General features: G+C 62.6%; 52 protein-coding genes and 1 other RNA gene (2 of these 53 cut by a window edge). 38 read left to right on the forward strand and 15 right to left on the reverse strand.

The annotated features are described in order from the left end of the window. Positions 1-478, reverse strand: the beginning of a protein-coding gene (locus BM438_RS01820; protein WP_093632626.1) for a glycosyltransferase family 39 protein. The gene continues 1,286 nt to the left of window position 1, outside the view; the window shows 478 of its 1,764 coding nt (coding positions 1-478); its start codon is at positions 476-478; its stop codon lies off the left edge, out of view. 211 nt (positions 479-689) lie between these two features. After that, positions 690-1,064, reverse strand: a complete 375-nt coding sequence (locus tag BM438_RS01825; protein ID WP_093632627.1) for an Mth938-like domain-containing protein — start codon at positions 1,062-1,064, stop codon at positions 690-692. 422 nt (positions 1,065-1,486) lie between these two features. On the opposite strand from BM438_RS01825, the gene BM438_RS01830 reads away from it, so the two are divergent. The 6 genes from BM438_RS01830 (at position 1,487) to moaE (ending at position 8,156) form a co-directional block, all read left to right on the forward strand. Further along, positions 1,487-2,734: a pyridoxal phosphate-dependent aminotransferase gene (locus BM438_RS01830; protein WP_093632628.1), complete on the forward strand. Its 1,248-nt coding sequence runs from the start codon at positions 1,487-1,489 to the stop codon at positions 2,732-2,734. Between the two features lie 76 nt (positions 2,735-2,810). After that, on the forward strand, positions 2,811-4,142 hold the full coding sequence (locus BM438_RS01835; protein ID WP_093632629.1) for a homoserine dehydrogenase: 1,332 nt from the start codon (positions 2,811-2,813) through the stop codon (positions 4,140-4,142). A 7-nt stretch (positions 4,143-4,149) separates the two neighbouring features. Beyond that, positions 4,150-5,601, forward strand: a complete 1,452-nt coding sequence (gene thrC, locus BM438_RS01840) for a threonine synthase (protein ID WP_093632630.1) — start codon at positions 4,150-4,152, stop codon at positions 5,599-5,601. A 484-nt stretch (positions 5,602-6,085) separates the two neighbouring features. After that, positions 6,086-7,324, forward strand: a complete 1,239-nt coding sequence (locus BM438_RS01850; protein WP_093632632.1) for a molybdopterin molybdotransferase MoeA — start codon at positions 6,086-6,088, stop codon at positions 7,322-7,324. Between the two features lie 26 nt (positions 7,325-7,350). Then, a complete protein-coding gene (gene moaD / locus BM438_RS01855; RefSeq protein WP_054039444.1) occupies positions 7,351-7,608 on the forward strand; it encodes a molybdopterin converting factor subunit 1 in 258 nt (85 codons plus the stop codon). A 71-nt stretch (positions 7,609-7,679) separates the two neighbouring features. After that, positions 7,680-8,156 carry a molybdopterin synthase catalytic subunit MoaE gene (gene moaE / locus BM438_RS01860; RefSeq protein WP_093632633.1) on the forward strand — a complete coding sequence of 159 codons (477 nt, stop codon included), beginning with the start codon at positions 7,680-7,682 and terminating at the stop codon, positions 8,154-8,156. A gap of 12 nt (positions 8,157-8,168) precedes the next feature. Here the strand turns inward: moaE and BM438_RS01865 are convergent, their stop codons facing one another. Then, the gene (locus BM438_RS01865; RefSeq protein ID WP_093632634.1) at positions 8,169-8,726 is read right to left on the reverse strand and encodes a group III truncated hemoglobin; all 558 of its coding nucleotides are present in this window, start codon (positions 8,724-8,726) and stop codon (positions 8,169-8,171) included. Between the two features lie 304 nt (positions 8,727-9,030). Between BM438_RS01865 and BM438_RS01870 the strand changes: the two genes are divergently transcribed. Further along, the gene (locus BM438_RS01870) at positions 9,031-9,528 is read left to right on the forward strand and encodes an Rrf2 family transcriptional regulator (RefSeq protein ID WP_093632635.1); all 498 of its coding nucleotides are present in this window, start codon (positions 9,031-9,033) and stop codon (positions 9,526-9,528) included. Positions 9,529-9,647: 119 nt separating this feature from the next. Next, positions 9,648-12,245: an ATP-dependent chaperone ClpB gene (gene clpB, locus BM438_RS01875; RefSeq protein WP_093632636.1), complete on the forward strand. Its 2,598-nt coding sequence runs from the start codon at positions 9,648-9,650 to the stop codon at positions 12,243-12,245. 143 nt (positions 12,246-12,388) lie between these two features. Here the strand turns inward: clpB and BM438_RS01880 are convergent, their stop codons facing one another. Together BM438_RS01880 and BM438_RS01885 are read right to left on the reverse strand one after the other, a co-directional pair. Next, on the reverse strand, positions 12,389-12,817 hold the full coding sequence (locus BM438_RS01880; protein ID WP_054039452.1) for a YidB family protein: 429 nt from the start codon (positions 12,815-12,817) through the stop codon (positions 12,389-12,391). A 176-nt stretch (positions 12,818-12,993) separates the two neighbouring features. Beyond that, positions 12,994-13,581 (reverse strand): ComEA family DNA-binding protein, encoded by a 588-nt coding sequence (locus BM438_RS01885; RefSeq protein ID WP_093632637.1) that lies wholly within the window; start codon positions 13,579-13,581, stop codon positions 12,994-12,996. 303 nt (positions 13,582-13,884) lie between these two features. Between BM438_RS01885 and BM438_RS01890 the strand changes: the two genes are divergently transcribed. After that, complete coding sequence (locus BM438_RS01890) at positions 13,885-14,379, forward strand: MerR family transcriptional regulator (RefSeq protein ID WP_093632638.1); 495 nt, start codon at positions 13,885-13,887, stop codon at positions 14,377-14,379. Beyond that, positions 14,331-14,741: a carboxymuconolactone decarboxylase family protein gene (locus BM438_RS01895; RefSeq protein WP_093632639.1), complete on the forward strand. Its 411-nt coding sequence runs from the start codon at positions 14,331-14,333 to the stop codon at positions 14,739-14,741. The genes BM438_RS01890 and BM438_RS01895 overlap by 49 nt, the downstream gene beginning before the upstream one ends. Before the next feature lie 241 nt (positions 14,742-14,982). Here the strand turns inward: BM438_RS01895 and BM438_RS01900 are convergent, their stop codons facing one another. From BM438_RS01900 to trxA, 8 genes are all read right to left on the reverse strand, one after another. Next, entirely contained in the window at positions 14,983-16,362 is a 1,380-nt protein-coding gene (locus BM438_RS01900; RefSeq protein WP_093632640.1) for an MATE family efflux transporter, read from the reverse strand. 2 nt (positions 16,363-16,364) lie between these two features. Continuing rightward, positions 16,365-18,122, reverse strand: coding sequence for an ArnT family glycosyltransferase (locus BM438_RS01905; protein ID WP_093632641.1), 1,758 nt, complete (start codon positions 18,120-18,122; stop codon positions 16,365-16,367). Positions 18,123-18,439: 317 nt separating this feature from the next. Further along, positions 18,440-18,706, reverse strand: a complete 267-nt coding sequence (locus BM438_RS01910) for a type B 50S ribosomal protein L31 (RefSeq protein WP_054039460.1) — start codon at positions 18,704-18,706, stop codon at positions 18,440-18,442. Between the two features lie 260 nt (positions 18,707-18,966). Next, positions 18,967-19,800 carry a M90 family metallopeptidase gene (locus tag BM438_RS01915; protein WP_093632642.1) on the reverse strand — a complete coding sequence of 278 codons (834 nt, stop codon included), beginning with the start codon at positions 19,798-19,800 and terminating at the stop codon, positions 18,967-18,969. A gap of 15 nt (positions 19,801-19,815) precedes the next feature. Continuing rightward, positions 19,816-21,372 carry an MFS transporter gene (locus BM438_RS01920; RefSeq protein ID WP_093632643.1) on the reverse strand — a complete coding sequence of 519 codons (1,557 nt, stop codon included), beginning with the start codon at positions 21,370-21,372 and terminating at the stop codon, positions 19,816-19,818. After that, positions 21,369-21,920 (reverse strand): MerR family transcriptional regulator, encoded by a 552-nt coding sequence (locus tag BM438_RS01925; protein WP_093632644.1) that lies wholly within the window; start codon positions 21,918-21,920, stop codon positions 21,369-21,371. Before BM438_RS01925 ends, BM438_RS01920 begins: the two co-directional genes overlap by 4 nt. A 208-nt stretch (positions 21,921-22,128) precedes the next feature. Then, positions 22,129-23,397, reverse strand: a complete 1,269-nt coding sequence (rho, locus tag BM438_RS01930; protein WP_006048863.1) for a transcription termination factor Rho — start codon at positions 23,395-23,397, stop codon at positions 22,129-22,131. Between the two features lie 236 nt (positions 23,398-23,633). Next, on the reverse strand, positions 23,634-23,960 hold the full coding sequence (gene trxA / locus BM438_RS01935) for a thioredoxin TrxA (protein ID WP_054039468.1): 327 nt from the start codon (positions 23,958-23,960) through the stop codon (positions 23,634-23,636). Between the two features lie 444 nt (positions 23,961-24,404). On the opposite strand from trxA, the gene ffs reads away from it, so the two are divergent. The 8 genes from ffs (at position 24,405) to BM438_RS01975 (ending at position 32,955) form a co-directional block, all read left to right on the forward strand. Then, positions 24,405-24,503, forward strand: an RNA gene (gene ffs / locus BM438_RS01940) — signal recognition particle sRNA small type. Between the two features lie 205 nt (positions 24,504-24,708). Further along, entirely contained in the window at positions 24,709-27,420 is a 2,712-nt protein-coding gene (dnaX, locus tag BM438_RS01945; RefSeq protein ID WP_093632645.1) for a DNA polymerase III subunit gamma/tau, read from the forward strand. Between the two features lie 63 nt (positions 27,421-27,483). Next, positions 27,484-27,810: a YbaB/EbfC family nucleoid-associated protein gene (locus BM438_RS01950; protein ID WP_007182071.1), complete on the forward strand. Its 327-nt coding sequence runs from the start codon at positions 27,484-27,486 to the stop codon at positions 27,808-27,810. A 239-nt stretch (positions 27,811-28,049) separates the two neighbouring features. Then, complete coding sequence (recR, locus tag BM438_RS01955) at positions 28,050-28,646, forward strand: recombination mediator RecR (protein ID WP_063496327.1); 597 nt, start codon at positions 28,050-28,052, stop codon at positions 28,644-28,646. Positions 28,647-28,768: 122 nt separating this feature from the next. Continuing rightward, on the forward strand, positions 28,769-30,001 hold the full coding sequence (locus tag BM438_RS01960; RefSeq protein ID WP_093632646.1) for a CaiB/BaiF CoA transferase family protein: 1,233 nt from the start codon (positions 28,769-28,771) through the stop codon (positions 29,999-30,001). A 46-nt stretch (positions 30,002-30,047) separates the two neighbouring features. Continuing rightward, positions 30,048-31,085 carry an ABC transporter substrate-binding protein gene (locus BM438_RS01965; RefSeq protein WP_093632647.1) on the forward strand — a complete coding sequence of 346 codons (1,038 nt, stop codon included), beginning with the start codon at positions 30,048-30,050 and terminating at the stop codon, positions 31,083-31,085. A 109-nt stretch (positions 31,086-31,194) separates the two neighbouring features. Next, positions 31,195-32,007: an ABC transporter ATP-binding protein gene (locus BM438_RS01970; protein ID WP_093632648.1), complete on the forward strand. Its 813-nt coding sequence runs from the start codon at positions 31,195-31,197 to the stop codon at positions 32,005-32,007. A gap of 123 nt (positions 32,008-32,130) precedes the next feature. Then, positions 32,131-32,955 carry an ABC transporter permease gene (locus BM438_RS01975; protein WP_093632649.1) on the forward strand — a complete coding sequence of 275 codons (825 nt, stop codon included), beginning with the start codon at positions 32,131-32,133 and terminating at the stop codon, positions 32,953-32,955. Positions 32,956-33,060: 105 nt separating this feature from the next. On the opposite strand, the gene BM438_RS01980 is transcribed toward BM438_RS01975, so the two are convergent. Beyond that, positions 33,061-34,035, reverse strand: a complete 975-nt coding sequence (locus BM438_RS01980) for an NADPH:quinone oxidoreductase family protein (protein WP_093632650.1) — start codon at positions 34,033-34,035, stop codon at positions 33,061-33,063. Positions 34,036-34,236: 201 nt separating this feature from the next. Between BM438_RS01980 and surE the strand changes: the two genes are divergently transcribed. The 6 genes from surE (at position 34,237) to rlmD (ending at position 40,497) form a co-directional block, all read left to right on the forward strand. Next, positions 34,237-34,995 (forward strand): 5'/3'-nucleotidase SurE, encoded by a 759-nt coding sequence (surE, locus tag BM438_RS01985; RefSeq protein WP_054039538.1) that lies wholly within the window; start codon positions 34,237-34,239, stop codon positions 34,993-34,995. Continuing rightward, complete coding sequence (locus BM438_RS01990) at positions 34,992-36,083, forward strand: protein-L-isoaspartate(D-aspartate) O-methyltransferase (protein WP_093632651.1); 1,092 nt, start codon at positions 34,992-34,994, stop codon at positions 36,081-36,083. The genes surE and BM438_RS01990 overlap by 4 nt, the downstream gene beginning before the upstream one ends. A 5-nt stretch (positions 36,084-36,088) precedes the next feature. Then, positions 36,089-37,015 (forward strand): peptidoglycan DD-metalloendopeptidase family protein, encoded by a 927-nt coding sequence (locus BM438_RS01995; protein ID WP_093632652.1) that lies wholly within the window; start codon positions 36,089-36,091, stop codon positions 37,013-37,015. Positions 37,016-37,026: 11 nt separating this feature from the next. Then, entirely contained in the window at positions 37,027-38,097 is a 1,071-nt protein-coding gene (gene rpoS / locus BM438_RS02000) for an RNA polymerase sigma factor RpoS (RefSeq protein ID WP_054039479.1), read from the forward strand. A 4-nt stretch (positions 38,098-38,101) separates the two neighbouring features. Continuing rightward, positions 38,102-38,878, forward strand: a complete 777-nt coding sequence (locus tag BM438_RS02005) for a 3'-5' exonuclease (RefSeq protein ID WP_093632653.1) — start codon at positions 38,102-38,104, stop codon at positions 38,876-38,878. A 200-nt stretch (positions 38,879-39,078) separates the two neighbouring features. Then, positions 39,079-40,497, forward strand: coding sequence for a 23S rRNA (uracil(1939)-C(5))-methyltransferase RlmD (gene rlmD / locus BM438_RS02010; RefSeq protein WP_093632776.1), 1,419 nt, complete (start codon positions 39,079-39,081; stop codon positions 40,495-40,497). Positions 40,498-40,603: 106 nt separating this feature from the next. Here rlmD and BM438_RS02015 read toward each other — a convergent pair whose 3' ends face one another. Continuing rightward, complete coding sequence (locus BM438_RS02015) at positions 40,604-41,407, reverse strand: outer membrane protein assembly factor BamD (RefSeq protein ID WP_372341849.1); 804 nt, start codon at positions 41,405-41,407, stop codon at positions 40,604-40,606. A gap of 95 nt (positions 41,408-41,502) precedes the next feature. Here BM438_RS02015 and BM438_RS02020 point away from each other — a divergent pair, with 95 nt between their 5' ends. The 14 genes from BM438_RS02020 to BM438_RS46660 form a co-directional block, all read left to right on the forward strand. Then, positions 41,503-42,777, forward strand: a complete 1,275-nt coding sequence (locus tag BM438_RS02020; protein WP_093632655.1) for an RluA family pseudouridine synthase — start codon at positions 41,503-41,505, stop codon at positions 42,775-42,777. Then, entirely contained in the window at positions 42,774-43,622 is an 849-nt protein-coding gene (pgeF, locus tag BM438_RS02025) for a peptidoglycan editing factor PgeF (protein WP_093632656.1), read from the forward strand. The genes BM438_RS02020 and pgeF overlap by 4 nt, the downstream gene beginning before the upstream one ends. A gap of 620 nt (positions 43,623-44,242) precedes the next feature. Beyond that, positions 44,243-46,057 carry a class I poly(R)-hydroxyalkanoic acid synthase gene (phaC, locus tag BM438_RS02030; protein ID WP_167378282.1) on the forward strand — a complete coding sequence of 605 codons (1,815 nt, stop codon included), beginning with the start codon at positions 44,243-44,245 and terminating at the stop codon, positions 46,055-46,057. A gap of 135 nt (positions 46,058-46,192) precedes the next feature. Continuing rightward, complete coding sequence (locus tag BM438_RS02035; RefSeq protein ID WP_093632777.1) at positions 46,193-47,374, forward strand: acetyl-CoA C-acetyltransferase; 1,182 nt, start codon at positions 46,193-46,195, stop codon at positions 47,372-47,374. A 233-nt stretch (positions 47,375-47,607) separates the two neighbouring features. Further along, on the forward strand, positions 47,608-48,348 hold the full coding sequence (locus BM438_RS02040) for a 3-ketoacyl-ACP reductase (RefSeq protein WP_054039485.1): 741 nt from the start codon (positions 47,608-47,610) through the stop codon (positions 48,346-48,348). A 133-nt stretch (positions 48,349-48,481) separates the two neighbouring features. After that, positions 48,482-49,099 carry a polyhydroxyalkanoate synthesis repressor PhaR gene (phaR, locus tag BM438_RS02045; RefSeq protein ID WP_054039487.1) on the forward strand — a complete coding sequence of 206 codons (618 nt, stop codon included), beginning with the start codon at positions 48,482-48,484 and terminating at the stop codon, positions 49,097-49,099. Between the two features lie 389 nt (positions 49,100-49,488). Further along, on the forward strand, positions 49,489-50,547 hold the full coding sequence (locus tag BM438_RS02050; protein WP_093632658.1) for a tRNA dihydrouridine synthase: 1,059 nt from the start codon (positions 49,489-49,491) through the stop codon (positions 50,545-50,547). A gap of 116 nt (positions 50,548-50,663) precedes the next feature. Continuing rightward, positions 50,664-52,055 carry a 30S ribosomal protein S12 methylthiotransferase RimO gene (gene rimO / locus BM438_RS02055; protein WP_054039491.1) on the forward strand — a complete coding sequence of 464 codons (1,392 nt, stop codon included), beginning with the start codon at positions 50,664-50,666 and terminating at the stop codon, positions 52,053-52,055. Positions 52,056-52,058: 3 nt separating this feature from the next. Then, entirely contained in the window at positions 52,059-53,015 is a 957-nt protein-coding gene (locus BM438_RS02060) for a sugar kinase (RefSeq protein ID WP_093632659.1), read from the forward strand. 75 nt (positions 53,016-53,090) lie between these two features. Next, positions 53,091-54,275, forward strand: a complete 1,185-nt coding sequence (bktB, locus tag BM438_RS02065) for a beta-ketothiolase BktB (RefSeq protein WP_093632660.1) — start codon at positions 53,091-53,093, stop codon at positions 54,273-54,275. A gap of 120 nt (positions 54,276-54,395) precedes the next feature. After that, on the forward strand, positions 54,396-55,055 hold the full coding sequence (locus tag BM438_RS02070) for a hypothetical protein (protein WP_093632661.1): 660 nt from the start codon (positions 54,396-54,398) through the stop codon (positions 55,053-55,055). Between the two features lie 14 nt (positions 55,056-55,069). Next, complete coding sequence (locus BM438_RS02075; RefSeq protein ID WP_093632662.1) at positions 55,070-56,254, forward strand: cystathionine beta-lyase; 1,185 nt, start codon at positions 55,070-55,072, stop codon at positions 56,252-56,254. Positions 56,255-56,449: 195 nt separating this feature from the next. After that, on the forward strand, positions 56,450-56,899 hold the full coding sequence (locus BM438_RS02080; protein ID WP_093632663.1) for a hypothetical protein: 450 nt from the start codon (positions 56,450-56,452) through the stop codon (positions 56,897-56,899). A 49-nt stretch (positions 56,900-56,948) separates the two neighbouring features. Continuing rightward, positions 56,949-57,001, forward strand: partial view of a hypothetical protein gene (locus BM438_RS46660; protein ID WP_266210658.1) — the 5' end (the start) only. The gene runs 79 nt beyond the window's last position; only the first 53 of its 132 coding nucleotides appear in the window; it begins with the start codon at positions 56,949-56,951; its stop codon lies off the right edge, out of view.

Raw genomic sequence — 57,001 nt, forward strand, 5'->3', positions numbered from 1 at the left:
GCGCGAGCAGCAGCGCGCAGAGCGTCAGTTCCATCCAGAACGACAGGCCCATGTCGAGCGTGTTGAAGTGGCCCATCAGGTTCCAGTACGGCGACGTGGCCAGCACGATCGCCGCGAACACGCCGGTCGCCGCATTGAACACGCGCGCACCGGTGAAACCGATCAACAGCACGCCGGCAAAGCCCGTCAGCGCGGTGTAGAGGCGCGCCTGCCATTCGCCGATGCCGAACCACGCGAACGTGAGCGCGTTGAGCCAGGTTTGCAGCGGTGGCTTCTCAAAATACTTGTAGCCGTTGTAGCGCGGCGTGATCCAGTCGCCGGTGACGAACATTTCGCGCGCCATTTCGGCGTAGCGGCCTTCGTCGCTCGGCAGCAGATGCCGCCAGCCGAGCGGCACGAACCAGATTACGGCGAGGGCCAGCACCAGCAGCAGGATCGTGGTGCGGTTGAGCGGTAGCCTCGTCGGCGTATCGTTCATGAATTTCAACCTTGTTGGCGACGCCGCGTGGGCAGCGAGGCAGTGTTATCTGAAAATGGCGATCGCCAGCATGGCGCCAATGGCGCGCAGTGTACGTTATCGGCCGTGGCGCGGCGAGGGCGCGCGGCCGGTCCGGCGATGCGCACGCGGCGGCTGCCATGCCTCGCGGCCGCTGTCGGCACGTCAGGCAAACGCTCGCTGCCCGCCGCCTCTAGCCTTCGATCAGCAACGCGGCCGCGACCTTGCGGCCCTCGGCCATCAGAATGTTGTAGGTGCGGCAGGCGGCCTTGAAGTCCATCGTTTCGACGCCGATGCGTTTGGCGGTGAGCGCGGCGGTCAGGCGCGGATGGGGAAAGCGCAGGCGCTCACCGCTGCCGAATATGACCACTTCGGGCGCGGCGTCCACCAGCATGGCGAAGTGCTCGGCGCTCAGGTCTTCGAACGAGGAGACGGGCCAGGGGATAACCGGGGCTTCCGGCAGCAGGAGAATGCTGCCGGCGTGGCGCACCAGATTGATTTCGACATAGCCGGCGCCGTAACCGGTGACAGTATTGAGGGCGCCGCTGGAATCCTGATGTAATTTCAAATTCGTTTTCCGAAGTCGTCGTGAGACATCATGCGTGTTGGCGGCCTGACCTGGCAGAACGGAAGCAGGGCGGTTTGACGCGAGTGGGACACGCGAGTGGCACAGCGAGTGACACAGAAGCGGCCGAAAAGCCTTGCCGTTGCGGTTGGTGCATTGCGGAAGTCGGCCAAAATCCGCTAAATTATAACTTTTTAGCCGCCTTGCGGCGCCCCTCGCTCGAGTGCCCCCTCATGTGCTGTCATAAGCCGCCCTGAGAGGACGGGCGCGGCCCATCGGCTACCTGCCCTGGTTTTGCCTGCATTTCGTCTGCTTTTCTCGTCTCTGGCGAGCGTGCCGCGTCATAATTCCCCGTATCGGCGGACTTGCCCGGGTCCCGGTTTTTCCGCCCCCGCTTGTTCGCCCAAGCCCATCAACAGGATGAAGTGCCCGCCGTGAAACCGATTCTCAAATCCAACAAGTTGTTGAATGTCTGCTACGACATTCGCGGGCCCGTCCTCGAACATGCGAAGCGCCTCGAAGAAGAGGGCCACCGCATCATCAAGCTGAACATCGGCAATCTCGCGCCGTTCGGCTTTGACGCGCCGGATGAAATCATCCAGGACATGATCCTGAATCTGCCGGGCTCGTCCGGCTACTCGGATTCCAAGGGTGTGTTCGCCGCGCGCAAGGCGATCATGCATTACACGCAGCAAAAGGGCGTGCACGGCGTCGAACTGGACGACATTTACATCGGCAACGGTGCCTCCGAGCTGATTGTGATGGCGCTGCAGGGCCTCCTGAACGACGGCGACGAAGTCTTGCTGCCCGCGCCGGACTACCCGTTGTGGACCGCGGGCGTCAGCCTTTCGGGCGGCACGCCGGTGCATTACATCTGTGACGAATCGAATAGCTGGATGCCCGATCTGGACGACATTCGCGCGAAAATCACACCGAATACGCGTGCGCTCGTCGTCATCAATCCGAACAACCCCACCGGCGCGCTGTACTCGGACGAACTACTGCTCGGCCTGATCGAGATCGCCCGCCAGCATGGCCTCGTGATCTTTGCCGACGAGGTCTACGACAAGATCGTCTACGACGGCAAGAAGCACACGTCAGTGGCTGCGCTCTCAGAAGACGTGCTCACTGTCACATTTAACAGCCTCTCGAAGAGTTACCGTTCGTGCGGCTACCGCGCAGGCTGGATGTTCATTTCGGGCCTGACCGGCGAGAATCGCCGCAATGGCAAAGACTACTTCGAAGGGCTCGGCATTCTGGCCTCGATGCGGCTGTGTCCGAACGTGCCCGGCCAGTACGCGATCCAGACCGCGCTCGGCGGCTATCAGAGCATCAACGACCTGATCGTGCCGAGCGGGCGCCTGTACAAACAGCGCGAACTCGCGTATGACATGCTGACGGCCATCCCCGGCGTGAGTTGCGTGAAGCCCGAGGCTGCGCTGTATATGTTCCCGCGCCTCGATCCGAAGATTTATCCGATCCAGGACGACCAGCAGTTCATCCTCGACCTCCTGCTGGAAGAGCGCGTGCTGCTGGTTCAAGGCACCGGTTTCAACTGGAAGACGCCGGATCACTTCCGCGTCGTGTTCCTGCCGAACGTGGACGACCTCGCGGATTCGATCAACCGGATCGCGCGCTTCCTCGACGGCTACCGCAAACGCCACACGGCTTGAGATGGACGGCGCGCCCGGCGCGCGCCGCTGTCGGCCCCAGTTTCCTTTTAATCCCTTACTCGAAAACACACGCTGCATGGAACCGATCAAAGTTGGACTGCTGGGCTTCGGCACGGTAGGCAGCGGCACCTTCACGGTACTGCGCCGCAATCAGGAAGAAATCAAACGCCGCGCGGGCCGCGGCATCGAGATTGCGCGCATTGCCGTGCGCAATCCCGCCAAGGCGACTGCGGCACTCGGCAGCGAAGCCGGCACCGTGGCGCTGACCGATGACTTCAACGCGGTGGTGGACGATCCGTCGATCGATATCGTGGCGGAAATGATCGGCGGCACGGGCGTTGCGCGCGACCTCGTCCTACGCGCGATCAAGAACCGCAAGCATGTGGTCACCGCCAACAAGGCGCTGCTCGCCGTGCACGGTACGGAGATTTTCGAAGCGGCGCGCGCCAACGGCGTGATGGTGGCGTTCGAGGCGGCGGTGGCGGGTGGCATTCCGATCATCAAGGCGCTGCGCGAAGGGCTCACGGCCAATCGCATCCAGTACATCGCCGGCATCATCAACGGCACGACGAACTACATCCTCTCGGAGATGCGCGACCGCGGGCTCGACTTCGCGACCGCCTTGAAGGCCGCCCAGGAGCTGGGTTACGCGGAAGCCGATCCGACCTTCGACATCGAAGGCGTGGACGCCGCCCACAAGGCGACGATCATGAGCGCGATCGCGTTCGGCGTGCCGGTGCAATTCGACAAGGCGTACGTCGAAGGCATCAGCAAACTGGCGGCAATCGACATCAAATATGCTGAAGAACTTGGCTACCGCATCAAGCTGCTTGGCATCTCGCGCCGTACGGACAAAGGCATCGAATTGCGCGTGCATCCCACGCTGATTCCGGAAAAACGCCTGCTGGCGAACGTGGAAGGCGCGATGAACGCGGTCGTCGTGCACGGCGACGCGGTGGGCTCCACGCTGTACTACGGCAAGGGCGCGGGCGCGGAGCCGACGGCATCCGCCGTGGTGGCCGATCTGGTCGACGTGACGCGTCTGCATACGGCGGACCCGGAGCATCGCGTGCCGCATCTGGCGTTCCAGCCGGACAGCCTGTCGAGCACGCCGATCCTGCCGATCGACGAAGTGACGAGCGGCTACTACCTGCGCCTGCGCGTGGCTGACGTGACGGGCGTGCTGGCCGACATCACGCGCATCCTCGCGGATCGGGGCATTTCGATCGACGCGCTGCTGCAGAAGGAATCGGAGCAGGTCGACGCGAACGGCAAGGGCGAAACCGACATCATCCTGATTACGCACGAAACGGTTGAAAAGAACGTCAACGCGGCGATCAAGACGATCGAAGCGTTGAAGACCGTTGTCTCGCAAGTCACGAAGCTGCGCATGGAAGCGCTGAACTAGGCCGAATATGAACTACCTCTCTACGCGCGGCGCCGGAGCCGGCGAGCGCCATACGTTTTCCGACATTCTGCTGGGCGGTCTTGCGAAAGACGGCGGCCTGTATCTGCCGGCGGAATATCCGCGCGTCACGGCTGACGAACTGGCGCGCTGGCGCACGCTGCCGTACGCGGATCTCGCGTTCGAAATCCTGTCGAAATTCAGCGACGACATTCCTGCTGAAGACCTGCGCGCGCTGACGCGCAAGACCTACACGGCCGAGACGTATTGCCACGTGCGCGACGACGAAAGCGCCGCGCAGATCACGCCTTTGAAGACGCTGGGCGTCGAGAACGGCGCGCCGCTGTCGCTACTGGAACTGTCGAACGGTCCGACGCTCGCGTTCAAGGACATGGCGATGCAACTGATCGGCAACCTGTTCGAGTACGCGCTGGCCAGACACGGCGAGACGCTGAACATCTTGGGCGCAACCTCGGGCGACACCGGCAGCGCAGCGGAATACGCGATGCGCGGCAAGAAAGGCATCAGCGTCTTCATGCTCTCGCCGCACAAGAAGATGAGCGCGTTCCAGACTGCACAGATGTACAGCCTGCAGGACCCGAACATTTTCAACATCGCGGTCGAAGGCGTGTTCGACGACGCCCAGGATATCGTGAAGGCGGTCTCGAACGACCACGCGTTCAAGGCGAAGTACAAGATCGGCACGGTCAACTCGATCAACTGGGCGCGTGTGGTGGCGCAAGTCGTGTACTACTTCAAGGGCTATTTTGCCGCGACGAAGTCAAATGAGGAGCGCGTCTCGTTCACGGTGCCGTCGGGCAATTTCGGCAATGTGTGCGCCGGTCACATCGCGCGCATGATGGGTTTGCCGATCGAGAAGCTGGTAGTCGCGACGAACGAAAACGACGTACTGGACGAGTTCTTCCGCACCGGCATCTACCGCGTGCGCAAGGCCGCTGAGACGTACCACACGAGCAGCCCGAGCATGGACATTTCGAAGGCATCGAACTTCGAGCGTTTCGTGTTCGACCTGCTGGGCCGCGACCCGGCGCGCGTGCTGCAACTGTTCCGCGACGTCGAAGAGAAGGGCGGTTTCGACCTGGCGGCAAGCGGTGATTTTGCGCGTGTGAAGGAGTTTGGTTTCGTATCGGGCCGCAGCAGCCACGAGGACCGCGTGGACGCGATCCGCGACGTCTTCGAGCGTTACGACACGATGATCGACACGCACACGGCAGACGGCCTGAAGGTGGCACGCGAGCATTTGCAGGCCGGCATCCCGATGATCGTGCTGGAGACGGCGCAACCGATCAAGTTCGGCGAAACGATCCGCGAAGCGCTACTACGCGAACCGGAGCGCCCCGCCGCATTCTCGGGCCTGGAATCGCTGCCGCAGCGATTCGAAGTACTCCCGGCAGACGCGCAGCGCGTGAAAGACTACATCGTCGCAAACACGAGCGAATAACACCGCGAGCATCGAGCGCGACGGTGTCACGCTCGATGCCGGGGGGCGATGGGGAGATTGGTTTAAAGAAATACTCGTCGGCGCGCGCAGCGCCGCCGGAAGTATGACGCCCTTGTCACAAGCGCATGCAGGTGCACGAACACAGATTCCAGATGCACCACTACCCGTGGCAGACCACGGTGCCCACTTAGCATTAGCGGTTTGAGCCGCTTTCTTTGCTTATCTTTCTTTGCGGCGGCAAAGAAAGTAAGTGCCGCCCCGCACAGGGGCAACGCTAATAGACCACTAACAATGCAAGGAAAGGCACCAAAGCCAGAACAAGGAAAGCCCCAAGCCCCAGGAACACGGACAAACAACCGCCGAGCAGGCAAAAAAACCACCATAACACCCACCCGCCACCGGCCCCCACGCTCGACCGCTACAATATTCCTTTAACCAGCGGCTTCGAGACCAGAAGATGTCCACCCCAACGCCCCGCGCCCCGATGCTCTCCACTGCCGAAGCGTTGGCGACCTTGCTCAGCGCAGCGAGCCCAATCCCCGGCACAGAATCGATCCCCACGCTAGACGCCCTCAACCGCGTGCTATCGGCAGACGTTATTTCGCCGCTCGACGTCCCCCCCATGAACACCAGTTCAATGGACGGCTACGCGATCCGCACAGAAGATCTGGCAACCGATGGCGACCGCCGCCTGCCAGTTTCGCAACGCATTCCAGCTGGCCACGCACCCGAGCCGTTAAAACCCGGCACGGCAGCCCGCATCTTCACCGGCGCTACGGTGCCGCCAGGCGCCGACGCCATCGTGATGCAGGAGCAAACCGAGGCCGCCGGCAACGAAGTCACGATCCTCCACAGCCCGGCACCCGGCGAATGGATCACAGCCCAAGGCGCGGACATCCGCAGCGGCTCGATCATCCTGCCAGCGGGCACTCGCCTGACACCGCAAGCATTGGGACTCGCCGCGTCAGTCGGTTGCGCCGAACTCAAGGTGCGCCGCCGCGTAAAAGTCGCCGTGTTCTTCACCGGCGACGAACTGACCATGCCTGGCGAACCGTTGAAACCCGGCGCGATCTACAACTCGAACCGTTTCACGCTGCGCGGCCTGCTGGAAAAGCTCGGCTGTGAGGTAACCGACTACGGCATCGTCCCCGATAAACTCGACGCGACTCGCGCGACGTTACGTGAAGCCGCGCAAGCGCACGATCTGATCCTTACCTGCGGCGGCGTGTCGGTCGGCGAGGAAGATCACGTCAAGCCGGCGGTCGAGGCGGAGGGGCGCCTGTCGATGTGGCAGATCGCGATGAAACCCGGCAAACCACTCGCCTTCGGCGCGGTGCGCCGTGCCGCGCAGCAGGCAGATGCGGCTGCGACAGCTTCAGCCGAAACCTTCTTCATTGGCCTGCCGGGCAATCCGGTTTCCAGCTTCGCGACCTTTTTACTGTTCGTTCGCCCGTTCGTCCTGCTTCTGGCCGGCATGCAGACAGTTGAGCCGCGCGCGCTGTCTTTGCGCGCGGATTTCACGCAGAAGAAGGCCGACCGGCGCAACGAATTCCTGCGCGCGCGCATCAATCCGGCCGGCGGCCTCGATCTGTTTCCGAATCAGAGCTCGGCAGTGCTGACGTCGACCGTGTGGGGCGACGGCCTGATCGACAATCCGCCGAATCATGCGATCAGCGCCGGCGAGACCGTGCGTTTCATCCCTTTTTCCGAATTGCTGAACTGAGGCCCGCCACAGCCGGCGGTTTCCCGATGAAGATTCAACTCCGATATTTTGCAAGCGTGCGCGAAGCGCTCGAAACCGCCGACGAAACGGTCGATCTGCCAGACGGCATCGCGACCGTCGGCGACGTGCGTGCCTGGTTGCGCGTGCGCGGCGGCATCTGGGCCGATACCCTTGCCGAAGGCCGCGCGCTGCGCATGGCCTGCAATCACGTGATGACCGATGCCGGCACACGCGTCACCGAAGGCTGCGAGGTCGCGTTCTTTCCGCCCGTCACCGGCGGTTGAAACGCGCTGGATCGCCGCTAAAAAACCTGCCGTGTCACGCTAAACCTCGCCAAGCCGCCCAGGAGCCAGAGATGCCCGTTCGTGTCCAGACGGAAGACTTCGACCTCACCGCCGAGGTCGCCGCGTTGCGCGCGCGCAATCCGAAAATCGGCGCGGTGGCCTGTTTTGTCGGCACCGTGCGCGATCTGAACGACGGCAGCACGGTCGAAACCATGGAGCTCGAACACTATCCGGGCATGACGGAGAAGTCGCTGGAAGCGATCGTCGTGAGCGCGCGCGAGCGTTGGCCGGGGATCGAGGTGCTGATCGTGCATCGGGTCGGCAAGCTTTATCCGCTCGACCAGATCGTGCTGGTGGCGACCACCGCCGCGCATCGGGGCGACGCCTTCGCGTCGTGTGAGTTCGTGATGGACTATCTGAAGACCCAGGCGCCGTTCTGGAAGAAAGAGAAAACCGAAGAGGGCGAGCGCTGGGTGGATGCCCGCGTCGCCGACGATGCGGCGCTGGCCCGTTGGGGCATCGAACCGGGTAACGAGGAAGAGGATTAGGCGGGCGCCCGGTCAGTCAGTCTTCCCCTTGCCGATGATCCTGGTCGGAAACGGCTCACCCGGTCGCCGCGCCGAGGCGCCCGGCGCATGCGCTTCGTCCGAGTCATCGTCCCGCCGCCGCTTTGGCGCGACCCGCTCCAGCAACGCCTGCTGCTCCGCCGGAATCTTGTAATCCCAGCCGAAGCGGCTCAGCTGCAAACTCTGCGCGATACGCAGCGCCGGCTCCATGAAGCGGACCGCGGCAGCCGGCTGATAACGCGACTCCACCGTATCCAGGAACAGGTACAGCCAGCGGCTGAAATGCTGCGGCTCGACGCCCTCGAGCGGCTGATGCGCCTGCTGCACATTGCCGCGGTATTGCTTTGCGCCCAGCACCAGACTGCCCCAGAAGGTGCACATCTTGGGCAGGTGGTCGTCCCAGCGGCCCGCCAGCGTCGCCTCGAACACGGGGCCCAGCAGCGGATCGGCGCGCACCCGGTCGTAAAAACCGTAGACGAGCTCGCGAATATTCGCCTCAGTAGGCTCGGCGGCGCGCTCGACAACCGGTGCGGCGGGAAAAGACGGATTCATGCAAATTCCAGATAAAGTCGTTATTCATTATGAATCGCCACATGGCGCCACAGACCGTCAGGAATGACCTCAAACTGTGTCCAAACAAAAGGAAGTAGGCCACGAATGCCCCGCTTTTCGTATGAATGGCCCGTGCGGGAAACGTTACCATTACTGCCGAAAGACAAACACCGACTGTCAGCGCAAAATAAGAAAACATGCGTAGCGCCAGCATCTTATGGCGAAGCGACGGCCCCCGGCAACCCTTGCATCGACGCGGTTATCCCCCGGATCGCGGCTTGCGCTCATCGTGGCACCTGCACTTATGAGACTGACCGACTATACGGATTACTCACTACGCGTCCTGCTGTACCTCACCGTCCGCGGTGAAGGCTTATCGACCATTCAGGACATCTCGGACGCGTACGGGATCTCCAAGAACCATTTGATGAAGGTGGTGCAGCAACTCGGCGAACTCGGCTGGGTCGAGACGGTGCGCGGGCGTAACGGCGGCCTGCGGCTGGCCGAACAAACCAGCGCGTTGACGGTGGGCGAAATCGTGCGGGCCACGGAAAGCGACTTTGCGCTGGTCGGCTGCTTCCCGGAGCAGCAAAGCGAGCGCCGGGCCTGTGTCATTACATCGCACTGCCGTCTGCGCGGCGCGCTCGAGGCGGCGCGCAACGCGTTCCTGGCCGAACTCGATCGTCACACCATCGGCGAGGTTGCAGAGCCGCACGGCCCGCTGGCTGCGCTGCTGGGTTTGAGCACCGTCATTCCGATCGTGCCGGTTGCTTCCACTGGCGGCGCCACGCCGGCTTCCTGAAACCTGCGGGCAAGTTCTCGCGCGTCAAATGTTAAATAGTTGTTGCTGATTGCAAAAAAACGCTTGAAACCTGCGTAAAACGCCTCAATTTGGTGGTAATTGAAATTGGAGGTCTCTTGATGAGAATCGACAAACTTACTACTAAATTCCAGGAAGCACTGGCCGACGCGCAGAGTCTGGCCGTCGGTCACGACAATCAATACATCGAACCGGTTCATGTCCTCTCGGCGCTCGTCGCCCAGCAGGATGGGTCGGCGCGTTCGCTGCTCTCGCGTGCCGGCGTGCATGTTCAGGCGCTGCAAACTGCGCTGAACGATGCCATTACGCGCCTGCCGCAAGTGCAGGGCACCGATGGCAACGTGCAGATCGGCCGCGAACTGACCGGCTTGCTGAACCAGGCGGACAAGGAAGCACAAAAACTCAACGACACATTCATCGCGAGCGAGATGTTCCTGCTCGCGGTTGCCGACGACAAAGGCGAGGCCGGGCGTCTGGCGCGTCAGCACGGCCTGTCGCGCAAGTCGCTGGAAAGCGCGATCGCGGCGGTGCGCGGCGGTTCGCAAGTGCATAGCCAGGACGCCGAAAGCCAGCGTGAAGCGTTGAAAAAGTACACCGTCGACCTGACCGAGCGTGCGCGGGCCGGCAAGCTCGACCCCGTGATCGGCCGTGACGACGAAATTCGCCGCTCGATCCAGATCCTGCAACGCCGCACCAAGAACAATCCGGTGCTGATCGGCGAGCCGGGCGTGGGCAAGACCGCGATCGTGGAAGGTCTCGCGCAGCGTATCGTCAACGGCGAAGTGCCGGAAACGCTCAAGGGCAAGCGCGTGCTGTCGTTGGACATGGCAGCGTTGCTGGCGGGCGCGAAATACCGCGGCGAGTTCGAAGAACGCCTGAAGGCCGTGCTGAGCGACATCGCCAAGGACGAAGGCCAGACCATCGTCTTCATCGACGAAATTCACACGATGGTCGGTGCGGGCAAGGCCGAAGGCGCAATGGACGCGGGCAACATGCTCAAGCCGGCGCTCTCGCGCGGCGAACTGCATTGCGTCGGCGCCACCACGCTCGATGAATATCGCAAGTACATCGAAAAAGATGCCGCGCTCGAGCGCCGCTTCCAGAAGGTGCTGGTCGACGAACCGTCGGTTGAAGCCACCATCGCGATCCTGCGCGGTTTGCAGGAAAAGTACGAGCTGCATCATGGCGTCGACATTACCGACCCGGCGATCGTCGCGGCAGCCGAACTGTCACATCGCTACATCACGGATCGCTTTTTGCCGGACAAGGCCATCGACCTGATCGACGAAGCCGCTTCGAAGATCAAGATGGAAATCGACTCGAAGCCGGAAGAAATGGATCGGCTCGACCGTCGTTTGATCCAGTTGAAGATCGAGCGCGAAGCCGTCAAGAAGGAAAAGGACGAAGCGTCGCAAAAGCGTCTGCAACTGATCGAAGAAGAAATCGAGCGGCTGGATCGTGAATATTCGGACCTCGAAGAAATCTGGACCGCGGAAAAAGCGGCTGTGCAGGGCAGCGCGCAGTTGAAGGAAGACATCGAAAAAACGCGCGCGGAAATCGTTCGCTTGCAGCGTGAAGGCAAGCTGGAGAAGGTCGCCGAGTTGCAGTACGGCAAGCTGCCGGGTCTTGAAGCGCAGTTGAAGGAAGTGACTCAGGCCGAAGCGAAGGAGCAGAACAATCCGACGCGTCCACGTCTGTTGCGCACGCAGGTCGGCGCGGAAGAAATCGCTGAAGTCGTCTCGCGTTCCACTGGCATTCCGGTGTCGCGCATGATGCAGGGCGAGCGCGAAAAACTGCTGCAGATCGAAGAGAAACTGCACGACCGCGTGGTCGGTCAGGACGAAGCGATCACCGCGGTGGCCGACGCGATTCGTCGTTCACGCGCGGGTCTTGCGGATCCGAACCGGCCGTATGGCTCGTTTCTGTTCCTCGGGCCGACCGGCGTGGGCAAGACCGAACTGTGCAAGGCGCTGGCGTCGTTCCTGTTCGATTCGGAAGATCATCTGATCCGTATCGACATGAGCGAATTCATGGAGAAGCATAGCGTCGCGCGTTTGATTGGTGCGCCGCCGGGCTACGTCGGCTACGAGGAAGGCGGTTACCTGACCGAAGCCGTGCGCCGCAAGCCGTACAGCGTGATCCTGCTCGACGAAATCGAGAAGGCGCATCCGGACGTGTTCAACGTCCTGCTGCAAGTGCTCGACGACGGCCGCATGACCGATGGCCAGGGCCGTACCGTGGACTTCAAGAACACGGTGATCGTGATGACGTCGAACCTCGGTTCGCAGGTGATCCAGGCGATGGTCGGCGAGCCGCAGGAAGCGGTGAAGGATGCGGTCTGGGAAGAAGTGAAGCTGCACTTCCGGCCCGAGTTCCTGAACCGGATCGACGACGTCGTGGTGTTCCATGCGCTCGACCGTTCGAACATCCAGTCGATCGCGCGGATTCAGCTGCAACGTCTGCACGAACGGCTTGCCAAGCTCGACATGCAATTGGTGGTGTCGGACGCGGCGCTCGAGCACGTCGGCAAGGTCGGCTACGATCCGCTGTTCGGGGCGCGGCCGCTAAAGCGCGCAATCCAGCAGGAGATCGAGAACCCGGTCGCCAAGCTGATACTCGCCGGCAAGTTCGGTCCGAAGGATGTGATTCCGGTCGAAGTGGAAGACGGCAAGCTGGTGTTCGACCGCGTCGTGCACTAAGCGAAACGCGTTGGGCTAAGGATGGAACGGCAGAGATGGGCCGTTCCATCCAACGTTAAAAAGCGGCAACGAAGGTGACTTCGTTGCCGCTTTTTTTCGCCTGCTTTCGTCTGCTACAGGGCGGTGACGGGTGACGAGCTTACTTACGCGTTGCCCTTGCCGAATAGCGCCGACAGGCCGCCGAGCGCGCCGAGCACGGTCGTCGAATTCAGTTTGCCTTCGGCGGGGACTTCGCCGTCGGGCGTGGCCGCGTTGACAACGTGCGGCAGAATCTGCGACAGCAGACCGGTGACCTGATCCGGTTGCACGCCGGCCTTCGCTGCGAGGTTGGTGACGACGTCCGACCCAAGCACGCTGTGCAGAGCGTCGGGCGAGATCGCCTGGTTCTCGCCGTTGCTGACCCACGACGACACGACGTCGCCGAGCCCCTTTTCCTTGAAGCTGCTGATCAGGCCGTTCAGGCCGCCCGGCTGGTTGTTGACGAATTCCAGCGCGGCTGAAATGAGGGCTTGCTGGCCACCGCCTTCAGGCGATTTGCCAACCAGGGAACCGATAGTGTCGAGTAGGCTCATGACGGTCTCTCTTGAATGCCGACCCGTGTTTGACGAGTCAGCGGGTGAAAACGCCGCACGGTCGCGCGGCGCCGGTGGAAGGAAGGTAGCCGGGAGCGGGGCCGCGCTTACGTGTGCATCACGCGCGTATCGCACGTGACCAGCGCGGCCGCCATGCGGCCGGTACTCAACCCGATTTACGCCCCGCCAGAGGCTGCCGCAGCCGATGCAGCCTTGCTCTTCTTCGCCTTCTTCTTCGAAGCCTTGGTGCCGGACGCGTCGGCCGGCGCGCTCGCAGCGGCCGCTGTGGCCGGCGCGGAAGCTGCCGCTGCGTCGGATGCCGCGGCCTTGCTCTTCTTCTTCGACTTCGATGCTTTGGTGCCGGATGCATCGGCAGGCGCCGCTGGTGCTGTTGTCGTCGCCGCGGTGGTCGCCGCAGGAGCGGCTGCCGGCGCCGCCTTGGTGCTGGCGGTGCTGCTGGACTTCGAGGCAGCCTTGGCGCCCGTAGGCGGCGTGGACGAGCCGTTGATCGTCAGACCGGCTGCTTCGAGATTGGTCACCGATTTGGTGCCGATGCCTTTGACGCGGGTGGCGAGATCATCGGCATCCTTGAACGGGCCGTTTTTGGTGCGTTCGTCGATGATCGCTTTCGCATGCACCGGCCCGATACCCTTGACCGATTCGAGCGCCGCCTGATCGGCGGAATTTACTTCGACGGCTGCCGCAAATCCGGCCGACAGCGTCAAAGCCAAAGCAACGCAAAGCATCAAAAGCTTCTTTAGCATGGCAAGCACTCCATTGAGGGCAAAAAAAGTTAGCCGCAAAGGGAAAACTCGGGACGACGCACCTTGTCAGCAGGCGCTGCGCTTAAGCATAGAACAAATTGCGCGCCCTTATTTGCAAACGCCGACGATTTATACCGATCGATTCATGACAAGTAAATCAGGCTGGACAATATTTGAAGCTTTTGCCTAGCGATTAAGCAGTTATGAGTTTATCGATCCTCCGTAAATAACGACAAGGCAGATAAATGACAGCGCCTTCTACTTGACTTAGAGTGCACTCGAAGTCCTAACCTGAGTTCCGTCATGTCGAAAATGTCAAAAGCACTCACCATCGGCGAGGTCGCCGCAACGATCGGCGTCTCTACTCACACGCTGCGCTATTACGAGCAGGCCGGCCTGATTCGAGCGGTCGGGCGTACGCAGGCGGGGCATCGCCTGTATTCGCCGGCCGATCTCGACTGGCTGCAGTTCGTGATGCGTCTGAAGGCGACCGGCATGCCGATCGCCGGGATGCAGGCGTTCGCGGCGCTGCGGGCAGAAGGTCAGTCTACGGTGGGTGAGCGCCGCGACTTGCTGGTGGCGCATCGGGATGCCGTTTTGGCGCGGATCGCCGAGTTGCAGAGCAATCTCGGCGCGATCATCGACAAAATCGCCTATTACGAGACCGCTGGGCGGACGCCCGCCGCGAGCACGCCGACACGACAGATCGACGAAACCCAATCACTTTCGCATTCGGACGAGGACTCACCATGGAACACGCACAAAACGATCGCTACACCCGAGGCTGGGACAAACTGAAGGAAATCGACGGCTCGACCGGCGAGCAGGTGATCGCCGCGCTTGCGCCGATCGCGCCGGATTTTGGACGGCTGCTGATCGAATTCGGCTTCGGCGATATTTACAGCCGGCCGCAACTCGATCTGCGGGCGCGAGAAATCGCGACGATTGCCTCGCTGGCGACGCTCGGCTGCGCGCAACCGCAGTTGAAGGTGCATATCGAGGCGGCGTTGAACGTCGGCTGCACGCGCGAGGAGATCGTCGAAGTGTTCATGCAGATGGCGCTCTATGCGGGCTTCCCGGCGGCGCTGAACGCGCTGTTCGCAGCAAGGGAGATTTTCGAGCGGCGGGATCAGGCGTCGGAGGAAGCACAAGCGGCTTGAGACAGGAGAGAAGGGCGGCTGCCGGGGGTGGCCGCTTTTTATAGGGCTCAAGATGCAACTAACGGTCAGCTATTGTGTGCCACTCCGATATGGCGCTGGCGGTATAGCCTGAAAACCTGGCTAGCATGGGTGGGGCCTTTTCCTTCGGTATTGCGCCGCAGCTGCCACAATCCGGTCAACCATTCCCGACAACCTGGTGGGCCCGGCAACCCCAGCAAGCCGATTGAGCCCAACAAGCCCCTCAAGCCGCCGAATCCACCCTGACCACCGCCTCAGCGCGCAAATACCGCTTGCTTACGCCACGCCAGTACAACAGCAAACCGATCCCGGCAATCGCCAGGCTCACCGTATTGGCGACCCAGAAACCGCGCGCGCCGGTCAGCCACTCCGGCGTGAAACCCGTGACATTGAAGCCAAGCAGATACCCGCCGCCGAGCCCCACGCCCCACAGCGCAACCGCATAGATAACGGTCGGCACGACCGCCACCTTGTACGCGCGCAGCACGAATGCGGTGGTGATCTGCAACGCATCGAACACGTGATAGCACACGACGATCAACACCAGCGGCATCGCCGCCGCCGCGACCTGCGCGTTCGGCGTATAGCCTTCGATCACGTACGGCCGCAGCACCAGCACGATCGCGCCGTAACAGAAGGCGATCGCCACCGCCATCATGATGCCGTGCCGCGACAGCGTGCGCGCTGCCTCCGGGCGATGCGCGCCGAGCGCCTGGGCGACCAGCGTCGACGAGGCAATCCCGATCGCCAGCGGCGTCATATAGAGCACCGCACCGATGTTGCCGGCGATCTGGTGGCCGGCGAGCGTCGTCGTGCCGAAGCGCGCAATAAAGAGCGCCATGAACGTGTAGGAGGTGACTTCGATCAGGTACGACAGACCCATCGGAATGCCGAGGCGCAACTGCGCCGCCTGCCGGCGCCAGACCGGCCAGCAGAAGTGCGCAAAGATCGCGAACGGCTTGAACACGTCGACGCGCGTCAACAGCAGCATCCCCACTACGGCCAGCCCCCAGTTGATCGTGGTGCTGGCAAGCGCGCAACCCGGTCCGCCGAGCGCCGGCACACCGATTCCGCCGAAGATGAACCATGTGTTGAGCGGCACTTTGAGCAGTAGTGCGCCGATCTGCAGGATCATCACCAGCCGCGGTTTGCCGACGGCATTGGTGATCGAGCTATAGACGCGAAAGGCAAGGCCGGCCGGCAAGCCAAACGCCAGAATCTGCAGGTAGGCGACCGTGCGCTCGTGCAGCGCTGCGGGCACGCGCGCGAGCTGCAGCACGCGTCCCGGAAAATAGAGAATCAGAAAGCCGATCACGGTCAACGCGAGCGCGAGCCACAAGGCCTGGCGCGCTTCCTCGCCGATCTCCGTATAGCGGCGCGCGCCATAGAGTTGCGCGGTGATCGGTTGCAGCGCGGTGAGGATGCCGGTCAGACCGATGTAGACGGAAATGTAGATCGATGAACCGAGGCCGAGCGCGGCGAGATCGACGGCCGAATAGCGCCCGACCATCGCCGTGTCGATCACGCCGAACGCGATGATCGCCAGTTGGCCAATCAGCACGGGCCATGCGAGCCCGGCGATTTTCCGTACGTCGGCGAACATGCTCAGTCCGGCTTCTTATGCCAGCTGCGGCGTTTGACGACCGGCGGCTTCGGACGGTCGATCCGCACATACAGGCGGAAGCGTTCGTCGCGGTCGGCCACGCGGCGGCCTTCCCACACCAGCTTCCACACGAAGTCCGACATCGCGCTCGGGTCACCGAAGTCCTGGGTGTCCTGACGCAGGATCACATCGCAATCCTGGTTGAATGAGAAATGCATATCGCCGAAATAGGCGAAGGTTGCGATCTGCGCATTACCGAGGCGCACCGGCGAGATGCAGGTGTAGTCCTCCGGCAGATGGCTCGCGATCTGCTCGGCGACGTCCTTATAGGTCCGGCTGTAGTTGACAACCGGCAACCACAGCGTCATCAGCAGCACCCACATCAGCGTCGTGCCGGCGCTCGAGAGCACCACGCTGCGCCACAGCACTTTCGGATGACGGGCCAGACGCCATTGCACCAGGACGAACCAGCAGATCGTCACGGCGACCGCGCACACGAACGACAGAACCTTGAACTGCGGCGCGAAACCCGGAGCGAGACGCGCGAGGTTGCGTGCGAGCGGATGCGGGAAACCGGTTAGCCCGGCCGCATAGACCAGCCAGACGAAGCTGCCGAGGATCGTGAAGCTCAGTAGCGCGAACCAGTCGATCGCATTGATCGCGCCGCGTTTGAGCGTGGGCAGTGCGAAGGTGGCCAGCACCGCGAGCGGCGGCAACAGCAGCATGTAAAGCCGGTTCGACTGATGGCTCTGCAACACGACCAGCACGAGCAGCGGCCCGATTACCGACAGCGGCATCGCCACGTGCGGCGCGCGCCGCAGGCCCGACCAGCTGAACCACGCCCACAGCGCCAGCGGCCAGGCGGGCCAGGTGAAGAGCGGCAGGTTCTTGAGCGCGTAGGCGGCTACCGAGCCGGGCGGCCCGGCGAACGACGACAGGCTGACGTGCACCCATTGATTCAGGTACCAGACGGCGTCGTCGGGAAAGGCGGCGAGTGCGGCGATCGGCCACGAGACTGACAGCGCGAGCGCCACCGGCAAACCGGCCAGCAGCAGCCAGCGCGTACGCGCTTCGCGCACGATCAGCGCCATTGCCAGGGTCCCGAGCAACAGCGCGCCGACCAGCACCGGGCTGCTTGCCAGGGTGACGAGGCCGAGCGCCAGGCCCCAGATCAGCGCGCCCTGAATGGGCTTGTCGATCATCCGCACGAGCCCGTACACGAGCATGGCGATGCCGAAGAACTGCGCGAGCTGCGGCGTGGTTTCGTGACCACGTTCGGCAAGGCCGAAGCAGGCGAGCAGGATCAGCAACGCGCCGTCGGCGAGGGTGCGCCCGTAATCGCGCGGCTCCGGCTCGCCGCCGAATGCATATTTGAACGGCTGCACTTCGGCACGCCGGCCGAGCAGGTAGGCCGCATACCAGACGAACCCACAGCCGGCGCAAAACAGCAGGCCCGTGAAGACGCGTGACGCGTTGCTCGCATCGACCCACGGCGCGAGCGCGCGGATCGCGCTGGCGCCGAGCCAGTAGCCGAGCGGGCCGTCTTCCGTCATGTATTTGCCGACCAGATTCGGCAGCAGCCAGTCGTGCGCGCTGCCGTTGGCCATCGTCCACATGACGCCGAAGCCGGCTGCGTCCTCGTTCTTCCACGGATCCCGGCCGAACAGGCCGAAAAATGCGTAGACGATACAGATGGTCAGCAGCAGCCAGCGCGGCAAAGCACTGGTCGCGGAGGCAGTGAGGCGAACGGCAGGTCTCATGCGGTGTGTGGATATCGGATAAGCGGTGCAGCCGGGACCGGATGGATTGTCCGGCGGGAATGGCCAATTTGGAGCATCCGGCATTGTAGTCGTGCCGTGCGATGCGCGTCACGGCTGGTAATGGCTCGCAACGTCATTGGGGTGCCTGTAACACGGCGCCGCGGTGGGCGACGAGGTGCGACGAGACGTCCGGGGTAAAAGGACAAAGAAGCGAGACAAACAGGCGCTACGAACAAGCGGAGACAAAAAAGGGCAGCTCGCGCTGCCCTTTTTTGCTGCTGCTTCGTTGCGGGCCAAGGCCGGCGACGAGGCGGGTATTACTTCGCTGCTGCCTTGCCGGTAGCGCGCGAGCCGAACTTCTTGTTGAACTTCTCGACGCGGCCTGCCGTGTCCATGATCTTTTGTTGGCCGGTGTAGAACGGATGCGATTCCGACGATATTTCGATCTTGGCGAGCGGGTAAGTCTTGCCGTTGAATTCGGCGGTTTCACGCGTCTGGATGGTCGAGCGCGTCACAAACTTGAAGTCGATCGACATGTCGATGAACAGGACTTCGCGGTAATCCGGGTGAATGCCTTCTTTCATGGTCTTTCCTTTAATCTGGCGGTAGCCAACCCGCGAGCAGCCGCTACGAATGCGGACAGCATCTAGGCGCGAGCCACTTGCCTATGGTCGAAAAACGGCGATTATGCCAGAAAATCAGTCGCTTGACGACCTTTCTGCCAGCTTTTTGGCAGCCGCTTGCCTCGTTTCCGCCACGTTTTGGGCGCCGCCGCGCGGGTTCGTATCGGGTGGGTCGGCGGCGCGGCAGCCCTTATCCGGCGGGCGCTTGCGCGGCGGCGGCTTCAGGTTGGAGCGAATTCCAGCCCGATCCGCGCCGGATCCTGCCTGTAATACCGCGCCAGCAAGCGGTATAGCTCGGGATACTCCGCCTCGAAGGCCTGCGGCTGGACGAACAGCGCCTCGCTGCAAACGGCAAAAAATTCCGATGGATGGTCTGCCGCATACGGATCGATCAGCGAATCGCGCTCGAAACGTGCCCAGCGGCGCTCCGGCACGGCGTCGACTTTGGCGCAGAAGTGGTCGTAGGCATGATCGAAAACGTCCGCCCACGCTTGCGTGTCGAGCGGTGCGTGCCAGCGGCGTATGAGCGGCGGGTGGCCGTCCGCCTCGCCGGTCAGCATGTCAATCTTGTGCGCGAATTCGTGAATCACGACGTTGTAGGCGTCCGAGCCGTCCGTCATCTGCGCGTCTTCCCACGAGAGAATGACGGGGCCGCCTTCCCACGCTTCGCCGCTCGCGTCCTGTTCGACCTCGTGAACCACGCCGTCTTCGTCCTCGACCGTCTTGCGGATCACGAACTCGCCCGGATAGACGATCACGCCGACCCATCCACGATACAGATCGAGGCTCAGATTCAGCACTGGCAAACACGCTTGTGCGGCGATCGCCACGGTCATGGCGTCGGTTAGTTCGAGTTCGTGCGCGGTCGAAAATTCTTTTTGCGCGATGAACAGACTGGTCAGCTCGCGCAGACGCACGCGATCCGGCGCCTCGAGGTGGGCGAGGAACGGCAGGCCGTCGAGCGTGGCCTGCCAAAGCGCGTCGTCGATCGCGTAGTCGCGCAGCGCGCGGTCGCGGCGGCGCGTGCCGAACCATTGGGTGAGTTTCGAGAGCATGGCCTGATGAAACCCTTAGTCGATCTGTTTTTGCCACGCGGCGAACAGGCCGCCGCATATCGCGATGCCAACCAGAAAGTAGAAGCCGTCCAGCGACGCCAGAAAACTGGCCTGCTGCGCAACCGTCCGGCTGATTTCCACTATCGCAAGCGAATGCGCCTCGGACGCCGAGCGGCCGGCTGCGCTCAAGCCGCGGGTCAGCGCCGCGAGCGAATTCTGGAACAACGGATTGTACGGATTCACGAACTCCGCAAGGCGCGCTTGATGCAGCGCCTGCCGATGTTGTTCGACGATGATCACCGAGGCCGTCGCGAATGAGATCGTCAGTTGCCGCACGATGTTTTTCAGCCGGTAGCCGTGCGTGAATTCTTCAATGGCGAAGATTCTAAACGTCAGATTGGCGACCGGCAGCACAATGAACAGTAACAGCAAGCCGCGCAGCAGCATCGGCACGATCAGCGCGGCTTCGCCCACGCCCGGCGACATGCGCGTCATCCATGCCGCGGCGAATGCGGCCACCGCGAAGCCCGGCACGATGATCCACTTCTTGCGCGGCAGGAGCTTCGCGTAGCGCAGGTAGACGAACAGCGCGCTCGCCGAAATCAGCGACGTCACGCCGACCAGCCGCCCGGCATTCTCGACGGGATAGCCGAGGCCGCTCTCGAGAAAGCGCGACGTCAGATAGCTGAACACCGTCGAGATGTAGTAGTAGAACATGTACAGTACGAGCCCGACCTGAAACACCTTTTCGCGCAGCGCGTGCAGGCGCATCAGCGGCGCCGGATGGTGCCATTGCTGGTACGCGAACCAGCCGAGCGCGACGATGCCCGCGACCGTCAGCAGAATCAGTCCGGGCGAGGCGCTGAACAGTTGGAACCGCACTTGTTGCATGACGATTTGCAGCGCGCCTTGCGCGAACGCGAAGATCAGGTAAGGCCAGAAGTGCGCTGCGCCGCGCTCTTCCGGGAGGCGGTTGCCGGTGTCGGGCAGGGCGAGCAGGGCAAGGATGGCAAACAGCACACCTACCGGCGCGGTGCAGGCGAACAGCGCACGCCAGTCGAAATGCGCGACCAGTTGACCGCCGATCAGCGGCGCAAGCGCACTGCTCAACACGATCAGCACCAGAAAAGCGCGCGTCGCCGCGGGTCGCTGCCGCGGCGTAAAGCTCATCTGGATCAGGATGCGGCAGGTGCCCATCATCGGGCCAATGAAGTAGCCCTGAAAGCCGCGCGCGAAGGCGAGTTCTATCGATGACTCGCACAGCGTGGCGGCGATCGCGCCCACTGAATAGAGCAGCATGCAGCCGGCCACGTAGCGCCGGTAACCGAAGCGCTCGACCCACCATTGCTGTTGCAGGATGCCGAGCACAGCCGCCACCGCGTAGGCGCTCGACGCCCATACCAGCTCGTCCGGCGACGCATTGATGCCGCCCGCGATGTAGCTGGTGAAAAACGAAAAGATCGCGTTGTCGAAATAGTCGAGGCCGGTGACGACGGCCAGTACCCACGGGAAAAAATCGCCGCGCAGTTTTGCGGCGCTAAACAACGGTACGCGAGAAGACGTGGCGCTCATGCGGATTTGTCAGGCTCTGCGGCATCGGGTGCTGCTTCATCCTGAGTCTTCCGGCGTTTCGCGGACGGACCCGCCGCCGCCGCGGCGCGCGCGTTGCGCCGTTGCTCGAGCAGAACGTCGGCGTTTTCTCCTGCGAGGCGGCGCTCGAGATAATCGAGGTCGGGCGCCAACTCGGTCCGCAGCTTCTGTGCTTCCTTGAGTTCGCGGCGCATCGCTTCAATGCGCGTGTCGAGGGCGCTGACCTGTTGCGCGAGGGCGTCACGAATCTGCTGCAGCGATTCCTGCGAGTAACGGTGGCCACCGTCGACTGCTTCTAGCGGGCGTTTGAGCATCTCGGTGACGCTATGCAGCGAGAAACCGAGTGAGCGCAAACGCAGAATGCGGCCGAAGCGCTTGAGGTCTTCCTCGTCGTACAGCCGATAACGGCCCTCGCTCCGACTCGGCGAAACGAGGCCTCGCTCCTCGTAGTATTTCAGCGTGCGCGGCGTGACGCCGAGGCGCTCGGCGGCGTCACGCACGGTCAGCAGGGTGGGCGAGTCCTTTGACATGGGAGTTGGTGGGTTAGATAGATTAATCGCATTATAGTACAACGTGTACGTTCACGTTCAGGTTGGCAGGGGCGCTCGCAATTGAATGAGCGCGGTACTTGTATGTCATTGCAGGTGCTACAGACGAAAAAAAGCCGCTCGTTTGCGGCGAGCGGCTTTCTTGTACGGTGCGCTTGGTTACTTCTGGTGCAGCCTTGAGGCTTAAACCTTAGCTGCCGCCGCCACGGCGCATCATGTCGAAGAACTCGGAGTTGCTCTTCGTCTGGCGAATCTTGTCGAGCAGGAATTCCATCGACTCGACTTCGTCCATATCGTGAATGAACTTGCGCAGCACCCAGATCTTTTGTAGGACTTCGGGCTTGATCAGCAGTTCTTCACGGCGCGTGCCGGACTTGTTCAGGTTGATCGACGGATAGACGCGCTTTTCAGCCAGGCGACGCTCCAGGTGCACTTCCATGTTGCCGGTGCCCTTGAACTCTTCGTAGATCACGTCGTCCATGCGGCTGCCGGTTTCGATCAGCGCCGTACCGATGATGGTCAGCGATCCGCCTTCCTCGATATTGCGCGCCGCGCCGAAGAAGCGCTTCGGACGTTGCAGCGCGTTCGCGTCGACACCACCCGTCAGCACCTTGCCCGAGGCCGGCACGACGGTGTTGTACGCACGCGCGAGACGCGTGATCGAGTCGAGCAGAATCACCACGTCGTTCTTCATTTCGACGAGGCGCTTGGCTTTTTCGATCACCATTTCGGCGACTTGCACGTGACGCGCAGCCGGTTCGTCGAACGTGGAGGCGATCACTTCGCCGGCCACCGAACGCTGCATTTCGGTCACTTCTTCCGGGCGTTCGTCGATCAACAGCACGAACAGCACGACGTCAGGGTGGTTCTGCTTGATGGCGTGCGCGATGTGCTGCAGCATCACCGTCTTACCGGACTTCGGCGACGCAACCAGCAGGCCGCGCTGGCCCTTGCCGATCGGCGCGATCATGTCGATGATTCGGCCCGTGACGTTTTCTTCGCCACGCATTTCACGTTCGAGCAGCAGCACCTTGTTCGGGTGCAGCGGCGTCAGGTTTTCGAACATGATCTTGTGCTTCGAGGCTTCCGGCGGCTGGCCGTTGACCTTGTCCACCTTGACCAGCGCGAAATAGCGTTCGCCGTCTTTCGGCGTGCGCACTTCGCCTTCGATCGTGTCGCCCGTGTGCAGGTTGAAGCGGCGGATTTGCGACGGGCTGATGTAAATATCGTCCGTGCTGGCGAGATACGAGGTTTCCGGCGAACGCAGGAAGCCGAAGCCGTCCGGCAGCACTTCGAGCGTGCCGTCGCCGAAGATCGTGTCGCCCGTTTTGGCTCGTTTTTTTAGAATGGCAAACATCAATTCCTGCTTGCGCAGGCGGTTTGCACTTTCGATCTCGAGGCCATTGGCCATCTCGATCAATTCGGACACGTGCAGAGTCTTAAGCTCGGATAAATGCATACGGAGAACCCGCAGGAGAAGGTGCGACGAAATGAAATCTGGGAGGAGAGTGAGCGGAACCGCTCAAGGACTTACACGTCTTTTCGACGTTTTGCGGATTCTAGCATAGCACAGGCCAATTTCCGTCAGTACGACGGTTTGGCATCTTTCTTATTAAGCGTGTTGTCGCCGGACAACACGCCTATAGCAGCGCGCCTGAAGGTCCCGAGGGCCTCACGCGCGCCGATGCGGCAGTTTTACAGGTTGCCGTCGAGGAACGCGGTGAGTTGCGACTTCGACAATGCGCCGACCTTCTGCGCGGCGACAGCGCCGTTCTTGAAGAGGATCAGCGTGGGGATGCCACGCACGCCGAACTTGACCGGCGTCGATTGATGTTCGTCGACATTGATCTTGGCGATTTGCAGGCGATCGGCGTAATCCTTCGCGACTTCGTCGAGGATCGGCGCGATCATCTTGCACGGACCGCACCATTCAGCCCAGAAATCGAGCAGCACGGGTTTATCGGATTTCACGACGTCCTGTTCGAACGATGCGTCGCTAATATGCTTGATTGATTCGCTCATTGTATGAATACCTCTATCGGTTCGAGGCCCGCCTGAATTGCTCGCCACGATACGTCAAAATCTAAGGAAACTTCCGTTCGCTTTGCCGCAATCGGAGTCTTACCTGCGCACGCCTGAAATGGTCGAAAAACCCATTCTGGAATGCGCGGAAAGCTCGCGTCTGCGGGTCATCCGTACCGGAGTTTAGCTTAATTCGCTATGCGTTGCCGGTGGTGATAGTACTCATCAAGGGCAGTGGGGCCAACGGCTGCCGGTGAAGCACCGCTACGTTCTGATAACCGCGACGCAGCTTATCTGGTGGCGGGCGGCGCAAACTCAAGTGACCCGGACGCGTCATTCGAGGGTAGTGTCTATATGGTACGAAGCGCGTGATTCGGCGCGTCGATGTCGGTTTGGTCGTATTAACAGTCGCGCGACGGGCCAAGCGGTGATAGAATGTTTCGTGACGGGCCTCCTCGCATGGAGGGATGGTCAACCTGGTCAGGTCGGGAACGAAGCAGCCACAGCCGTTTTCCACCAGTGCCGAGGGTCGGGCTCGTCACCTTCCTTTCTTCTGTGTTTTTCTGCCTTACCTCCCATTTTCTGTTTACCCCAAGCGCTGTCACCCAGACGCCGCAGTGGCATTTCTCGCGCGCTTCATCTATTTTTTTCTATCGGTCCGTTAGCCTGTTTCAATGAAGCGGCAACACGCGTTCGCGCGCCGTCTCGATTCGGTTTTGCGCGCCATCGTTACTGATACAATTTCCGGATGACCTATCAAGTTCTCGCACGCAAATGGCGGCCGAAGGATTTCGCTTCGCTCGTCGGACAGGAGCACGTGGTGCGCGCGCTCACGCACGCGCTCGACGGTGGCCGTCTGCATCATGCCTATCTGTTTACGGGTACCCGCGGCGTCGGTAAAACCACGCTGTCGCGCATCTTTGCCAAGGCGCTGAATTGCGAAACCGGCGTGACCTCCACGCCGTGCGGCGTGTGCCGCGCGTGCCGCGAGATCGATGAAGGCCGTTTTGTCGATTATGTCGAGATGGACGCGGCGAGTAACCGCGGTGTCGACGAAATGGCGGCGCTGCTGGAGCGTGCGGTTTACGCGCCGGTCGACGCGCGCTTCAAGGTCTACATGATCGACGAAGTGCACATGCTGACCAACCACGCTTTCAACGCGATGTTGAAGACGCTGGAAGAGCCGCCTTCGCACGTCAAATTCATTCTTGCTACCACCGATCCGCAGAAGATTCCGGTCACGGTGCTGTCGCGCTGTCTGCAGTTCAATCTGAAGCAGATGCCGGCCGGGCACATCGTGTCGCATCTCGAGCACATTCTCGGCGAAGAGAAGGTGCCGTTCGACGCCCAGGCATTGCGCCTGCTCGCGCGCGCGGCCGACGGCTCGATGCGCGACGCGCTCTCGCTGACCGATCAGGCGATCGCCTATTCGGCCAATCAGGTGAATGAAGAAGCGGTGCGCGGCATGCTCGGCGCGCTCGATCAAAGCTATCTGATTCGTCTGCTCGAAGCGCTTGCCGATGGTGACGGCGCTGCCGTGCTGTCGGTCGCGGACGAGATGGCGTTGCGCAGCCTGTCGTTTTCGACGGCGTTGCAGGATCTGGCGAGCCTGTTGCACCGAATCGCGTGGGCGCAGTTTGCGCCGTCGTCGGTGTTGGACGAGTGGCCGGAAGCGGGTGATCTGCGTCGTTTTGCGGAAGCGTTGAGCGCCGAGCAGGTGCAGCTGTTCTATCAGATTGCGACCATCGGCCGAAGCGAACTGGGTCTCGCGCCTGACGAATACGCCGGTTTCACGATGACGCTGTTGCGCATGCTGGCGTTCGAGCCCGCGCCCACCGGTGGTGGGGGCGGCGCGGCTGCGGCGCGAGCGGCAGGGCCGGCCGGGGCGGGTGGCGCTAAACGTACCGGCTCGCCGGCAGTCGCTGCGCAACAGGCGATGGCGTCGTCGCGTGCGGTTGACGCGGCCGCCGCCGTACCGGTGCGTTCGGCAAATCCCGTGGCGGAAGCGAAGCCTGCGATGCCGGATTCGCAGCACGTAGCGTCGGCGGAACCTGCTGAAAGTGTTGACGCGCCGAAACCAGCTATTGGTGAAGCGCCGATTGTTTCCAAGTCTGCGTCCTCGCCAGCTTCTAGCGAAGCGAGCACGGCGCCTGACGTCACCGCCGCGCCGGCTTTAGCGCCGTGGCAGGAAGAAGCGTCCGCCGAACCGGTTTTGAGCGATTCGGCACCTGCACCTACGGACACGAGCTTGCCCCAAGCGGCACCGATGCCCGAAGCGATGTCCCCGGCACCGGCGGCCGAAGCGATGGAAATGATCGCAGCAACAAAAGTAGCGGCTGTGACGGCGACCGAAGTGGCCGAATCGACCGCAGCAACGAAAGCAGCAGCTGCACCGGCCTTGGCACCATGGGACGACGTGCCCACCGAGCCAGCCTGGAACGAAACCCCTGCTGCCGCCGCGCCTCAGGAATCGGCGCCCGCGTCTCCGCTCACTGCTCCGGCCGCAGCCGCGTCCGCGCGGGCAGAAGAGGCCGCACCCGCGAGAGCATCGCAAGAATTGCCGCCCGCAGCCGACATCCCGCCGCGCCGCGCAGGTGGTGCGAGCGACGCGCTCAACGTATTGCGCAGCGCGGGCCTGAAGGTGTCATCCGACCGTGGCCGCGCTACAGCAGCAGCTTCCACCGCCAAACCCGCAGCAGCCCCAGCCACGCCGAAGGCCGTCGCACCCCGCGTGGTCGTCAATGTGCCGACACCGGGCGCCCCGCGCCGCGCGCCGCAACAGGACGCCGCTCCGGCCGCACGTGCGCCGTCGCCGCAAGCCCAGGAGCAGAACGGCTCGTCGAGCGCACCGTGGGACGACATGCCGCCCGATGAATACATGCCGCTCACGGCAGCGGACGAAGGCTATTACGGCCTGCCGGACGACAACTACATGCCGGTGTTCGACAGCGGACCCGACGACGTCCGCGTGAACGCCACGCCTGCGTCGGCCCCCGCACCCGTAGTCGACAAGCGGCCGTTGCCGCCCGCCGTGCCGCTCGATCCGCTGGGTTTTCAGGGCGACTGGCCCGCGCTCGCCGTCGACCTGCCGCTCAAGGGCATTTCGTATCAGCTCGCGTTCAACAGCGAACTGATGGCGCTCGAAGGCAGCACGCTGAAACTGAACGTGCCGGTGCCGCAGTACGCGGAAGCCTCGCAGGTCGCTAAACTGAAAGTTGCGCTTGCGGAAAAGCTCGGCCAGAACGTCGACGTCCTGGTCGAAGTCGGCCCGGCACGCCGCACCGCAGCCGCGCGCGACGCCGCCATGCGCGCCCAGCGTCAGCAGGAAGCTGAGCGCGAAATCGGCGCCGATCCATTCGTGCAGTCGCTGATCCGCGAGTTCGGCGCGAGCATCGTGCCCGGTTCGATCCGCCCGATTACGCAGGACGCCGGCCCGAACGGCGCGCCGTCCGCTCACTGATTCGCCGCGCCGTGCGGCGCACCCGATTTTTCGGATTTCACGCTTTCAAGAAGGAGCATGTCCATGATGAAAGGCCAACTCGCCGGGCTGATGAAGCAGGCCCAGCAGATGCAGGAAAACATGAAGAAGATGCAGGAGCAGCTTGCATTGATCGAAGTCGAAGGACAGTCGGGCGCCGGTCTCGTCAAGGTGACGATGACCTGCAAGAACGACGTGCGCCGCGTATCGATCGATCCGAGCCTGCTCGCCGACGACAAGGACATGCTGGAAGACCTGGTCGCCGCTGCGTTCAACGATGCCGTGCGCAAGGCCGAAGCCACCGCCCAGGAAAAGATGGGCGGTATGACCTCGGGTCTGCCGCTGCCGCCGGGCTTCAAGCTGCCGTTCTGAGCGGCGTCGCTGCAAGAAGGGGCTCATGCCGCGGCTTTGAGCGCGGCATGAGTTGAATACACGAGCCGGGCTCGTTCCAATACCTGCTCAGTTCGCAGGTCCCGGTGCGTGCAAGTCTGCATCGGTGCAGTTCAGTTCAGCTCGGTCGTCGAGCTGATAGCAGCAACCAGAAACAACCGCATCGCCACCCGCATACCGGGCCATACCGCGCAACACCCACTTCGACACCGCCGATCCGCATGAAACAACCTTCCGCCTTGTCGGCGCTCGTCGAAGCGCTGCGCGTGCTCCCCGGTGTCGGGCCCAAATCCGCGCAACGCATGGCGTATCACCTGATGCAGCACGATCGTGACGGCGCCGAAAAACTCGGCCGTTCGTTGCTGTTCGCGACTGAGCATCTGCAGCACTGCGAGAAGTGCAACACATTTACCGAAGCGCAGATCTGCGAGGTCTGCCTCGATGAGGAGCGCGATCCCGCGTTGTTGTGCGTCGTCGAGACGCCCGCCGACCAGATCATGCTCGAACAGACGATGACCTATCGCGGCCTCTATTTCGTGCTGATGGGGCGGCTCAGTCCGCTCGACGGCATCGGCCCGAAGGAGATCCATTTCGACCGCCTGGTCAAGCGCGCGTCGGATGGCATCGTCAAGGAAGTCGTGCTCGCAACCAATTTCACGAACGAAGGCGAGGCCACCGCGCATTACCTCGGGCAGACGCTCAAGGCGCGCGGTCTTGCCGTGACGCGCCTCGCGCGCGGCGTACCGGTGGGCGGCGAACTCGAGTATGTCGACGCCGGCACGATTGCCCGCGCGATGCTCGACCGCCGTTCGATGTAGCGCGACGCAACCGGCAGCGCCATGCCGCGGCGCCTGCAATTCCTGAGCGCGCCGGGCGGGACCGCTCCGCAACGCTTCCAGCCGCGCCGCGCCAAGGCAAGTACAGAACACAGAGGAGACACATGAGCGTCAATCCCGATCCCAACGCCACCGCCACGCCGAAAGGCCCGCTCGCCGGCGTCAAGGTACTCGAGCTCGGCACGCTGATCGCCGGCCCGTTCGCCGCGCGCTTTCTCGGCGAGTTCGGCGCCGACGTCATCAAGATCGAAGATCCTAAAGGCGGCGACCCGTTGCGCAAATGGCGCAAGCTTTATCCGGAAGTCGGCGGCACGTCGCTTTGGTGGGCCGTTCAGGCGCGCAACAAGAAATCCGTCACGATCAATCTGAAAGCCGAAGAGGGCAAGGAAATCGTGCGGCGTCTGGCGAAAGAAGCTGACATCGTCGTCGAGAATTTCCGACCGGGTCTGCTGGAGAAGCTCGGCCTCGGTTATGACGTTCTGTCGGCGGAGAACCCCGGGCTCGTGATGGTGCGTCTGTCCGGCTACGGCCAGACCGGGCCCTATCGCGACCGGCCCGGATTCGGCGCGATCGCCGAATCCATGGGCGGCTTGCGCCATATCACCGGCTATCCGGATTTGCCGCCGCCGCGCATCGGCATTTCGATCGGCGATTCGATTGCCGCGCTGCACGGCGTGATCGGCGCGTTGATGGCGCTGCATCACAAGCAGGTGAATGGCGGCAAAGGGCAGGTGGTCGACGTCGCACTGTACGAAGCGGTTTTCAACATGATGGAGAGCGTGGTGCCGGAGTACGGCGTGTACGGCATGGTGCGCGAGCGCACCGGCGCATCGCTGCCGGGGATCGTGCCGTCGAACACCTATCCGTGCCGCGACGGCAGCATTGTGATCGGCGGCAATAGCGACCCGATCTTCAAGCGCCTGATGATCGCTATCGAACGCGAAGATCTGGCGAACGATCCAGCGCTCGCGCACAACGACGGCCGCGTGCCGCGTACCCAGGAAATCGACGGCGCGATCGCCGCGTGGCTCGCCACGCGCACCATCGACGAAGCGCTCGCCGTGCTGAACGCCGCCGACGTGCCGGTCGGCCGGATTTACAGCGTCGCGGACATGTTCACCGATCCGCAATACATGGCGCGCCAGATGATCCAGCGCTTCAAATGGCAGGACGGTCAGGAGATCACGCTGCCGTCGGTGACGCCGAAACTCTCGGAAACCCCCGGCGAGACACGCTGGTTAGGCCCGGAACTGGGTGAACATACCGATGAAGTCCTTCAATCACTGGGTTATGATTCTGACCACATTGCAAGGTTGCATGCGCAACAGATTGTGTGAGTGAGCGCGCGGCAAAAAGACAACAAAAGTTCGGAGACTAGAGACCATGCAACGCAGAACCTTCCTCGCCGGCAGCGCGGCGCTCGCGGGCGCCACGTTCGTCGCCACGCCGTTCGCTTTCGCACAGGGCAAGCCCGAAACCACCAAGGTGGCGATCGCCGTCGGCGGCAAGAACCTGTTCTATTACTTGCCGCTCACGATTGCCGAGCGCCGCAATTATTTCAAGGACGAAGGGCTCGAAGTCGAAATCTCGGATTTCGCCGGCGGCTCGCAAGCGCTGAAGGCAGCTGTGGGCGGCAGTGCGGATGTAGTCTCCGGCGCGTTCGAACACACCTTGCTGTTGCAGGCGCAAAAGCAGGCGTTCCGCGAATTCGTGCTGCAAGGGCGCGCCCCGCAGATCGTGCTAGCTGTGTCGAAGAAGGCGATGCCGAACTACAAGTCGATCGCCGATCTGAAAGGCAAGAAAATCGGCGTGACCGCGCCGGGTTCGTCGACCTCGATCATGGCGAGTTTCGTGCTGGCGAAAGCCGGACTGACCGCGAAAGACGTTTCGTTTATCGGCGTGGGCGCAGGGGCTGGCGCGATTGCCGCGCTGCAGTCGGGCCAGATCGACGCCATCGCCAATCTCGACCCGGTGATGACCAAGCTCGAACGCACCGGCGAGATTCGCGTTGTGTCGGATACACGCACGTTGGCCGATACGCGCAGCGTGTTCGGTGGCGACATGCCGGCCGGGTGTCTGTACGCGTCGCAAAGCTTCATCACGAAGAATCCGAACACCACGCAGGCGCTGACCAATGCGATGGTGCGCGCACTCAAGTGGCTGCAGACGGCGACCGGCAGCGAGCTGATCAATACCGTGCCGGAAGGCTACCTGCTCGGCGACCGTGCGGTGTATCTGGACGCGTGGCAGCACGTGAAGGAGGCCATGTCGCCGGACGGTCTGATGCCCGCCGATGGCCCGGCCACGTCGCTGAAAACCCTGCAGGCGTTCGACCCGAACGTGCAGGGCAAACCGATCGATCTGTCGAAGACGTGGACCAACGACTTCGTCAAGAAAGCGCTGACCACGGTCAAGGCCTGAGTGCTGTCAGTCAGTATGGGGCGAAGGACGGCGCGTGCCGCATTCGCCTCGACCACCGTCGTCATGACGACGTGACAAACCGAAATCGATCTTCGAAGCGAGTCGAACGATGACCGTTGCCGCCCTGGCGCTCGACAACATCACCTGCACCTTTGCTGCGCGCGACAACCGCGCGCAGCGCTATACAGCGGTCAAGGACACGACCTTGCGCATCGCGCCGGGCGAATTCGTCTCGGTGGTCGGCCCGACCGGTTGCGGCAAATCCACTTTGCTGAACGTCGGCGCGGGTTTGCTGGAGCCGTCGTCGGGAACGGTCAGTGTGTTCGGCGAACCGCTCAAGGGCATCAACCGGCGCGCCGGTTATATGTTCCAGGCCGACGCGCTGATGCCGTGGCGCTCGGCTATCGACAACGTGATGGCGGGGCTCTCATTTCACGGCGTGCCGCCGGCCGAAGCGCGCAGCAAAGCCGACGAGTGGTTGAAACGCGTGGGCCTCGGCGGTTTCGGCGACCGCTATCCGCATCAACTGTCGGGCGGCATGCGCAAGCGCGTCGCGATGGCGCAGACGCTGATTCTCGATCCGGACATCATCCTGATGGACGAGCCGTTTTCCGCGCTCGATATCCAGACGCGCCAGCTGATGGAAAACGAGTTGCTCGACCTGTGGGCCGCCAAACGCAAAGCGGTGCTGTTCATCACGCACGATCTCGACGAGGCGATCTCGATGTCCGACCGCGTGGTGGTGCTGTCGGCGGGGCCGGGCACGCATCCGATCGGTGAATTCACAATCGACCTGCCGCGTCCGCGCGACGTCGCCGAAATTCGCGCGCATCCGCGTTTCGTCGAGTTGCATGCACAGATCTGGAGCGTGCTGCGCGATGAAGTGCTCAAGGGTTATCAGCAGCAACTCACGGCTGTTTAAGCGGGGTGCGCAGTTGCGTTGTGTAGTTGCTGCGAAGTGGCGGCACGTACGGATATCCGTAGTTAAGTCCTGTTTGTAGCGTCTTGTATTGGCGTCGATCAATCGTCTAAGGCAAACCGAGTCATGTGGAAGACGTTGCGCCCGAATCGGGCGAACCTGGTGATCTGGCAGTGGCTGCTGCTCGTGCTGTGCTTCGTACTGTGGTACGTGCTGACCAGTCCGACCTTGCTGCCGGCGTTCTATTTCGACGACCCGAACAAGGCCGCGTTCTTCTTCGGCGAGCCGCAGAAGGTGCTGCAGCGCATCTGGGAGTGGTTCACGGGCGGCGAAATCTATCTGCACCTGTGGATCACGCTGGTCGAAACGGTGCTCGCGTTCGTGCTAGGCACCGCGCTCGGGCTTGGCGTCGGTCTGTGGCTTGCACTGTCGCCGCTCGCGAGCGCGCTGTTCGATCCGTACATCAAGGCCGCCAACTCGATGCCGCGCGTGATTCTCGCGCCGATCTTCGGCGTGTGGTTTGGCCTCGGCATCTGGTCGAAGGTGGCGCTGGGCGTCACGCTGGTGTTCTTTATCGTGTTCTTCAACGTCTACCAGGGCGTGAAGGAAGTGAGCCCGGTCGTGCTTGCCAACGCGCGCATGCTCGGCGCGAATCGCAAACAGTTGCTGCGCTTTGTCTACCTGCCAAGTGCGATGAGTTGGGTGTTTTCGAGCCTGCACACGTCGGTGGGCCTGGCGTTCGTCGGTTCGGTGGTGGGGGAATATCTTGGCTCGGCGCGCGGCGTCGGCTACCTGATTCTGCAAGCCGAAGGCACCTTCGATATCAATACGGTGTTCGCCGGGATTCTGGTGTTGACCGCGTTCGCGCTGATTCTCGACGCCATCGTCGGGATTGGCGAGCGGCGGCTGATGAAGTGGCAGCCGAAGTCGGGCGATACCGAAAAGCTGTAGCCCCACATTCCTGAAGGCTCAACAAAAACGGCGTGCGGTTTTAAGCCGCCCGCCGTTTTCCGTTTTCTTGCCGCTCGAAAGAGCGGCTGCGTCAGAGCATGGCGCCTAAGGCGTAATCACGATCTTCCCGATCACCCGGCGCTCCGCCATATCGCGCAACGCGCGACCGGTGTCTTCGAGCGAATAACGTTCCGATACGTAGGGCTTGAGCTTGCCCGCGCCGATCCATCCGGTCATTTGCTCGAACGCGGCGTGATTGCGTTGCGGCTCGCGTTTCGCAAAGTCGCCCCAGAACACGCCGACCAGACTCGCGCCTTTGAGCAGCGTCAGGTTGAGCGGCAACTTCGGGATTTCGCCGTTCGCAAAGCCGACCACCAGATAACGCCCGCGCCAGCCGATGCTGCGAAACGCCGGTTCCGCATACACACCGCCGACCGGATCGTAGATCACGTCCGGACCCTTGCCGTCGGTCAGCGCCTTGATGCGTTCGCGCAAGTCTTCGGTGCTGTAGTTGATGGTGGCGTCCGCGCCGTGCTTCACGCACGTGGCGAGCTTCTCGTCGGTCGACGCCGCCGCGATCACGCGCGCGCCGAGCGCCTTGCCGATTTCGACTGCGGCGAGTCCGACGCCGCCCGCCGCGCCCAACACCAGCATCGTCTCGCCGGCCTTCAACTGGCCGCGATCGACCACCGCGTGATGCGATGTGCCATAGGCGAGCGTGAACGCGGCGGCCAGTTCGAAGTCGACGCCGTCCGCCAGCGGCACGCACGCCGCGACCGGCGCCAGCGCCTGCTCGGCAAAGCCGCCCGAGCCGGTGAACGCGACTACCCGCGAGCCCGGCTTGAACTGCGTCACACCGGCGCCGACCGCGCGCACGACACCCGCGACTTCCGAGCCGGGCGTAAAGGGCAGGGGCGGTTTGAACTGGTATTTGTTCTCGATGATCAGCACATCGGGAAAGTTGACGGCCGCGGCCTTGACGTCGATCACGACGTGGCCGGGCGGCGGCTCGAGGTCAGGCAGATTTTCGACGACCAGGCTCTCCGGCAGTCCATATTGATTACAGCGAATCGCGCGCATCGTGTCTCCATATCGATCAGGGGTTCGCAACTATTCTGAGTGTAAAACAATCCGCACGACCGTGCGTTTTTATTGTTCGAAGCCGGTTCGTGCGCGATCGATACCCATCGGCGCGCGGCCCGGCGCGTGCGCTTTGCATGGGATACGCGCACGGCCTGCCGTGTCGTTCGCGTGCCTTCTTTCCTCGGTTACAATCGCCGCATGCGAATCCTACTCAGCAATGACGACGGTTATCTGGCGCCCGGCCTTGCCGCGCTTTACGAAGCGCTCAAGCCGATCGCGGACGTCACCGTGATGGCCCCCGAGCAGAACTGCAGCGGCGCGTCCAATTCCTTGACGCTGTCGCGTCCGCTTTCGGTGCTGCGCTCGGCGAACGGTTTCTACTACGTGAACGGCACGCCAACCGACTCGGTGCACATCGCGCTGACCGGCATGCTGGACCACACGCCAGACCTGGTTGTCTCGGGCATCAACAACGGCCAGAACATGGGCGAGGACACGCTCTATTCAGGCACCGTCGCCGCCGCCACGGAAGGCATCATGTTCGGCGTGCCGGCCATCGCTTTCTCGCTGGTCGACAAAGACTGGGTGCATCTCGAAGACGCTGCGCGCGTGGCCGCCGAGATCGTCGCGCACTACCTCAAGCAGCCGTTGCCGGGGCATCCGCTCCTGAACGTCAATATTCCGAACCTGCCGTACGAGCAACTCGACGGCTGGCATATCACGCGTCTTGGCAAGCGGCATCCGTCGCAACCGGTGATCCGTCAGACCAACCCGCGCGGCGAACCGATCTACTGGATCGGCCCGTCGGGCAGCGCGCGTGACGCGAGCGAAGGCACCGATTTCCACGCTGTCGCCAACGGCCAGGTGTCGATCACGCCGTTGCAGCTCGACCTGACCCACACGCAAATGCTGCCCGCAGCGCGCGACTGGGCGCGCGCCGGTAGCGGCGCTTCATGACGAGCGAGCGCGCAAAGCGCTTTCCGCTCGGTCTCGAGGATCTGGTGCGCGAGCCGCGCCGGCCCGAAGGACGTCCGGGCGAAGTGCGCGCAGCGGCACTTGCCGCGAGCGCGGCGCTGAACGCACGCCAGCAACCGGCGAAGAACTCGCCGCTTGGCTCTGCGGGGAAGACCCAGGCGAAGTCGCCGGCGAGAGCGCAGACCCAAGCGCAAGCGACATCGCAAGCAAAGCCGCAGGCGAAGGCGCCGATCAAGACGCCGGTGAACTCGACGCTGAAACCGCCTGTCAGCGCCCAGGCCAAGCCACAAGCCAAACCACACGCAACAGCGGTCGGACAAAGCTCGCCTGCGCGCGCCGCGCCAAAACCGGCGCCGGTGAACAAACCCGCCGCCAAACTCAACGAGCGCGCCTCCGTGCCGAACGTCGCATTGAACGGCGCTTTGGCACTGACTTCGGAACGGGTTCGCGAACGGATGGTCGAACGCCTGCGTGCGAATGGCGTAACCGATCAGCGCGTGTTGAACGCGATGTCGGTGGTGCCGCGCCACATGTTCGTCGACCCGGGCCTCGCCGCTCAGGCCTACGAAGATGCCGCGCTGCCGATCGGCCATCACCAGACGATCTCCAAGCCCTCCGTGGTCGCGCGGATGATCGAACTGGCGGCCGCCGGCCGCGCGTTGAACAACGTGCTCGAAATCGGCACCGGTTGCGGCTATCAGGCGGCGGTGCTGAGCCAGGTCGCGCGCGATGTTTACTCGATCGAACGCATCAAGCCGCTGTCCGAACGCGCGAAGACAAACTTGCGTCCGCTGCGCATTCCGAACATCCGGCTGCACTACGGCGACGGTCGCCTGGGGTTGCCGTCGGCGGCGCCGTTCGACGCCATTGTGATCGCCGCAGCAGGACTCGACGTACCGCAAGCATTACTTGAACAACTCGCGATCGGCGGCCGTCTGGTCGCGCCGGTCGGCTCGCAGGAAGGCCAGAACCAGGTGCTGACTCTGGTCGAACGCCTCGGACCCGCGCAGTGGCGCGAGTCGCGGCTTGATCGCGTTTTCTTTGTACCCTTAAAATCCGGAGTGATTTGACACCGATGAGTATGTTGCGCGCGATGCAAAGAACCAGACTGACTATCCCTATGACCGTAACCCAGCGTAGCGTGTGCGTGCTCGCCTTGTCCCTGTTGATGTCGGCCTGTGCGACCCGCCTCGATCAGGCGCCGGTCGTCGACCGTTCCGGCAGCGGTGCGCTCGGCACGCAAGCCGCGCAACAGCCGGCCGTGCCGCTCGGACCGCCGCCGCCGGGCTACTACCGCGTGAAGCCGGGCGATACGCTGTATCGGATCGCGTTGGAGAACGGCCAGAACTACCGCGACATTTCGACGTGGAACAATCTCACTAACCCGAATCAGATCGAAGTCGATCAGTTGCTGCGCGTCGTGCCGCCAGGTGCGAACACCGCCGCGCTGACGCCGGGCGTGTCGACGGCGCCGATTGGCGGTGGTGGCGCTGTGCAGAGCGCACCGCTCGGCAGTACGCCGCCGACGGCAGGCGTCGCGGCGCCGCCGATCTATGGTTCGGGTGCGAACAACGCTTCGCTGACGCCGCCGGCCAACCCGGGCGCAGCGAGCGATTCGAGCGCCGGCGCGTCCGGCAACGTGGCGTTCTCATGGCCAGTGCGTGGACCAATGCTCGGCACGTTCAACGATTCGACCAACAAGGGTATTAATATCGGCGGCGCGGCTGGCGACCCGGTTAAGGCTTCTGCGGATGGGCGCGTGGTTTATGCCGGAAATGGGCTGCGTGGTTACGGCAATCTCATTATCATCAAGCATGATGCAACTTATCTCACGGCGTATGCACACAACCGCGCTTTGATGGTAAAAGAGGGAGATGCGGTAACCAAAGGGCAGAAGATCGCCGAGATGGGCAATAGCGATTCCGACCGCGTGATGTTGCATTTCGAAGTTCGCCGCCAGGGTAAACCTGTCGACCCACTGAAGTATTTGCCGCCGCAATAAGCGATACGACCATGCCGAAATCGAAGCGCCGCCTGCCGCAAGCCGAGTCTGAGACGATTAGCCGCGTCACGCCCGCTTCGGTGGAGGAAAGCGGCGCTTCGGAAGTTGAAGAAGAGATCGCAGAGGAGCGCGATCTCGACGAACGTCAGGGCGGCGCGGAAGAACCCAGCGAGGCCCGCGAAGTCCCTGCCGACGCAGACGACTTTCGCGCGCTGCTGCAAGCCGAGCTGACGGCCGACACGATTCAGCACTACCTGAACCGCATCAGCGTCAAGCCGCTCCTGACTGTCGAGGAAGAGCAGAAGTATTCGCGTCTGGCGAAGGCGGGCGAGTTCGAAGCGCGGCAAGTGATGATCGAGCGCAATCTGCGGCTCGTCGTCAGCATCGCAAAGGGTTACCTCAACCGCGGCGTGCCGCTGCTCGATCTGATCGAAGAGGGCAATCTCGGCCTGATGCACGCCATCGAGAAATTCGATCCCACGCGCGGCTTCCGTTTCTCAACCTATGCCACATGGTGGATTCGCCAAAGCATCGAGCGCGCGATCATGAACCAGGCGCGCACGGTGCGTTTGCCGGTGCACGTGATCCGTGAGCTCAATCAGGTGCTGCGCGCGAAGCGCCATCTGGAAAAGAATTCGATGAATTCCGGCGAAGCCGCCGAACGCCGCGACGCGAGCATCGACGACATTGCCTATCTGACCGGCAAGACCACAGACGAAGTTACCGACATTCTCGCGTTGAACGAGCACACCGCGTCGCTGGACGCGCCGCTCGATCTTGACCCGGCGAGCAGCCTGCTCGACCTGCTGTCCGACGACCAGAGCCAGTCGCCGGATGCCGAAGTGCAGCACCGCGAGCTGGAAACGCTTACACGGGCATGGCTCGCGCGGCTGTCGGACAAGCATCGTCATGTGATCGAGCGCCGCTTCGGGCTGAATCACATCGAGCCCGCCACGCTCGAAGAACTGGCCGACGAAATGGGCCTCACGCGCGAGCGTGTGCGCCAGATCCAACAGGAAGCGCTGGTGCGGCTGAAGCGCTTCTTTGCCTCCAACGGTGTTCGGAAGGACGCCGTTCTATAACCTGATGACACCGATTCTTGTTTTCGACATCGAGACGATTCCCGATGTCGTCGGCATTCGCCGCCTCGAAGATCTGCCTGCCACGCTGAGTGACGCCGAAGTCGCCGAGCACGCTTTTGCCGCGCGCCGCGAAAAGACCGGCAGCGATTTCCTGCCGCACCACCTGCAGCGGATCGCCGCCATTTCCTGCGTGTTCCGCGACAACAACGGTTTCCGCGTGCGCTCGCTCGGCACGCTGGAAGACGGCGAAGCCGCGCTCGTGCAGTCGTTTTATCGCGTGATCGAAAAATACACGCCACAGCTCGTGTCCTGGAACGGCGGTGGGTTCGACCTGCCGGTCCTGAACTACCGCGCGCTGGTCAACGGCATTCCCGCCTCCCGTTTCTGGGACCTCGGCGAGGACGACCGCGAGTTCAAGTGGAACAACTACATCAGCCGCTATCACTCGCGTCACACCGATCTGATGGACGTGCTGGCGATGTATCAGGCGCGCGCCAATGCGCCGCTCGACGCGCTCGCGAAGATGTGCGGCTTCCCCGGCAAGATGGGCATGGACGGCAGCCAGGTGTGGAACGCTTACCAGGAAGGCCGCATCGAGGAAATCCGCAACTATTGCGAGACCGATGTCGTCAATACATACCTGCTGTATTGCCGCTTCCAGCTAATCCGCGGCGCGTTTTCGGCCGAAGAGTATGCTGACGAGATCAACCTGGTCAAAAATGCGCTGGCGTTGGAGGCGGCGCCGCAATGGGCCGAGTATCTGGCCGCATTCGATCAGTAAGCGGCTTGCTTATCGGTCTTGTTGAAACGAAACCGTTCGCCGCACACTAACGCAGTTGAGCGTCTGTTGGTAGCCGCCGTAGTGCGAAGCCGGGCGCAAGCGCCAGGCGTCGCCGTATGCTGATCGTGATCGAAGCGATCGGTGTGCGCGGCGCTTCGTCTACAATCTCGCCTTTCCCCAAGTTTGTCAGGAAGTCGCAGGTGTCCCGAACTGCCCCCCAACGCCGCTCGCCGAAGCGCCAGAAGGTGCCCGCTCCGGCGAAAGCGCACGTCATTACCGGCAATGAGCCGATCATCGAAATCGTTTCGCTCGACATGGAAGCGCGCGGCGTGGGCCGCATCGAGAGCGAAGACGGCACGCCCGGCAAGGTGATTTTTGTCGAAGGCGCGTTGCCCGGCGAGCGTGTCAGCTACTCGACGCATCGCAGCAAGCCGAAATTCGAGCAGGCTGAGGTCGTCCAGGTGTTCCGCGAAAGCGTGCTTCGCACCAAGCCGAAATGCACCTACTTCGATATCTGCGGCGGCTGTTCGATGCAGCATCTCGATATCCGCGCCCAGATTGCCGTCAAGCAGCGCGTGCTCGAAGACAATTTCCAGCATCTGGCGAAGCTGCGCCCGGAGACCGTGTTCCGGCCGATTCACGGTCCGGCCTGGGGATACCGCTACCGCGCGCGTCTGGCGGTGCGCTATCTGCCGGAAAAGGGCGGCATGCGCATCGGCTTCTACGAGAAGAAGAGCAGCTACATCTCGGACATGAAGACCTGCGAGATACTGCCGCCGCACATTTCGGCGATGCTGATGCCGCTGCGTTTCATGGTCCGCAAGTTGTCGATCTACGATCGTATGCCGCAGATCGAGCTCGCGGTCGGCTCGTCGGTCACCGCGCTGGTGCTGCGCAATCTCGCGCCGATCACCGCCGCCGACGAGCAGGTGCTGCGCGATTTCGCCGACGAACACAATATCCAGTGGTGGTTGCAGCCGGGCGGTCCCGACACGGTTGCGCCGTTCTATCCGCTCGACGCGCAGCTCGACTACACGCTGCCGGAATACAACATCCGGATGCCGTTCAAGCCGACCGATTTCACCCAGGTGAATCACGCCATCAATCGCGTGCTGGTGAGCCGTGCGCTGCGTCTGCTGGCCCCGTCCAGCACGGACCGGGTGCTCGACCTGTTCTGCGGAATCGGCAACTTCACGCTGCCGCTCGCGCGGATTTCGAAAGAAGTGATGGGGATCGAAGGCAGCGAAGTGCTGACTTCGCGTGCGCTTGCCAATGCCGAGCTGAACGGTGTGGCCGGCCATACGTCGTTTGCTTGCCGCAACCTGTTCGAAGTCACCGCCGACGACATGCGTGCGCTCGGCCATTTCGACAAAATCCTGATCGACCCGCCGCGCGAAGGTGCGCTGGCTGTCGCCAAGGCGCTCGCGGAGATCGCGCAGAGCGGCAATGGGCCGTTGCCGAAGCGTATTGTCTATGTGTCGTGCGCGCCGGCCACGCTCGCTCGCGATGCGGGCCTGCTGGTGCATGAGGCCGGCTACCGGCTGGTGGGCGCGGGTGTGGTGAACATGTTCCCGCATACCTCGCACGTGGAGTCGATTGCGTTGTTCGAGCGGGACTGAGGGCGCTGGTTGCCGGCTGGTGCTTCATAGGCTGGGCGGCGACTGCGCAAACAAAAACGCCACGACCGAAGTCGTGGCGTTTTTGTTTAAGGCAGCGAGTCGAGGCTTAGAACTGCCACCACGACTTTTCCTTACCGGGCCTTGCGTGACCCGTGATATACGGGCTGTCAGGGAAGGTGCCGGCCAGAATGCGCTTCGTGTCGTCAGCCAGTTGCGGCTGGTTCAGCTTCTCGTACGACAGCATCATGATGTGCAGTGCGTCTTCGATAGCCGGTGCGTTCTTGTATTCCTTCAACGCCAGTTGCGCGCGGTTGATCGCGGCGACATACGCGCCACGACGGTAGTAATAATCCGCCGCATGGACCTCGTGCGAGGCCAGCGCATTCACGATATAGCGCATGCGTTGCGCAGCGTCCGGCGCATACTTGCTGTTCGGGTACTTGTCGACCACGACCTTGAACGCGTCATACGACTCGCGCAGCGACTTCGGATCGCGCTCGCTCATGTCCTGGCCGGAGAAGCGGCCGAACAGACCGAGGTCGTCGTTGAAGTGGATCATGCCCTTCAGGTAGTACGCGTACGCGATGTCCGGGTGATCCGGGTGCAGCTGGATGAAGCGGTCGATCGCCTGGTCGGCGGCGGCGTTTTCGTTATCTTTCCAGTTGCAATACGCGACGTTGATCTGCGCTTGCTGGGCAAAGTGGCCGAACGGATCGCGGCCTTCGAGCATCTCGAAATACTTGGCGCACTTGCCGAAATCACCACCGGTCAGAGCGTCGTTCGCCTCCGTATATAATTTGTTGTTGTTCCACGCAGCCGTCTCGTCGGTCTTTTCCGGCAGGCCGTGGCAAGCCGCAACTACGGCGACGGCTGCGGCGCACGCAATGTATCCGGCCACTTTCCGGGCCATCTTCTTGATGACCGCCAAATTGATCGCCGCTTTAGTGATGGTGTTCAAGGCTCGCATTTTCCAGTCTAGCTTTACGTCCAGGTGACCCAGACTCAATGACCCGCTCAAATACTCCAGGCGCCGCAACCGGTGCCGGGAATAGCAACAAAGATTATAGCGTAAGCGCTGACCCCTCCGACGCGTTGGGCGTCGATTCACTCGACGACGATCTCGGCAGCGACGCCCTCGCGGCCGCCGGCCCGGACAGGGTGCCAACCGTGGCGAGCCCCGTGGCGGACGAGTCGCCGCGCAGCGTCGTCGTGCCCGACGAACTGGCCGGCGAACGCCTCGACAAGGTGCTTGCCCGAATCTTTCCGGAGTTTTCACGTAACCGGCTGCAAAGCTGGATCGAGTCGGAGCGGGTGCGCATCGACGGCAAACCGGCCAAAATCCGTCAGCCGGTGCCGCTTGGGGCGACCATCGAGCTCGTGCCCGATCTGCTGCCTGAGCAGCTCGCGTTCACGCCCGAGCCGGTGCCGCTCGAGATCGTCTACGAGGACGACACGCTGGTGGTCATCAACAAGCCGGCCGGCATGGTCGTGCATCCGGCGGCCGGCAACTGGAGCGGCACCGTCCTCAACGGTTTGCTGTACCGCTATGGCGATGCCGCAGCCGGCTTGCCGCGCGCCGGTATCGTGCATCGGCTCGACAAGGAAACGTCCGGTCTGATGGTGGTGGCGCGCACGCTCGAGGCGCAGACGGATCTGGTGCGCCAGCTGCAGGCACGCACGGTGAAGCGCCGTTACCTTGCGCTGGTATGGGGCAACATGCCCGAAGAGGGCACGATCGACGCGCCGATCGGCCGCGATCCGCGCGAACGCACGCGCATGGCGGTGGTGACGAGCGCATCGGGCAAAGCGGCGCGCACGCATTTCCGGCGCGTGGACACGGCGATCTGGCAGCGTCAGCCGGTCACCGCGATTCATTGCGATCTGGAAACCGGCCGCACCCATCAGATTCGCGTGCATTGCGCGCATATCGGCCATCCGCTGCTCGGCGATCCGGTTTATGGACGTGCACGCGGCAAGCGCTCGGTGACGCCGCTGCCGGACGGTTTCGCGCGTCAGGCGCTGCATGCATGGCGCCTCGGTCTGATTCACCCGAAAACCGGCCGGACCATGCAATGGCGCGCCGATGCACCGGAAGACATGCAGGTGCTGTCGGCGGCGCTTGGCCTGGGGCGTGACGATGCGGGCGAGTTCGACGAGACGTACTACGAGGAAGACGACTACGACGCCTCGCTTGACGACGATATCGATGAAGACGGCGACGGCGAGCACGACGAAGACCAGGATCACGACGACGAACACGACGAGGACGGTCACGCATGAGTTTGCCCGAGCTGAGCTTTGCCGATGTTGTGCAACCCGCATGGAACGTATCGCCGCGTGTGCGTGCGCTCGTCACCACCCGCAACGGCGGTGTGAGCGAGCCGCCGTTCGGCCGTTGGCAGGATGGCGCTGATCAGCCTGGCGGCCTGAATCTGGGGATGAAAAGCGGCGACGATCCCGCCGCGGTCGCAACTAATCGCGCACGCTTGCTGAGTCTGGCAGGTGTAGGCGAGGCCGCGTGGCTTGAACAGATTCACGGCGCCGGCATCGTGCGTGCGGAAGATGCGCTCGCACAGACTCAGGCAAGCGGTACGCCGACACGAGCGGACGCCAGCGTCACCGATCGGCCGGGCACGGTGTGTGTCGTGATGGTCGCCGATTGCATGCCGGTGTTGTTGTGCGACCAAGCAGGGCGCGCGGTCGGCGCGGCCCATGCCGGCTGGCGTGGTCTGGCAGCGGGTATCGTCGAGCAGACTGCACAGCGTGTGGCCAGTCTCGCCGGCGTGGAGGCCGCATCGTTGCATGCCTACCTGGGTCCGGCGATCGGACCGGACGCATTCGAGGTGGGTGCAGATGTGCGTGACGCCTTCATGAATGGCGTGGACGGCGCACAACGCGAAGCCACCGCGAATGCATTCATTACGCATCCGCAAAATCCTGGCAAATATCTCGCCGATCTCGCGGCGCTGGCGCGCTTGCGCTTGCAACGGATTGGTGTGACGCGCATTGTCGGCGGCGATCTGTGTACGGTCACGCAACGCGAACGTTTCTATTCCTATCGCCGTGATCGCGAGACAGGGCGCATGGCTGCGCTGATCTGGCTGGACGATCAGGCTACGCGTTAGTCCGGCACTCAATCATCCACGCACGGCCGCATGATGGCGCTTCGATTTATCAGCGCCATCATGCGGCCGTGGCGTTTCTCGCCGTTGCCTCGATTAGCGCGATGTGTTCCCGCAAGCATCCGTATGAGGGTTTATTCGGAGATACGTTGCGTGCTTTTGCTGCGCTGCCGGAATTTGTCGCGCGCACGTTAATCTGCCGCTCAAAGTGCGCGCGAGTGAACGGATAAATACGCATAAATATGCACAAGCCCATGCAATAGGGGAGTTTTTTTGCTTATGCGAGCACTTATCAACCCATGTTCCAAAAGCGCGATCTGCTATACAGGGAAAACGATAATTAAAAAACTATCGCACTGCGGCAAAATCGGGAACAAGCATTGACATGCCTTGCGATGGGGAGCAAGAATGTTCCTCACAGCTCCTCGTACATGGGACAGGGCGTGACGAGGTCGCGAGCAATCGCCCACGTGCGCATGAACCTGCCTCTCAACCCGTCCGCAAGGACTCACCGGTCAAAAGCAGGTATGGCAGCATCACATTCCTCAGCTTCTCCCAGCACGGACTCCTCGACGGAGCACACGCAGCAGGCCGGTACGAGCGGCGCATCACCAGCCGCAGGCATGCAGCAGTTACTGGACGCCTGGATGAACGCATGGCGTTCGCTGGGCACGCCGCCTGGTGGCAGCGGCATACCTTTTCAGATGCCGCAGGTGCCCCAGATGCCGCCAATGGGCTTGCCGCAGATACCGTCGTTCCCCGGCATGCCTGATTTCAGCAAACTGGCTGCGGGATCCCTGCCGTCAATGCCTTCATTCGCCGGACTCAATGTCCCGAGCGCCGCGATTCCATCGGAGCGTTTGCAAAAGCTGCAAGCCGATTATTCGCGTGAGGCGATGGAGTTGATCCAGCAGGCGGCCACCTCCACGACGAAAGCCCCCGAACTCAAGGACCGCCGTTTCAGTTCCGACGCGTGGAGCGCGACGCCGGCCTATGCATTTACCGCTGCGTGGTATCTGTTGAACGCGCGTTATCTGCAGGAAATGGTCGACGCACTCGAAACGGAACCGAAGATGCGCGAGCGCGTTCGGTTCGCGGTTCAGCAATGGACCGCAGCCGCATCGCCGAGCAACTTCTTCGCGTTGAATCCGGAAGCGCAAAAGACCTTGCTCGATAGCAAGGGCGAGAGCTTGCGCCAGGGCGTGATGAATCTGCTGGGCGATATGCAGCGCGGCAAGATTTCGCAAACGGACGAATCGCGTTTCGTGGTCGGCGAAAATCTCGCGAACACCGAAGGCTCAGTGGTGTTCGAGAACGACCTCATTCAGTTGATTCAGTACAAGCCGCGCACGGCCACCGTGCGTGAGCGACCGCTGCTGATCGTGCCGCCTTGCATCAACAAGTTCTACATTCTCGATCTGCAGCCGGAGAATTCGCTGGTCGCGCACGGACTCGATTCGGGTCATCAGGTGTTCCTGATTTCGTGGCGCAACGCGGACGCATCGATCGCCGGCAAGACGTGGGATGACTACGTGAGCGAAGGCGTCCTCAAGGCGATCGAAACGGTCAGCAAGATCAGCGGCCGCGAGCAGATCAACACGCTGGGTTTCTGCGTGGGCGGCACCATGCTTGCCACGGCGCTGGCAGTAGCGGCCGCGCGCGGCGAACATCCCGCCGCGTCGATGACCCTGCTCACCGCGATGCTGGATTTCTCGGACACGGGCGTGCTCGACGTATTCGTCGACGAGGCGCATGTGCAAATGCGCGAGCAGACCATCGGCGGCAAGAACGGCGGCAAGCCCGGCTTGATGCGCGGCATCGAATTCGCCAACACGTTCTCGTTCCTGCGGCCGAACGATCTGGTGTGGAACTACGTGGTTGACAATTACCTCAAGGGGCGCACGCCAGTGCCGTTCGATCTGCTGTACTGGAACAGCGATTCGACGAGCCTGCCGGGCCCGATGTATGTCTGGTATCTGCGTAACACGTATCTCGAGAATCGTCTGCGCGAGCCGGGTGCGGTGACCACTTGCGGTGAGCCGGTCGACCTCTCGAAGATCGACGTGCCCACCTTCATCTACGGTTCACGCGAAGACCATATCGTGCCGTGGCAAACCGCCTATGCGTCGGTGCCGCTGCTCTCCGGACCGCTGAAGTTCGTGCTCGGCGCGTCGGGTCATATCGCTGGCGTGATCAATCCGCCGGCGAAGAAAAAGCGCAACTACTGGGCGCTGGAAGGCGACGTCAAGACGTTGCCGGAAAGCCCGGACGAATGGCTCGACCAGGCGACCGAAGTGCCCGGCAGTTGGTGGCCGGAATGGACCACGTGGCTCGATCAGTATGGTGGCAAGAAAGTGAAGCCGCGCGCCACGGCCGGCTCCGCCGAATTCCCGGTGATCGAGCCGGCGCCAGGGCGTTATGTGCGGCAACGGGAGTAGGCTTCAGCGCGCCTGAGGGCGCGGTGGTGTGGCGGTATGAGTGCGCGTCCTGATAGACGCAAGGGCGCATTGGCAACAAGATTTTTAACTTGACGGGCAGCGGCGTATTTAGCCGATGTCCCGGAGGATATGGAAATGACTGATGTTGTGATCGTATCGGCCGCCCGTACGGCAGTTGGCAAATTCGGTGGGTCGCTGGCGAAGATCGCTGCGCCCGAACTCGGCGCTACCGTGATTCGCGCCGTGCTCGAACGGTCTGGTCTGAAGCCTGAGCAGGTCAGCGAAGTCATTCTGGGGCAGGTGCTGACGGCAGGCTCGGGGCAGAACCCGGCACGTCAGTCACTGATCAAGGCGGGGCTGCCCACGGCGGTGCCCGGCATGACGATCAACGTGGTGTGCGGCTCGGGCCTGAAGTCCGTGATGCTGGCGGCCAACGCGATCATCGCGGGTGATGCGGACATCGTGATCGCCGGTGGTCAGGAAAACATGAGCGCCGCGCCGCACGTGCTGCCGGGCTCGCGCGACGGTTTCCGCATGGGCGACGCCAAGCTGATCGACTCGATGATCGTCGACGGCCTATGGGACGTCTATAACCAGTATCACATGGGCGTGACGGCAGAAAACGTCGCCAAGGAATACGGCATCACGCGCGAGCAGCAGGATGCGTTCGCGGCGCTGTCGCAGAACAAGGCGGAAGCCGCGCAGAAGTCGGGCCGTTTCAACGACGAAATCGTGCCGGTCGAAATTCCGCAACGCAAGGGTGAGCCGCTGCGTTTCGCAACCGACGAATTCGTACGTCACGGCGTGACGGCTGAATCGCTGGCGGGTCTGAAGCCGGCATTCTCGAAGGAAGGCTCGGTGACAGCGGCCAATGCGTCGGGTCTGAACGACGGCGCGGCGGCGGTGCTGGTGATGTCGGCGAAGAAGGCCGAGGCGCTCGGCCTCACGCCGCTCGCGCGCATCAAGGCGTACGCCACCTCGGGCCTGGATCCGAAGGTGATGGGCATGGGCCCGGTGCCGGCCTCGCGCCGTTGTCTCGAACGCGCGGGCTGGACGCCGGCCGATCTGGACCTGATGGAAATCAACGAAGCGTTTGCCGCACAGGCGTGCGCCGTGAATCAGCAAATGGGCTGGGACACGTCGAAGATCAACGTGAACGGCGGCGCGATCGCGATCGGCCATCCGATCGGTGCGTCCGGCGCCCGGATTCTCGTCACGCTGATCCATGAAATGCAGAAGCGCGATGCGAAGAAGGGTCTGGCGTCGCTGTGTATCGGCGGCGGCATGGGCGTGGCGCTGGCGCTCGAACGCGCTTGATAGGCCTCGCTCTCGTTTTGGGGTCCCAAACTCGGGCCCTCAGGATGGCTCAAGCAGGCTCAGACAGGTTTTAGCAGGCGGTAAGCAGGGTTGCCGCGCGCCACATTGCAGCAGGTAGCGCGCGGTGAGCAATGGCCTCGTCGGCCGGTCGCCCGGCGGCAGCGGAGATGAAGCACAGGCGAGGGAAGAGGTAGCCGGTCGGCACCTCGAAAACGAAAAACGGAGTGTAGTTTATGACACAGCGAATTGCGTACGTAACGGGCGGGATGGGTGGCATCGGCACAAGCATTTGCCAGCGTCTGCACAAAGAGGGCTTCAAGGTGGTCGCCGGCTGTGGCCCGAACTCGCCGCGCCGCGTGAAGTGGCTCGAAGAGCAGAAGGCACTCGGCTACGATTTCATTGCGTCCGAAGGCAATGTCGGCGATTGGGAATCGACCAAGGCGGCGTTCGACAAGGTCAAGGCCGAAGTCGGCGAGATCGACGTGCTGGTGAACAATGCCGGCATCACGCGCGACGTCGTGTTCCGCAAGATGACGCACGAAGACTGGACGGCGGTGATCGACACCAACCTGACCAGCCTCTTCAACGTCACGAAGCAGGTGATCGACGGGATGGTCGAGCGCGGCTTCGGGCGGGTCATCAACATTTCGTCGGTGAACGGCCAGAAGGGGCAGTTCGGCCAGACCAACTACTCGACCGCGAAGGCCGGTATTCACGGCTTCACGATGTCGCTGGCGCAGGAAGTGGCCACCAAGGGCGTGACGGTCAACACCGTGTCGCCGGGCTACATCGGCACCGATATGGTCAAGTCGATCCGCCCGGATGTGCTGGAAAAGATCGTTGCGACGATCCCGGTGCGCCGTCTCGGTCAGCCGCAGGAAATCGGCTCGATCGTGGCATGGCTCGCCTCGGACGAATCGGGTTTCTCCACGGGCGCGGATTTTTCGCTGAACGGTGGTTTGCATATGGGCTGAGTCACCGGCGCGCCGCTCACAAGGCAGCGCGCTTCGACTCGGATGGTTCCGGCGGCGTCCCGGTTGCACAATTGCCCGATTGTGCGCCGGCATGACGCCGTTTCCGCGCTCAACTCGCGCTCAAAGGCGTTACATGACCACTACTACAAAGAAAACAGCCGAACGACTGATCAAGAAGTATCCGAATCGCCGGCTCTACGATACCGAGACAAGCACGTACATCACGCTGACGGATGTTAAGCAGCTCGTGCTGGATCAGGAGGATTTCAAGGTCATCGATGCGAAGAGCAACGAGGATCTGACGCGCGCCATCCTGTTGCAGATCATTCTCGAAGAGGAGAGCGGCGGCCTGCCGATGTTCTCGTCTTCGATGCTGTCGCAGATCATCCGTTTCTACGGCCATGCTATGCAGGGCATGATGGGCACGTATCTGGAGAAGAACATCCAGGCCTTCATCGACATTCAGGCGAAGCTCGCCGACCAGTCGAAGAATCTGTACGAAGGCAAGGCGATGAACCCCGAAGTCTGGTCGCAATTCATGAACATGCAGGCGCCCATGATGCAGGGCATGATGACCAGTTACATCGAACAGTCGAAGAACATGTTCGTGCAGATGCAGGAGCAGATGCAGAACCAGGCGAAATCGATGTTCGCTACCTTCCCGTTCACGCCAGGTGGACCGGTGAATGCGGCAGGCGGACCGGCCACGCCGGCTACGCCGCAAACCAATCCGGAGCCGGAGAAGAAGTAACGGCGCGACGCCGACGCGGCGACTGGGTCTTTACGCGTCGGCCCCATGGCCAAACAACGGTGCAGGAGTGGTGTGCCCGTCGCTCGATGAGGCGGCGGGTGGGCCACGGCGGCCTGCGTGCCGGGCGCAAGCGGACGGGCGCGGTACAATTACGGGTTGCGTGCGCTGGTGCTGTTGCAGGGTGTGGTCTTCGTGATCTTTTTGATCCCGTTACCCCTCAGGCCGCGGCGCAGCATCCCATTTGTCGCCGTCGCCACCGCTGTATCCCAGCCCCACCTATGTCACAGACCCGTTTCCCTACCATCCCCACGCTTTCGATTCCGAAGGCCGGATTTGTCAGCTTTGGCTGACCGTACGATTCGCAGAAGCAGCTTAGGCGTCGTTCCCACATGAGCCAGCTGTTTCTTGCGCCCATGGAGGGGCTTGCGGACTACGTATTGCGCGACGTGCTGACCAGCACGGGAGGATTCGACGGGTGTGTCTCCGAATTCGTCCGGGTGACGGGTTCGGTGCTTCCCGAACGTGTCTACGAGCGGGATACACCCGAAGTCCTCCACGGAGGCTGCACACCCGGCGGCACGCCGATGGTGATCCAACTTCTTGGCAGCGATCCTGAATGGATGGCGCTGAATGCGGCCCAAGCGGCCAGTTTGTCGCCGCATGGACTCGATCTGAACTTCGGCTGTCCAGCCAAAGTCGTCAACCGGCACGGTGGCGGCGCGATGCTGCTCGCGCATCCTGAACAACTGAACCGGATTGTTTCGTCCGTTCGCGCCGCGGTGCCTGCCGGCATCGCCGTGACCGCAAAAATGCGGCTCGGCGTGTCCGATACGTCGCTTGCGATCGACTGCGCCACGGCGCTGGCGGAAGGCGGCGCGGCCTCGCTCGTCGTGCATGCCAGAACGCGCGACCACGGCTACCGGCCGCCGGCCCACTGGGAGTGGATCGCGCGTATCGACGACGCCGTGGACGTGCCGGTCACCGCCAATGGAGAAGTCTGGACGGTTGCCGACTGGGAACGGTGCCAGGCGGTCAGCGGCTGCGCGGATGTAATGATCGGGCGGGGCGCCGTGTCGGATCCTTTCCTGGCTTTGCGCATACGCGGACTGATGGAGCAGACGGCTTCCGGCGAGGAATGGCCGGCTGTACTGGGTTTACTCGCCGACTACCTGAGAAAATTGCAAGCCCGCGTCGCGGCCCGCCATGAGCACGGACGCGTCAAAATGTGGCTCAGCTATCTGAAGCGGACGTGGCCGCAGGCTGCCGAGCTGCATGCGGCCATCCGGCGCCTGCATGATTCGCGCGATATTCTTGACGTGATCGAGCGCGTTCAGGCACTCAATGGCTTGATCCCGTTGCCGGCGCATCAATACGCGGCCCATGGCCTCGCCGATCCGGCAACGCCCCGCTACGTGGCCGACTGCACGGTCGCCGGCGCGGTACAATAAAGGGTTGCGTGCGCGGGACGCTGTCCGGGCCGTGGTCTGACTGACCATTGGCCCTTGGCCTTGCCGCACCGTCCCCATTTGTCGCCATCGTCACCGCTATACGCCGGACCCATCCTATGTCGCAGACCATTTCCCCCGCCGTGCCGACCCCTTCGACTCCGAAGGTCGGTTTCGTCAGCCTCGGCTGTCCTAAAGCGCTTGTCGATTCCGAGCAGATCATCACGCAGCTGCGCGCCGAGGGCTACGAGATCTCCGGCACGTACGACGGCGCGGACCTCGTCGTCGTCAACACGTGCGGCTTCATCGACGAAGCGGTGCAGGAAAGCCTCGACGCGATCGGCGAAGCGCTCAGCGAAAACGGCAAGGTGATCGTCACGGGCTGTCTCGGCGCCAAGCAGAGCGCGAGCGGCTCGAATCTGATCGAAGAAGTGCATCCGAAGGTGCTGGCCGTGACCGGTCCGCACGCGCTGGGCGAAGTGATGCAGGCGGTGCACAATCATCTGCCGAAGCCGCACGATCCGTTCATCGATCTGGTGCCGGCTGCCGGCGTGAAGCTCACGCCGCGTCACTACGCCTATCTCAAGATTTCCGAAGGCTGCAACCACCGCTGCACGTTCTGCATCATCCCGTCGATGCGCGGCGACCTCGTGTCGCGCCCGGTCGCCGACGTGATGCTCGAGGCGGAGAACCTCTTCAAATCCGGCGTGAAAGAACTGCTCGTGATTTCGCAGGACACGAGCGCATACGGCGTCGACGTGAAATACCGCACCGGCTTCTGGAACGGCAAGCCGATCAAGACGCGCATGACCGATCTGGTCGGCGCGCTCGGCGAACTCGCGGCGCAATACGGCGCATGGGTCCGTTTGCATTACGTGTATCCGTATCCGAGCGTCGACGAAGTCATTCCGATGATGGCCGAAGGTCCGTTCAAAGGCCACGTGCTGCCGTATCTGGATGTGCCGTTCCAGCACGCGCATCCGGAAGTGTTGAAGCGCATGAAGCGTCCGGCCAACGCCGAGAAAGTGATGGAACGCGTGAAGGCGTGGCGCGAAATGTGCCCCGATCTGACGATCCGCAGCACCTTCATCGCCGGCTTCCCGGGCGAGACTGAAGAGCAATTCCAGACGCTGCTCGATTTTATTCGCGAGGCGGAGCTGGATCGGGTCGGCTGCTTTGCTTATTCGCCGGTCGAAGGCGCGAGCGCCAACGAACTCGACGGTGCGTTGCCCGACGAAGTGCGTGAAGAACGCCGCGCGCGTTTCATGGAAGTGGCCGAAGAAGTGTCGGCCAAACGGATTGCGAAGAAGGTTGGCAAGACGCTGAAAGTACTCGTCGACGAGATCAATGCCGACGGCGGCATCGGCCGTACCGCGGCGGATGCGCCCGAGATCGACGGCGTCGTGTACATCGCACCGGCCACCAAGGCGTCCAAGCGTTATAAGGTCGGCGATTTTGTCTCGGTAAAGATCACCGGCGCCGACGGTCACGATCTGTGGGGCGAGGTCTAAGCAATGACGGTGAGCACCGCCGGCACGCCGGCAACCCGGCCTCCGCGTCCGGAGATCCTCGCGCTCGGCGAGGCGATGATCGAGTTCAACCAGTCCGCTAAAGATCAGCCGAACTATCTGCAAGGCTTCGGCGGCGATACGTCGAACTTCTGTATCGCGGCAGCAAGGCAGGGCGCGAAGACGGGTTTTGTGTCGGCCGTGGGCAGCGACCATTTCGGGCGTCTGCTGATCGATCTGTGGGAACGCGAACAGGTTGAGACGTCGCTCGTGCGCGTCGATCCGCACGCGCCCACCGGCGTCTATTTCGTCTCGCACGGTCCCGCAGGTCACGCGTTCGACTATCTGCGCGCGGGGTCGGCCGCGAGCCGCTACGCGCCGCACGATTTGCCGCTCGATGCGATCGCCGCGGCCAAAGTCATCCACCTGTCCGGCATCAGTCTCGCGATCAGCGTAAGCGCCTGCGACGCCGCGTTGGCGGCGATCGAACATGCGCGCGCGAACGGCGTACGCGTGAGTTTCGACACCAATCTGCGTTTGAAGCTGTGGCCGCTCGCAAGAGCGCGCGCGGTGATGCTCGAAGCCATTCGTGGCACCGACATTTGTCTGCCGAGCTGGGACGACGTAACCGAGCTCACCGGCTTGACCGGCCGTGACGAGATCGTCGACTTTCTGCTGTCGCACGGTCCGCGTGTCGTGGCGCTCAAGCTCGGCAAGGAAGGTTCGTACATCGCCACGCCGGATGAGCGGCGCGTCGTGCCGGGCCACGTCGTCAACGCGGTCGATGCGACTGGCGCGGGGGATTGCTTCGGCGGCGCATTCATCGCGCGCATCGTCGCGGGTGACGATCCTTTTCAGGCGGCGCGTTATGCGAACGTCGCCGCGGCACTGTCCACGCAAGGTTACGGCGCGGTCGCGCCGATCCCTTCGCGCGCGACGGTCGAACACATCCTGGCCGGCTGACAGTAACGCGCTCCGAGGCGCGCGCCGCAGCCTGCCAGGACATGATTATCTTGAGACACTAAACAGGAGCGAGCGATGCAACGAGACGTGGTGGTGGTAAGCGGGGTGCGTACGGCGATCGGCGGTTTTGGCGGCAGTCTGAAGGATTTTCCGCCGACCGATCTCGGCGCACGCGTCGTGCGTGAAGTGCTGGCGCGTGCGAACGTGTCGGGCGACGAAGTCGGTCACGTGGTGTTCGGCAACGTCGTGCATACCGAACCGAAAGACATGTATCTGGCCCGCGTGGCCGCGATCAACGGCGGCGTTGCGCAACATGCGCCCGCGTTGACCGTCAACCGCCTGTGCGGCTCGGGCCTGCAGGCCATCGTCTCGGCCGCGCAAAGCGTGCTGCTCGGCGACGCCGACATCGCGATCGGCGGCGGCGCGGAAAACATGAGCCGTGCACCGTATTCCATGCCGGCTGCGCGCTTTGGCCAGCGCATGGGCGATGCGCGCCTCGTCGACATGATGGTCGGCGCGTTGAACGACCCGTTCCAGTCCATCCATATGGGCGTGACCGCTGAGAACGTCGCCCGCAAGTACGATATCTCGCGCGAAACGCAGGATGCGCTCGCGCTCGAATCGCATCGCCGTGCGGCCAACGCGATTACGAGCGGCTACTTCAAGGACCAGATCCTGCCGATCACGATCCCGTCGAAGAAGGGCGACGTCGTGTTCGATACGGATGAACACACGCGTATGAACGCAACGGCCGAAGACTTCTCCAAGTTGAAGCCGGTGTTCGCCAAGGAAAACGGCACGGTGACGGCCGGCAACGCCTCGGGTATCAACGACGCCGCCGCGGCGGTCGTGCTGATGGAACGCAGCGTCGCCGAAAAGCGCGGCATCAAGCCCTTGGCGCGGCTGGTTTCGTACGCGCATGCAGGCGTCGATCCGGCCTACATGGGCATCGGCCCGGTGCCGGCGACGCGCAAGGCGCTCGAACGCGCCGGCCTGACGGTCGCCGATCTCGATGTGATCGAAGCGAACGAAGCGTTTGCCGCTCAGGCGTGCGCGGTCAGCAAGGAGCTCGGTCTTGATCCGGCCAAGGTCAATCCGAACGGTTCGGGTATTTCGCTCGGTCACCCGATCGGCGCAACCGGCGCTCTGATTACCGTCAAGGCGTTGTATGAGTTGCAGCGAGTTGGCGGCCGCTATGCGCTGGTGACGATGTGTATCGGCGGCGGGCAGGGCATCGCGGCGATCTTCGAACGGATCTGAAGCTGAGGCGGCGCAACGTGACGCCACGCGAGGCGTCGCGCTGGCCCCGCCGAACTGAGCCCGGTAGCAAGCGGCTAGCAAACGAGTATCGAGCAGTATCAGGCAACAAGGAAAGAACGGATGCAGGAATCCAAAGCGATGAAGGGTGTGACGCGCCGGCGCGGTTGGGCAGTCCTCCACGGGCACTTCCTTCGGGGTTTAGTGAGCGCGGCCGCATTGCTGTGTGTCGGCGCCGGGGCTGTGCTGCCCGCGCAGGCATGGGCGGAAAGCGACGCGGTGAAGGAACTGGCGGCGCCCCCGCCGATTCAGTTGCCGCTCAAGCCGAGCCCCGAATTCGCGAAGTTTCCGCGTTACGCCGGCATGCTGGGTTCGCGTCAGATCGTGCTGCGTCTCGGCGCGAAAACCGACGATCCGGCCGGCGTGCACGGCGAGTATCAGTACACCGACACCGGCGAGGTGATCCTGATCGCGGGTGACCGCGACGGCGATACGCTCGAAGTCGAGGAGTCGAACGACGGCACACATATTACCGGCAACTGGGTGGGCAAGTTTGCCGCCGACGGCTCGGTGGCGGGCGACCGGATGAACGTCGACGATTCCGACCCGCAGCCATTCGATCTGAAGCCGCTGGCAGCGGGGCAGGCTGTGCCGGCTGCTTCAGCGAGCGCCGGTGCTGCCGCTAACAAAGCTGCGTCCGCCGGCAGCGCAGCAGCGCCTGCCTCGGCGACAGGCGGTGGTCACGCCGTTGGCGGGGTGAGCAACCTGCAAATCGGCGAATAAGATCTACCTACACCATGACCCAATCCAAACTCAAACGCGGCCTGCAAACTAGCATCGTGCGTCACGAAGACCAGCTTACGCCGGGCTTCGAATCCTTCTCGACGCCGGTGACGCGCGCTTCGACCGTCGTGTTTCCCGATCTCGCGACGATGCGCGCGCTCGACTGGAAAAACGACGCGCAATGGCGCTATGGCCTGCACGCCACGCCGACTTCGCTCGCGCTGGCGCAGCGGCTTGCCACCATCGAAGGCGGCAATCACGCGTTGCTGCAGCCGTCGGGTTTGTCGTCGATTTCGAACGTGTACTTCGGCCTTGTGAAGACCGGCGACGACGTGCTGATTCCCGATAACGTCTACTCGCCGAACCGCGATCATGGCGACTGGCTGGCGCGCGATTTCGGCATCACCGCGCGCTACTACGATCCGATGATCGGCGCGGGTATCGCGGATCTGATCCAGCCGAATACGCGTTTGATCTGGCTCGAAGCACCCGGCTCGGTCACGATGGAGGTGCCCGACGTGCCCGCCATCACCGCGGTAGCGCGTGCGCGCAACGTCGTTACGGCGATCGACAATACCTGGTCCGCAGGGCTCGGTTTCCGGCCGTTCGACCACGGCGTCGACATCTCGGTGCAGGCCTTGACCAAGTACCAGTCAGGCGGCGGCGACGTGCTGATGGGCGCGACGATCACGGTCGATCGCGACTTGCATCTGAAGCTGAAGGCCGCGCGCATGCGCACGGGTATCGGTGTGTCAGTGGATGACTGTTCGCTGATTCTGCGCAGTCTGCCGAGCATGCGCTTGCGTTTCGAACAGCATGACCGTGCAGCGCTCAGCCTCGCCCACTGGCTGAAGACGCGTCCGGAAATTGCCGCGGTTCTGCACCCGGCGTTGCCCGACTGTCCGGGGCATGAGTTTTTCAAGCGCGACTTTACCGGCGCCGGCGGACTGTTCTCAGTGGTGTTCGACGCACGTTACAGCGCGGCGCAAATCGACACGTTCTGCGAGTCGCTCGAGCTGTTTTCGCTCGGCTGGAGCTGGGGCGGTGCGCACAGTCTCGCGATGCCGTACGACGTCGCCTCGATGCGCACGGAAGGTCAATGGCCGTATCGCGGCACGCTGGTACGGTTCTATATCGGCCTGGAAGAAGAAGCCGATTTGCGCGCGGATATCGAACAGTGTCTGACGGCGCTGAGTTGAGCGTCTGAGCGCTGGCTGCTGATTGCCGGCGATTGCAGAAGGTTGAGAAAGCCCATTGTGACGTGTTCACGATGGGCTTTTTGTTTTGTCAAGATGGCCAGTAAGCCTAACCATTCGGACGAGTGGTCGACGCCGGATCCCGACGCTACGATGGTGCGCACTTTACTAACGGTTGCCGCACTATGGTGAGTTTCGATGAATCTATTTTTCTGGATGTTACTGAATCTTGGCGTGCCGATTGTCGGCCCGATCTTTACGCTAGCGCTCGTCGCACCCACGCACGGCTGGCGCGTCGCGAAGGCGTTGATCGCCGCATCAGTGAAAGACGGCCAACTGTTCTGGTGTGCGATCGGGCTGTGCGCAACCGCGGTTTATGAGGCGGTGACCGCGCTGGAGCGGGGAAGTGGCGTGGTGCCGATCCTGGCCTTCGCCATCGCCGGATTCTGCATCGTGGCGTTTTCCTGTTCCACTATCGTCATGTCGGCGCTGGTCAATGCGCATCATGACCGGGCGGGCACGCAAGCTCACAATCGGCGGACACCGGACGTTGCCGGTTTGTTATCGCCCGTAGCAATTGGCGCCTCTATTTTTGCAACGGCCGTCGCCGCAGTTCTGTTTGCAATCCTACACGTGCGCCTGATTTAGTTTTTTTAGATAACGCAGCAATTATACTAATCAGCTTAAGGAGGCACTCATGCACAAACTATTCACGTTTCTGGAATCCGACGAAAATTTCGCTCGTGTTGT

Origin of the sequence: Paraburkholderia aspalathi (assembly GCF_900116445.1) — a bacterium.
Taxonomy (GTDB): Bacteria; Pseudomonadota; Gammaproteobacteria; order Burkholderiales; family Burkholderiaceae; genus Paraburkholderia; species Paraburkholderia aspalathi.

Excerpts from the sequence above, each read along its gene's own strand:
- BM438_RS01835 (WP_093632629.1), top strand. The coding sequence starts at position 2,811 with ATGGAACCGATCAAAGTTGGACTGCTGGGCTTCGGCACGGTAGGCAGC.
- thrC (WP_093632630.1), top strand. The coding sequence starts at position 4,150 with ATGAACTACCTCTCTACGCGCGGCGCCGGAGCCGGCGAGCGCCATACG.
- BM438_RS01850 (WP_093632632.1), top strand. The coding sequence starts at position 6,086 with ATGCTCTCCACTGCCGAAGCGTTGGCGACCTTGCTCAGCGCAGCGAGC.
- moaD (WP_054039444.1), top strand. The coding sequence starts at position 7,351 with ATGAAGATTCAACTCCGATATTTTGCAAGCGTGCGCGAAGCGCTCGAA.
- moaE (WP_093632633.1), top strand. The coding sequence starts at position 7,680 with ATGCCCGTTCGTGTCCAGACGGAAGACTTCGACCTCACCGCCGAGGTC.
- BM438_RS01865 (WP_093632634.1), bottom strand. The coding sequence starts at position 8,726 with ATGAATCCGTCTTTTCCCGCCGCACCGGTTGTCGAGCGCGCCGCCGAG.
- BM438_RS01870 (WP_093632635.1), top strand. The coding sequence starts at position 9,031 with ATGAGACTGACCGACTATACGGATTACTCACTACGCGTCCTGCTGTAC.
- clpB (WP_093632636.1), top strand. The coding sequence starts at position 9,648 with ATGAGAATCGACAAACTTACTACTAAATTCCAGGAAGCACTGGCCGAC.
- BM438_RS01880 (WP_054039452.1), bottom strand. The coding sequence starts at position 12,817 with ATGAGCCTACTCGACACTATCGGTTCCCTGGTTGGCAAATCGCCTGAA.
- BM438_RS01885 (WP_093632637.1), bottom strand. The coding sequence starts at position 13,581 with ATGCTAAAGAAGCTTTTGATGCTTTGCGTTGCTTTGGCTTTGACGCTG.
- BM438_RS01890 (WP_093632638.1), top strand. The coding sequence starts at position 13,885 with ATGTCGAAAATGTCAAAAGCACTCACCATCGGCGAGGTCGCCGCAACG.
- BM438_RS01895 (WP_093632639.1), top strand. The coding sequence starts at position 14,331 with ATGGAACACGCACAAAACGATCGCTACACCCGAGGCTGGGACAAACTG.
- BM438_RS01900 (WP_093632640.1), bottom strand. The coding sequence starts at position 16,362 with ATGTTCGCCGACGTACGGAAAATCGCCGGGCTCGCATGGCCCGTGCTG.
- BM438_RS01905 (WP_093632641.1), bottom strand. The coding sequence starts at position 18,122 with ATGAGACCTGCCGTTCGCCTCACTGCCTCCGCGACCAGTGCTTTGCCG.
- BM438_RS01910 (WP_054039460.1), bottom strand. The coding sequence starts at position 18,706 with ATGAAAGAAGGCATTCACCCGGATTACCGCGAAGTCCTGTTCATCGAC.
- BM438_RS01915 (WP_093632642.1), bottom strand. The coding sequence starts at position 19,800 with ATGCTCTCGAAACTCACCCAATGGTTCGGCACGCGCCGCCGCGACCGC.
- BM438_RS01920 (WP_093632643.1), bottom strand. The coding sequence starts at position 21,372 with ATGAGCGCCACGTCTTCTCGCGTACCGTTGTTTAGCGCCGCAAAACTG.
- BM438_RS01925 (WP_093632644.1), bottom strand. The coding sequence starts at position 21,920 with ATGTCAAAGGACTCGCCCACCCTGCTGACCGTGCGTGACGCCGCCGAG.
- rho (WP_006048863.1), bottom strand. The coding sequence starts at position 23,397 with ATGCATTTATCCGAGCTTAAGACTCTGCACGTGTCCGAATTGATCGAG.
- trxA (WP_054039468.1), bottom strand. The coding sequence starts at position 23,960 with ATGAGCGAATCAATCAAGCATATTAGCGACGCATCGTTCGAACAGGAC.
- dnaX (WP_093632645.1), top strand. The coding sequence starts at position 24,709 with ATGACCTATCAAGTTCTCGCACGCAAATGGCGGCCGAAGGATTTCGCT.
- BM438_RS01950 (WP_007182071.1), top strand. The coding sequence starts at position 27,484 with ATGATGAAAGGCCAACTCGCCGGGCTGATGAAGCAGGCCCAGCAGATG.
- recR (WP_063496327.1), top strand. The coding sequence starts at position 28,050 with ATGAAACAACCTTCCGCCTTGTCGGCGCTCGTCGAAGCGCTGCGCGTG.
- BM438_RS01960 (WP_093632646.1), top strand. The coding sequence starts at position 28,769 with ATGAGCGTCAATCCCGATCCCAACGCCACCGCCACGCCGAAAGGCCCG.
- BM438_RS01965 (WP_093632647.1), top strand. The coding sequence starts at position 30,048 with ATGCAACGCAGAACCTTCCTCGCCGGCAGCGCGGCGCTCGCGGGCGCC.
- BM438_RS01970 (WP_093632648.1), top strand. The coding sequence starts at position 31,195 with ATGACCGTTGCCGCCCTGGCGCTCGACAACATCACCTGCACCTTTGCT.
- BM438_RS01975 (WP_093632649.1), top strand. The coding sequence starts at position 32,131 with ATGTGGAAGACGTTGCGCCCGAATCGGGCGAACCTGGTGATCTGGCAG.
- BM438_RS01980 (WP_093632650.1), bottom strand. The coding sequence starts at position 34,035 with ATGCGCGCGATTCGCTGTAATCAATATGGACTGCCGGAGAGCCTGGTC.
- surE (WP_054039538.1), top strand. The coding sequence starts at position 34,237 with ATGCGAATCCTACTCAGCAATGACGACGGTTATCTGGCGCCCGGCCTT.
- BM438_RS01990 (WP_093632651.1), top strand. The coding sequence starts at position 34,992 with ATGACGAGCGAGCGCGCAAAGCGCTTTCCGCTCGGTCTCGAGGATCTG.
- BM438_RS01995 (WP_093632652.1), top strand. The coding sequence starts at position 36,089 with ATGAGTATGTTGCGCGCGATGCAAAGAACCAGACTGACTATCCCTATG.
- rpoS (WP_054039479.1), top strand. The coding sequence starts at position 37,027 with ATGCCGAAATCGAAGCGCCGCCTGCCGCAAGCCGAGTCTGAGACGATT.
- BM438_RS02005 (WP_093632653.1), top strand. The coding sequence starts at position 38,102 with ATGACACCGATTCTTGTTTTCGACATCGAGACGATTCCCGATGTCGTC.
- BM438_RS02015 (WP_372341849.1), bottom strand. The coding sequence starts at position 41,407 with ATGGCCCGGAAAGTGGCCGGATACATTGCGTGCGCCGCAGCCGTCGCC.
- BM438_RS02020 (WP_093632655.1), top strand. The coding sequence starts at position 41,503 with ATGACCCGCTCAAATACTCCAGGCGCCGCAACCGGTGCCGGGAATAGC.
- pgeF (WP_093632656.1), top strand. The coding sequence starts at position 42,774 with ATGAGTTTGCCCGAGCTGAGCTTTGCCGATGTTGTGCAACCCGCATGG.
- phaC (WP_167378282.1), top strand. The coding sequence starts at position 44,243 with ATGCAGCAGTTACTGGACGCCTGGATGAACGCATGGCGTTCGCTGGGC.
- BM438_RS02035 (WP_093632777.1), top strand. The coding sequence starts at position 46,193 with ATGACTGATGTTGTGATCGTATCGGCCGCCCGTACGGCAGTTGGCAAA.
- BM438_RS02040 (WP_054039485.1), top strand. The coding sequence starts at position 47,608 with ATGACACAGCGAATTGCGTACGTAACGGGCGGGATGGGTGGCATCGGC.
- phaR (WP_054039487.1), top strand. The coding sequence starts at position 48,482 with ATGACCACTACTACAAAGAAAACAGCCGAACGACTGATCAAGAAGTAT.
- BM438_RS02050 (WP_093632658.1), top strand. The coding sequence starts at position 49,489 with ATGAGCCAGCTGTTTCTTGCGCCCATGGAGGGGCTTGCGGACTACGTA.
- rimO (WP_054039491.1), top strand. The coding sequence starts at position 50,664 with ATGTCGCAGACCATTTCCCCCGCCGTGCCGACCCCTTCGACTCCGAAG.
- BM438_RS02060 (WP_093632659.1), top strand. The coding sequence starts at position 52,059 with ATGACGGTGAGCACCGCCGGCACGCCGGCAACCCGGCCTCCGCGTCCG.
- bktB (WP_093632660.1), top strand. The coding sequence starts at position 53,091 with ATGCAACGAGACGTGGTGGTGGTAAGCGGGGTGCGTACGGCGATCGGC.
- BM438_RS02070 (WP_093632661.1), top strand. The coding sequence starts at position 54,396 with ATGCAGGAATCCAAAGCGATGAAGGGTGTGACGCGCCGGCGCGGTTGG.
- BM438_RS02075 (WP_093632662.1), top strand. The coding sequence starts at position 55,070 with ATGACCCAATCCAAACTCAAACGCGGCCTGCAAACTAGCATCGTGCGT.
- BM438_RS02080 (WP_093632663.1), top strand. The coding sequence starts at position 56,450 with ATGAATCTATTTTTCTGGATGTTACTGAATCTTGGCGTGCCGATTGTC.